This is a genomic window from Pseudomonas sp. H9 (assembly GCF_004353925.1).
Lineage (GTDB): Bacteria > Pseudomonadota > Gammaproteobacteria > Pseudomonadales > Pseudomonadaceae > Aquipseudomonas.
Map to the genome: position 1 here is coordinate 57,672 of NZ_SMOK01000010.1, position 57,671 is coordinate 115,342.

47 protein-coding genes (2 of these 47 cut by a window edge) are annotated in these 57,671 nt (G+C 60.9%); 17 read left to right on the top strand and 30 right to left on the bottom strand.

Going from position 1 to position 57,671, the window contains the following annotated elements; translation table 11 throughout:
- The 7 genes from E1573_RS07420 to E1573_RS07450 form a co-directional block, all read left to right on the top strand.
- Positions 1–543, top strand: the 3' portion of a protein-coding gene (locus tag E1573_RS07420) for a hypothetical protein (RefSeq protein WP_133212137.1). It extends 1,365 nt beyond the left edge of the window; 543 of the gene's 1,908 nt are visible here — the last part of the coding sequence; its start codon lies beyond the left edge, outside the window; its stop codon occupies positions 541–543.
- Between the two features lie 107 nt (positions 544–650).
- Entirely contained in the window at positions 651–3,527 is a 2,877-nt protein-coding gene (locus E1573_RS07425) for a hypothetical protein (RefSeq protein ID WP_133212139.1), read from the top strand.
- A 472-nt stretch (positions 3,528–3,999) separates the two neighbouring features.
- Complete coding sequence (gene napE, locus E1573_RS07430; RefSeq protein ID WP_133212141.1) at positions 4,000–4,167, top strand: periplasmic nitrate reductase, NapE protein; 168 nt, start codon at positions 4,000–4,002, stop codon at positions 4,165–4,167.
- Positions 4,168–4,200: 33 nt separating this feature from the next.
- Entirely contained in the window at positions 4,201–4,461 is a 261-nt protein-coding gene (locus E1573_RS07435) for a chaperone NapD (protein WP_133212143.1), read from the top strand.
- Positions 4,458–6,962 carry a nitrate reductase catalytic subunit NapA gene (gene napA, locus E1573_RS07440; protein WP_133212145.1) on the top strand — a complete coding sequence of 835 codons (2,505 nt, stop codon included), beginning with the start codon at positions 4,458–4,460 and terminating at the stop codon, positions 6,960–6,962. The genes E1573_RS07435 and napA overlap by 4 nt, the downstream gene beginning before the upstream one ends.
- 11 nt (positions 6,963–6,973) lie before the next feature.
- A complete protein-coding gene (locus E1573_RS07445; protein ID WP_133212147.1) occupies positions 6,974–7,459 on the top strand; it encodes a nitrate reductase cytochrome c-type subunit in 486 nt (161 codons plus the stop codon).
- 9 nt (positions 7,460–7,468) lie between these two features.
- A complete protein-coding gene (locus E1573_RS07450; protein ID WP_133212149.1) occupies positions 7,469–8,065 on the top strand; it encodes a cytochrome c3 family protein in 597 nt (198 codons plus the stop codon).
- A gap of 4 nt (positions 8,066–8,069) precedes the next feature.
- Here the strand turns inward: E1573_RS07450 and E1573_RS07455 are convergent, their stop codons facing one another.
- The 3 genes from E1573_RS07455 to E1573_RS07465 form a co-directional block, all read right to left on the bottom strand.
- Entirely contained in the window at positions 8,070–8,519 is a 450-nt protein-coding gene (locus E1573_RS07455; RefSeq protein WP_133212151.1) for a YMGG-like glycine zipper-containing protein, read from the bottom strand.
- A 137-nt stretch (positions 8,520–8,656) separates the two neighbouring features.
- Positions 8,657–9,955, bottom strand: a complete 1,299-nt coding sequence (locus E1573_RS07460; protein ID WP_133212153.1) for an ATP-binding protein — start codon at positions 9,953–9,955, stop codon at positions 8,657–8,659.
- 7 nt (positions 9,956–9,962) lie between these two features.
- Positions 9,963–10,664, bottom strand: a complete 702-nt coding sequence (locus tag E1573_RS07465; RefSeq protein WP_133212155.1) for a response regulator transcription factor — start codon at positions 10,662–10,664, stop codon at positions 9,963–9,965.
- Between the two features lie 157 nt (positions 10,665–10,821).
- Here E1573_RS07465 and E1573_RS07470 point away from each other — a divergent pair, with 157 nt between their 5' ends.
- From E1573_RS07470 to mobA, 3 genes are all read left to right on the top strand, one after another.
- Positions 10,822–12,000 carry an efflux RND transporter periplasmic adaptor subunit gene (locus tag E1573_RS07470; protein ID WP_133212157.1) on the top strand — a complete coding sequence of 393 codons (1,179 nt, stop codon included), beginning with the start codon at positions 10,822–10,824 and terminating at the stop codon, positions 11,998–12,000.
- Positions 12,001–12,011: 11 nt separating this feature from the next.
- Positions 12,012–15,140 carry an efflux RND transporter permease subunit gene (locus E1573_RS07475; RefSeq protein ID WP_133212159.1) on the top strand — a complete coding sequence of 1,043 codons (3,129 nt, stop codon included), beginning with the start codon at positions 12,012–12,014 and terminating at the stop codon, positions 15,138–15,140.
- A 61-nt stretch (positions 15,141–15,201) separates the two neighbouring features.
- Positions 15,202–15,777, top strand: a complete 576-nt coding sequence (mobA, locus tag E1573_RS07480; RefSeq protein WP_133212161.1) for a molybdenum cofactor guanylyltransferase MobA — start codon at positions 15,202–15,204, stop codon at positions 15,775–15,777.
- 88 nt (positions 15,778–15,865) lie between these two features.
- Here mobA and E1573_RS07485 read toward each other — a convergent pair whose 3' ends face one another.
- From E1573_RS07485 to E1573_RS07505, 5 genes are all read right to left on the bottom strand, one after another.
- A complete protein-coding gene (locus tag E1573_RS07485) occupies positions 15,866–16,294 on the bottom strand; it encodes a MarR family winged helix-turn-helix transcriptional regulator (RefSeq protein ID WP_133212163.1) in 429 nt (142 codons plus the stop codon).
- A 105-nt stretch (positions 16,295–16,399) separates the two neighbouring features.
- Positions 16,400–17,086 (bottom strand): ribulose-phosphate 3-epimerase, encoded by a 687-nt coding sequence (rpe, locus tag E1573_RS07490; RefSeq protein ID WP_133212165.1) that lies wholly within the window; start codon positions 17,084–17,086, stop codon positions 16,400–16,402.
- A gap of 12 nt (positions 17,087–17,098) precedes the next feature.
- Complete coding sequence (locus tag E1573_RS07495; protein ID WP_133212167.1) at positions 17,099–18,025, bottom strand: alpha/beta fold hydrolase; 927 nt, start codon at positions 18,023–18,025, stop codon at positions 17,099–17,101.
- Between the two features lie 37 nt (positions 18,026–18,062).
- A complete protein-coding gene (locus E1573_RS07500) occupies positions 18,063–19,640 on the bottom strand; it encodes a class I adenylate-forming enzyme family protein (RefSeq protein WP_133212169.1) in 1,578 nt (525 codons plus the stop codon).
- Complete coding sequence (locus tag E1573_RS07505) at positions 19,627–21,228, bottom strand: phosphopantetheine-binding protein (RefSeq protein ID WP_133212171.1); 1,602 nt, start codon at positions 21,226–21,228, stop codon at positions 19,627–19,629. Before E1573_RS07505 ends, E1573_RS07500 begins: the two co-directional genes overlap by 14 nt.
- A 449-nt stretch (positions 21,229–21,677) precedes the next feature.
- On the opposite strand from E1573_RS07505, the gene ccoN reads away from it, so the two are divergent.
- Positions 21,678–23,105 carry a cytochrome-c oxidase, cbb3-type subunit I gene (ccoN, locus tag E1573_RS07510; protein WP_133212173.1) on the top strand — a complete coding sequence of 476 codons (1,428 nt, stop codon included), beginning with the start codon at positions 21,678–21,680 and terminating at the stop codon, positions 23,103–23,105.
- 11 nt (positions 23,106–23,116) lie between these two features.
- Positions 23,117–23,329 carry a cbb3-type cytochrome c oxidase subunit 3 gene (locus E1573_RS07515; RefSeq protein ID WP_133212175.1) on the top strand — a complete coding sequence of 71 codons (213 nt, stop codon included), beginning with the start codon at positions 23,117–23,119 and terminating at the stop codon, positions 23,327–23,329.
- A 59-nt stretch (positions 23,330–23,388) separates the two neighbouring features.
- On the opposite strand, the gene E1573_RS07520 is transcribed toward E1573_RS07515, so the two are convergent.
- Both E1573_RS07520 and E1573_RS07525 read right to left on the bottom strand, forming a co-directional pair.
- The gene (locus E1573_RS07520) at positions 23,389–24,396 is read right to left on the bottom strand and encodes an Ldh family oxidoreductase (RefSeq protein ID WP_133212177.1); all 1,008 of its coding nucleotides are present in this window, start codon (positions 24,394–24,396) and stop codon (positions 23,389–23,391) included.
- A 93-nt stretch (positions 24,397–24,489) separates the two neighbouring features.
- Positions 24,490–24,678, bottom strand: a complete 189-nt coding sequence (locus E1573_RS07525; RefSeq protein ID WP_133212179.1) for a hypothetical protein — start codon at positions 24,676–24,678, stop codon at positions 24,490–24,492.
- Positions 24,679–24,851: 173 nt separating this feature from the next.
- Here E1573_RS07525 and E1573_RS07530 point away from each other — a divergent pair, with 173 nt between their 5' ends.
- Positions 24,852–25,718 (top strand): LysR family transcriptional regulator, encoded by an 867-nt coding sequence (locus tag E1573_RS07530; protein ID WP_133212181.1) that lies wholly within the window; start codon positions 24,852–24,854, stop codon positions 25,716–25,718.
- On the opposite strand, the gene E1573_RS07535 is transcribed toward E1573_RS07530, so the two are convergent.
- Positions 25,692–26,849, bottom strand: coding sequence for an HPP family protein (locus E1573_RS07535; RefSeq protein ID WP_133212183.1), 1,158 nt, complete (start codon positions 26,847–26,849; stop codon positions 25,692–25,694). The two genes, E1573_RS07530 and E1573_RS07535, sit on opposite strands and share 27 nt — an antisense overlap.
- 304 nt (positions 26,850–27,153) lie before the next feature.
- Here E1573_RS07535 and E1573_RS07540 point away from each other — a divergent pair, with 304 nt between their 5' ends.
- Entirely contained in the window at positions 27,154–27,708 is a 555-nt protein-coding gene (locus E1573_RS07540) for an AAA family ATPase (protein ID WP_133212185.1), read from the top strand.
- Positions 27,709–27,982: 274 nt separating this feature from the next.
- Positions 27,983–31,330, top strand: coding sequence for an Ig-like domain-containing protein (locus E1573_RS07545; protein ID WP_256659489.1), 3,348 nt, complete (start codon positions 27,983–27,985; stop codon positions 31,328–31,330).
- 220 nt (positions 31,331–31,550) lie between these two features.
- Here E1573_RS07545 and E1573_RS07550 read toward each other — a convergent pair whose 3' ends face one another.
- The 14 genes from E1573_RS07550 to E1573_RS27110 form a co-directional block, all read right to left on the bottom strand.
- Positions 31,551–31,757: a DUF4287 domain-containing protein gene (locus E1573_RS07550; RefSeq protein WP_133212189.1), complete on the bottom strand. Its 207-nt coding sequence runs from the start codon at positions 31,755–31,757 to the stop codon at positions 31,551–31,553.
- A 37-nt stretch (positions 31,758–31,794) separates the two neighbouring features.
- Positions 31,795–35,355, bottom strand: a complete 3,561-nt coding sequence (gene bcsC, locus E1573_RS07555; protein ID WP_133212191.1) for a cellulose synthase complex outer membrane protein BcsC — start codon at positions 35,353–35,355, stop codon at positions 31,795–31,797.
- Positions 35,343–36,446, bottom strand: a complete 1,104-nt coding sequence (bcsZ, locus tag E1573_RS07560; protein WP_133212193.1) for a cellulose synthase complex periplasmic endoglucanase BcsZ — start codon at positions 36,444–36,446, stop codon at positions 35,343–35,345. Before bcsZ ends, bcsC begins: the two co-directional genes overlap by 13 nt.
- Complete coding sequence (gene bcsB, locus E1573_RS07565) at positions 36,443–38,749, bottom strand: cellulose biosynthesis cyclic di-GMP-binding regulatory protein BcsB (RefSeq protein WP_133212195.1); 2,307 nt, start codon at positions 38,747–38,749, stop codon at positions 36,443–36,445. The genes bcsZ and bcsB overlap by 4 nt, the downstream gene beginning before the upstream one ends.
- Positions 38,746–41,343, bottom strand: a complete 2,598-nt coding sequence (bcsA, locus tag E1573_RS07570) for a UDP-forming cellulose synthase catalytic subunit (protein WP_133212197.1) — start codon at positions 41,341–41,343, stop codon at positions 38,746–38,748. The genes bcsB and bcsA overlap by 4 nt, the downstream gene beginning before the upstream one ends.
- Entirely contained in the window at positions 41,340–42,065 is a 726-nt protein-coding gene (bcsQ, locus tag E1573_RS07575; RefSeq protein WP_133212199.1) for a cellulose biosynthesis protein BcsQ, read from the bottom strand. Before bcsQ ends, bcsA begins: the two co-directional genes overlap by 4 nt.
- Positions 42,062–42,274: a cellulose biosynthesis protein BcsR gene (bcsR, locus tag E1573_RS07580; RefSeq protein WP_256659490.1), complete on the bottom strand. Its 213-nt coding sequence runs from the start codon at positions 42,272–42,274 to the stop codon at positions 42,062–42,064. Before bcsR ends, bcsQ begins: the two co-directional genes overlap by 4 nt.
- A 17-nt stretch (positions 42,275–42,291) precedes the next feature.
- Positions 42,292–43,890, bottom strand: a complete 1,599-nt coding sequence (gene bcsG, locus E1573_RS07585; protein WP_133212203.1) for a cellulose biosynthesis protein BcsG — start codon at positions 43,888–43,890, stop codon at positions 42,292–42,294.
- Positions 43,883–44,071 carry a cellulose biosynthesis protein BcsF gene (gene bcsF, locus E1573_RS07590; RefSeq protein ID WP_133212205.1) on the bottom strand — a complete coding sequence of 63 codons (189 nt, stop codon included), beginning with the start codon at positions 44,069–44,071 and terminating at the stop codon, positions 43,883–43,885. Before bcsF ends, bcsG begins: the two co-directional genes overlap by 8 nt.
- Complete coding sequence (gene bcsE, locus E1573_RS07595; protein ID WP_256659497.1) at positions 44,068–45,600, bottom strand: cellulose biosynthesis protein BcsE; 1,533 nt, start codon at positions 45,598–45,600, stop codon at positions 44,068–44,070. Before bcsE ends, bcsF begins: the two co-directional genes overlap by 4 nt.
- Positions 45,601–45,837: 237 nt before the next feature.
- Positions 45,838–48,561, bottom strand: a complete 2,724-nt coding sequence (locus tag E1573_RS07600) for a cation-transporting P-type ATPase (protein ID WP_133212209.1) — start codon at positions 48,559–48,561, stop codon at positions 45,838–45,840.
- Between the two features lie 278 nt (positions 48,562–48,839).
- Positions 48,840–49,223 carry a GFA family protein gene (locus E1573_RS07605; protein ID WP_133212211.1) on the bottom strand — a complete coding sequence of 128 codons (384 nt, stop codon included), beginning with the start codon at positions 49,221–49,223 and terminating at the stop codon, positions 48,840–48,842.
- Between the two features lie 14 nt (positions 49,224–49,237).
- The gene (locus E1573_RS07610; RefSeq protein ID WP_133212213.1) at positions 49,238–49,855 is read right to left on the bottom strand and encodes a hypothetical protein; all 618 of its coding nucleotides are present in this window, start codon (positions 49,853–49,855) and stop codon (positions 49,238–49,240) included.
- 51 nt (positions 49,856–49,906) lie between these two features.
- Positions 49,907–50,770: a sensor domain-containing diguanylate cyclase gene (locus E1573_RS27110; protein WP_133212215.1), complete on the bottom strand. Its 864-nt coding sequence runs from the start codon at positions 50,768–50,770 to the stop codon at positions 49,907–49,909.
- A 334-nt stretch (positions 50,771–51,104) separates the two neighbouring features.
- Here E1573_RS27110 and E1573_RS07620 point away from each other — a divergent pair, with 334 nt between their 5' ends.
- Complete coding sequence (locus E1573_RS07620; protein WP_133212217.1) at positions 51,105–51,896, top strand: hypothetical protein; 792 nt, start codon at positions 51,105–51,107, stop codon at positions 51,894–51,896.
- 219 nt (positions 51,897–52,115) lie between these two features.
- Positions 52,116–52,454 (top strand): hypothetical protein, encoded by a 339-nt coding sequence (locus E1573_RS07625; RefSeq protein ID WP_133212219.1) that lies wholly within the window; start codon positions 52,116–52,118, stop codon positions 52,452–52,454.
- Positions 52,455–52,502: 48 nt separating this feature from the next.
- Here the strand turns inward: E1573_RS07625 and E1573_RS07630 are convergent, their stop codons facing one another.
- The 5 genes from E1573_RS07630 to E1573_RS07650 form a co-directional block, all read right to left on the bottom strand.
- A complete protein-coding gene (locus E1573_RS07630) occupies positions 52,503–54,929 on the bottom strand; it encodes a TonB-dependent receptor (RefSeq protein ID WP_256659491.1) in 2,427 nt (808 codons plus the stop codon).
- A 239-nt stretch (positions 54,930–55,168) separates the two neighbouring features.
- Complete coding sequence (locus E1573_RS07635) at positions 55,169–56,149, bottom strand: FecR domain-containing protein (RefSeq protein ID WP_133212223.1); 981 nt, start codon at positions 56,147–56,149, stop codon at positions 55,169–55,171.
- A gap of 4 nt (positions 56,150–56,153) precedes the next feature.
- Positions 56,154–56,663 carry a sigma-70 family RNA polymerase sigma factor gene (locus E1573_RS07640; RefSeq protein WP_133212225.1) on the bottom strand — a complete coding sequence of 170 codons (510 nt, stop codon included), beginning with the start codon at positions 56,661–56,663 and terminating at the stop codon, positions 56,154–56,156.
- An 85-nt stretch (positions 56,664–56,748) separates the two neighbouring features.
- Complete coding sequence (locus E1573_RS07645) at positions 56,749–57,459, bottom strand: tRNA (adenine(22)-N(1))-methyltransferase TrmK (RefSeq protein ID WP_305955351.1); 711 nt, start codon at positions 57,457–57,459, stop codon at positions 56,749–56,751.
- Between the two features lie 105 nt (positions 57,460–57,564).
- Positions 57,565–57,671 carry the 3' portion of an amino acid adenylation domain-containing protein gene (locus tag E1573_RS07650; protein WP_133212227.1) on the bottom strand. 2,704 nt of this gene lie beyond the right edge of the window, so only the last 107 of its 2,811 coding nucleotides appear in the window; its start codon lies off the right edge, out of view — the gene reads right to left on this strand; it ends in the stop codon at positions 57,565–57,567.

Genomic DNA, 57,671 nt, shown 5'->3' on the forward strand with positions numbered 1-57,671 from the left:
ATCAAACAGGCCGGCCAAGGGCAAGTGCGGCTGCGCTACAGCGTGACCCGCGACCTGGTCGGCCATCCAGGCCACGCCAACACCGCCTGGTCCGACTCACAAGCCGTGCTGGTGCTGGACGACAGCGAGCTGCCGGGCGGCGGTGACCCACTCCCATCCGGCGACTTTACCGAAAAGAATGACCGCAACGCCATCAATGCGGCAGCAGCCTTCGACGGTACGCCCTATGTGGTCCAGTTAAATTACAAAAACGCTGCGCTCGATGACCTGATCACCTTCAAGTTTCGCGGCCATCAAGGCTTTGGCGACGACCCGGCATTAGAGCCCGGCAGGCCCTTTCCTGGCTCCTACACCGAGGATTGCCACAGGGTCAACGCAGAAGACCTCGCACGTGGTAGCTACGCGTTTACGGTAGCGCGTCAGTTTCTAGTCGCAATCAAGTACGGCTCAGCCAATGGCTATCACTGGGTCAGCAATGCTGCTGGTACCACCGCAGCAGCTTACTACCACGTGTTCGTTGACACCGCAGACCTTGAACCGTAAACCTTTCGTAAACCTGCCGGGGGCTTCGGCCCCTGGTATTTTTGTCAGTTTCGCCCACCACACAAAGCGCCGACACTCCTGATACCCACCCGCCATCAGGAGCCGCCATGACCACCTATCATCAGCTCAGCGCCCTCAGCCGCTTGCTCGCCAGCCTGCGCCCCGTCAGCGTACTGCAAGACCCCGAGCCCACCTTGCCCCCACCACGCATCCCACTGGCCGAAGGCAATGGCGGCATTCGCTACAAAGACATTTCCGACCCTGCGGTCCCGGTGCAGGCATTGATCACCGCGTATCCACAGTTCCTGGAAAATGACACCATCGAGCTGTTCTGGAACGGTCGGCTGGCCGATAGCCGCCTGGTCGAGCGAGTGCATATCGACCAAGGCAGCATTACCCTGAACATCCCCAGTATTGCGATCCAGGACGGCACACCGCCGGTGCATTACCTGACGACCAGTGCCATTGGCGGCAACACGCGCAAGTCTTTCCCCCTCGAGATCCGGGTCAAAACGACTGTGCCCGGTGGTGTCGACCCGGTCCCTTCCACCCCCACGGTCAATGAAAACCTGCTCGTCGTGAGCGGAGTGCCGGAAGTCGTCGACGCCACTAACGTCGACAACATTATTGCCACCGTGCCGCGTTACCCGAACATGCACGAAGACGACAACATCACCCTCAGCTGGGGTGGCCACTTCGTGACACACAAGCTGGAGTCGATCGAGGTAAACCACCCCGTCGACCTGCCTGTGCCCGCCGAAACGATCAAGGCAGCCGGAGTAGGCCCGGTGGTGATCGAGTACGAGGTGCGTGACATCGTCAACAACTGGTCATTGTGGTCGCAGCAGTTCAACGTCGAGGTCGAGGTCGGTGATGACTTGCTGCGTGAGCCGGATGCCCTCGATGCACCGGATGGCCAGCTCGATCTGGACAAACTGGGCGACAACGATACTCAACTCCGTGTGCGGGTATACCCGGAGATGGACTTCGATGACCAGCTCACCCTCTTCTGGACCGCAACCCCGCCTGACGGCACCCCGTTCACCCACACCGAAGCGGGCGAGGTGGAGGAAGAAGGCTTGCCGGTGCTGTTCACGGTGCCCAATGCCATTGTCAAAGCCAGCGCCGGGGGCGCCGTCGCCGTCAAATACACCGTGGTGTCCCCCCGCGGTGAGCAACACTCGCGGCGCACCCGGTTCGAGGTCATCGGCCAAGCCCAGGGCTTTCCCGCACCGTGCGTCGAGCAAGCCGTGGGCGATGAACTAGACCCTGAGCGCTTGCCCAACAGCGGGGCGACGGTGGTGGTCAAACCCTATCCCGGTATGGACTCAGGCGATAAGGTGTGGCTGTACATTCGTGGCACCGACGCCGACGGTAACCCATCGAGCGCTCAATACGATGAAGACATCAGCGACGGCGAAGTCGGGTATGACGTGACGTTCTATGTGCCTAAAGCCTTCATCGCCCCATTGCTCGATGGCACCTTGAGGCTTGAGTACCGCGTCAAAGGCAACGTCTCCGACGCCCTGGTGTTGCGGATCGTCAATGCTGGCGGTGCCGAGCTGACCGCGCCCACGGTCAACGGTGTTGACGACGGTGTGCTTGACCCCGATACCGTGCCCTCCGGTACCCTCGCCGTGGTACCGAAGAAGTATCAGGGCAAAGTGCTGGACGACAACATCACCCTCAGTTGGACCGGCCTCCCGAACGCCAGCTTCAGTGACAGCATCAAGGTCACCACGGAGAATATCGACACGGAGATCAAGTTCAATGTGCTGCCCCGCTACATCACCGGCAACCTCAATACCCCGGTGAGCGTGAGCTATCAAGTGGCGCGCGCCAATGGCGGTACAGCCAATTCGGCGCCCCTGGCATTCCGGGTGCAACGCCAAGCCGGTGAAGACTTCGTGGCACCGACCGTGACCCAGGCGCCGGGCGGCAACCTCGACCCGATCAATGCCCTGGAGGGCGCGACGGTGCGCGTCAGCTACGACGGAATGCAGACCACCGACACCCTGGCTGTGGCCTGGACCGGTACCAACGCAGCGGACACGATCGAAACCGATCCAAAACCCGGCAGCGCTTCTGGTTACGTCGATTTCCCGATCCCGATCAGCGTGGTGGCAGCCAGCCAAGGCAAGGCCATCACCGTGCAGTATGCAGTGACACGCAATGGTCAACCCGCCAAACCGTCCAAGGTGCTGAATCTGACCGTGGGCAAGCTGGCGCAAACCGCACTGCCAAAACCGCAGGTGCCCCAAGCAAAAGACGGTGTGCTGGATTTGGCCACGTTCTCTGGCGATGCCACCATCACCGTTGTGCCGTGGAAGCTGATGGCCATTAACCAGCGTTATTGGATCGTGGTCAGCGGCACGCTAGCGAACGGCACGGCGTACAGCTTCTATGCGGCTAGAGCGGTGCAGGTACAGGCCTCAGAACTGTCGGCAGGCCTGAATGTGCCAGCACTGCGCAATGAACTGGAAAAGTTCGCCCATGCCAACCCTCTGACCGTTACCGCAAAAGTTAGTTTCGACCACGCGCCTGAGGAGTCGGCAGCGATAAACTTCCCGGCTGAGTCGCTGATACTCAAGAACCACAAAGATACGCTTGACTTCTCGGAATTTGCTGTTGGCAAATTAACTGGAGGTCAGCAGTATGACTTTGGCTTTGGCTATTTAGTTTGTTCAAGAGAAAATCCGAATGAAATAAGAAATGGTAAAATCCCACCTTTCATAGACGGCAATTACCTATATGCGAAAAAAGGAACTAGTGCAGTTTGCGTCTTACGATTAAGCAAGCCTTACCGCCGAATAAGAATCAATAACGGAGGAGCGATGAATCTGACTCTTGGCAACCTTGACAGCCAACCATTCGAATCCCCCCAAATAATTGAGCTACCCGCTCCTGGTAATTCAGTTTATTTAAGCATAGAAACCTACTTAGACCTGGAGGTTCTAGTTGGTGAAATAACCGTTTACTATTAAGCCCATATCACACGCCACGGATTTATAGCCAATTACCGATTTAAATCCGTGGCACAACAAATAAAATGCCCCCACCCAACCACCAATCCTTACCCCATCCTTTAACAACACAGTGCACAAACACACCTTGCAAAAACACAGCTCACAGGCATGACACCTCACATCAATACTTAGAAAATACAAATCATTAAAAGTATTAGTTAATCCGCGTCAAGCCTTACTTGACATTCGCAACCCATCCCAACAATGTAGTTTCATCAGCCATCAAAAACGCTAAAAAGCTTAATGCTAAAGAAGTTAAATTTATTTTTGCGTCTTATTCGCATCCGCAACAAGCCTGCACGCTCAACACAACAAAACAGCTTCATCAACAGCCGACAGCACCGCGCCACTGGTCTAAATTAACCCGTAGCATTAAACGCTTGCGGTGAGCTGATCTAAGCTCAAGCAAAATCCGCTTGGAGCACGTTCAATGCCACCGGCTGAAGAACAAAAACCCGTGCGTCGCAAGGAAGCGCTGCTGTTCATCTTCCTCGTCGCCTGCCTGTTCCCACTACTGTCTGTAGCGATTGTCGGTGGCTACGGTTTCATCATCTGGTTTTTGCAAATGCTCTATGGCCCACCCGGGCCGCCAAATTGATAGACATCTCATTGTGTCTGTTGGAGCCAGCGCATGGACGACACCCTGCATATTGCCAGCCTTGTAGTACTTGCCCGCCCTGAACTGCTTGAGGCCGTGAAAGCCAACTTGCGCCTGCTCGAGGGCCTGGAGCTGCATCAGGAAAGTCCAGCCGGAAAGTTGGTGGTGGTGCTTGAAACCACCGATGAACAGCAAATTCTGCAACGTATCGATTTGATCAACAATTTGCCGGGCGTACTCAATGCGGCGTTGATCTATCACGAACTCCTCGACCCCGCAGGAGACAGCGCATGAGCATGACCCGCCGTGAATTTGCCAAAGCCCAGGCCGCAGCCATCGCAGCGGCAGCTGCCGGGCTGCCGATCTATACCACTGCCAGTAACCTGATTACCGAAGCGGATATGGTCACGCTGGACTGGAACAAAGCGCCCTGCCGCTTCTGCGGTACCGGCTGCAGCGTGATGGTCGCAACCCGCGACAACCGTGTGGTCGCCACCCACGGCGATGTTAAAGCCGAGGTCAATCGCGGCCTGAACTGCGTCAAAGGCTACTTCCTGTCGAAGATCATGTACGGCAATGACCGCCTGACCCAACCGCTGCTGCGCATGAAGAACGGCCAGTACGACAAGCAAGGCGAGTTCCAGCCGGTCAGTTGGGAAAAAGCCTTTGACATTATGGAAGCCAAGTTCAAGGAAGCTTTGAAGAACAAAGGGCCCAGTTCTGTCGGCATGTTTGGTTCCGGGCAATGGACGGTGTGGGAAGGATATGCCGCCAACAAGCTGATGAAAGCCGGCTTTCGCAGTAACAACATCGACCCCAACGCCCGCCACTGCATGGCCTCGGCAGTCATGGGCTTCATGCGCACCTTCGGCATGGATGAACCCATGGGCTGTTACGACGACATCGAAGCCACCGATGCCTTCGTACTGTGGGGCTCAAACATGGCCGAGATGCACCCGATTCTCTGGAGCCGGGTCACCGACCGGCGCTTGAGCCAACCGCAGGTCAAGGTTGCCGTGCTGTCGACCTTTGAACACCGCAGTTTCGAACTGGCCGACATTCCCCTGGTGTTCAAGCCGCAGACCGACCTGATGATCCTCAATTACATCGCCAACCACATCATCGAGAGTGGCGCGGTGAACAAAGACTTCATCAGCAAGCACACTCGCTTTGCCCACGGCGCCGAAGACATCGGTTATGGTCTGCGCCCGGACAACCCGCTGGAAAGCGCGGCGAAGAACGCCGACAAAGCCAATACCTGGAGCGACATCGATTTCGAGCAGTTCGCTGCCTTCGTGCGCCCCTATACCCTGGAGCGTACCGCCAAGGAGTCCGGGGTGCCCGCAGAACGGCTCAAGGCCCTGGCCGAGCTGTATGCCGATCCCAAACGCAAAGTCGTGTCGTTCTGGACCATGGGTTTCAATCAGCACACCCGCGGGGTGTGGGCCAACAACCTGATCTACAACATTCATTTGCTCACCGGCAAAATCAGCGAACCGGGCAACAGCCCCTTCTCGCTCACCGGCCAGCCCTCGGCCTGCGGTACTGCTCGCGAAGTCGGCACATTCTCCCACCGCCTGCCCGCAGATCTGGTGGTCACTAATCCCAAGCACCGCGCCACGGCTGAAAAAATCTGGAAGCTGCCGGCCGGCACGATTGAAGAAAAGGTCGGTTTTCATGCGGTGCAGCAGAGCCGCATGCTCAAAGATGGCGTGCTCAACGTCTACTGGACCCAAGCCAGCAACAACATGCATGCCGGCCCTAACATCATGCAGGAGGTACTACCGGGTTGGCGCCGGCCGGAAAATTTCGTGATCGTCTCCGACGTGTACCCGACCGTGTCCGCCCAGGCCGCCGACCTGATCCTGCCCACGGCTATGTGGGTGGAAAAAGAAGGCGCTTATGGCAACGCCGAGCGCCGCACCCAGTTCTGGCACCAACTGGTCAGTGCACCGGGTGAAGCCAAATCGGACTTGTGGCAACTGGTTGAGTTTTCCAAGCGCTTTACCACCGACGAAACCTGGCCCGCCGAGTTGCTGGCCAAATCGCCGGAATACAAGGGCAAAACACTGTTCGAGGTGTTGTTTAAAAACGGTCAGGTCGACCAGTTCCCGGTCGAGCAACTGGCCGCCGGTTTCAAAAACGACGAGGCCAAGGCATTTGGCTTCTACTTGCAAAAAGGCCTGTTTGAAGAGTACGCCCAGTTTGGCCGTGGGCATGGCCACGACCTCGCCCCCTTTGACCTGTATCACAGTGAACGCGGCCTACGCTGGCCGGTGGTCGACGGCAAGGAAACGCGCTGGCGTTACCGCGAGGGCCTGGACCCCTACGTTCAAGCCGGCACAGGAGTGCAGTTCTACGGTTACCCGGACAAGAAAGCGATCATCTTCGCCCTGCCCTACGAACCGCCTGCCGAAGCACCAGACGACCAGTATCCGTTCTGGTTAAGTACCGGGCGGGTGCTTGAGCATTGGCACACCGGCACCATGACCCAGCGGGTCGAAGAACTCTACAAGGCAGTACCCGATGCCGTGGTGTACATGCACCCCGAGGATGCCAAAGCGCTGAATGCGCGGCGCGGCAGTGAGGTAAAGGTGATCAGCCGGCGCGGCGAAATTCGCGCACGCATCGAAACCCGTGGGCGTAACAAGCCGCCGCAGGGTCTGGTGTTCGTGCCGTTTTTCGATGCCAACAAGCTGATCAACAAAGTCACCCTCGACGCCACCGACCCGATCTCCAAGCAGACCGACTACAAGAAATGCGCCGTGCGCATCGAGCTGATCAGCGTGGCCTGAGGAGCGCCGACATGCCTTTTCGAATCCTGCCGTTACTGGTGTTCGCTGTGATCGGCGCGGCCCTGGCCGCTGACATCAACTACCCGCTCGATGCCCCCGGGCCCGACGGACGGCGCCCCGGTGGCACACTGACCCAGAGCATGCCAGCACCGCCGCTTGCCAACGATGAGAACAAAGACCTCAAGCGTGAGCGCAACTACCCCGACCAGCCACCGACCATTCCTCACAGCATTCGTGGCTACCAGATCGACATGAACGGCAATAAATGCCTGTCGTGTCACAGTCGGGCCAACAGTGCACGCAGCCAGGCGACGATGATCAGCATTACCCATTACATGGATCGCGACGGCCAGGCCCTGGCGGCAGTGTCGCCGCGTCGTTACTTCTGCAACCAGTGCCATGTGCCGCAAAAAGAGGTGCAGCCGCTGGTGGGAAACAGCTTTGAAACCATCGACAAAATCCTGCAAGACGACGCCAACGCCACGAAAAAACCTTGAGGAGGCGCCATGAAAGCACTGTTCGCCCTGCTTAAGGAATACTGGGGCATCCTCTGTCGACCGAGCGTTTATTTCAGCTTGGGTTTTTTGACCCTGGGGGGGTTTATTGCCGGGATTATTTTCTGGGGGGGCTTCAACACCGCACTGGAAATGACCAACACCGAGAAATTCTGCGTGTCGTGCCATGAAATGCGCGACAACGTATTCGTCGAACTGAAGGAAACCATCCACTACACCAACCGCTCCGGGGTACGTGCCAGCTGCCCCGACTGCCATGTGCCCCACGAGTGGACCCACAAGATCGCCCGCAAGATGCAGGCCTCCAAAGAGGTGTGGGGCAAAATTTTCGGCACCATCGACACCCGCGACAAATTCCTCAACATGCGTCGGGAGCTGGCCGAGCACGAATGGGCCCGGCTCAAAGCCAACGATTCGCGCGAATGCCGCAACTGCCATAACTTCGAGTTCATGGACTTCACCCGCCAGAGCAAGCGCGCAGCGGCCATGCACTCGACCTCACTGGCCAAAGGTGAGGCCACCTGCATCGACTGTCACAAAGGCATTGCTCACCGGCTTCCGGACATGCACGGCGTCAAGGGCTGGTGACGGTTCAGGGCGTGACCTGATAGCCCTTGCCTTGCAGGCAACTGGTGTACGCCGTGGCCGCATTTGATTCGTTGCTGCGCCGTTGCTGGCGGCGCTCCTGACGTTGATGAGCACCTCCGACCACCGCCCCCGCTGCTGCGGTTTCCTTGGCGCGGTTCTGCCGGTAGTCCTGCTTCACATCATCGTCGACACGGTCATAGATTTCTTCGTGCTGGTTACCCCGTACTTGCGCCCCGACCGCCCCGGCTGCGGCGCCCACTGCCGCGCCGCGCACCCGGCCGCCGGCCACCGGCGCTGTGTTGGTGCTGCTATTGGCGATGTTGTGACAATCGTTGATGTCGATCTGCGTCTGCTGGGAATTCTGGCCTTTGAGCGGCACCACAGTCTCGGCCAGTACCGGGGCGCTGGACAACGACACAACCAGGCACAGGCCCAGTGGCGATAATCTGTACATGATCAGCTCCGCAAGGATGAAACAACCCTATTAAGTGTAGTTCTCTCCGGCCGGTGGGAGCGGGCTTGCCCCGCGATTGCGGTGTGTCAGCCAGGCCGCAATCGCGGGGCAAGCCCGCTCCCACAGGTGCAAGGCTATCAGCCGCGGGGCAGTCGGATGCGGAACTGCGCGCCGCCCAATGCCGACTGACGTACGGTCAAGGTGCCGCCCTGCCCCTCGATCGCCCGCCGGCTGATCGCCAGGCCCAGGCCAAAGCCGCCGGTTGCACGGTCACGGCTGCGGTCAAGGCGGTAGAACGGCTGAAAAATCAGCTCACGCTGGTCAACTGGAATGCCAATTCCGTCATCTTCAACAGTCAACAGGCAGTGCCCTTCGGCATCCAGGCTAAGACGCAGCAACAGTTGCCGGTCACAGTAGCGCATCGCGTTACGCACCAGGTTCTGCACCGCCCGGGCGGTCAGCCGTGGGTCGAGGATGAAGCGCGGCAAGTTGCCTTCAGCACACACCCGCCATTCGATACCTCGCCCATCCAGCTCTTCGGCAAAACTACCGAGGATGCTGTCCACCAGTTCCAGCAACGACACCTCGACGCGTTCGCGCGCCTGATCGGCGTTCTGCAAGCGGCTGTACGACAGCAACTCCAGTACCAGTTCGTCCAGCTCGCGCACATGCCCGACCAGCTCCAGCAAGCGCTTGCGGCAATGCGGCGGGACTTCGTCAAACAGCAGCACCAGGCCAAAATCCAGGCGGGTCAAAGGCGTGCGCAGTTCATGGGAGACGGCGTTTAGCAGTTCTCGTTGCTGGGTCAGCAGGCGCTCGACGTCCTGGGCCATGGTGTCGAACACCTGAGCCAATTCGCCGATGTTCGAGCGGGCGGGAATTTGCGTTCGCTCCGACAGTTGCCCCTGACCCAGACGCCGGGCGGTTTCCTTGAGACGCTCAAGGTCACGCCAGTGCGGCCAGACCCACAACAGCAAGCAGCCCAACAAGGCGGCAACGATCAGCACGGTAACGCCCCAGGACAGCAGGTTGATGTCCATCGGGTCCGGCGGGTTACGCAACTCCACGGCCCAGGTGGCGTTCAGTGGCGCCAGGGCCGACTTGTAATAGCCCCAGTCACCCAGGCACACCACGTTTTCCCCAGCCGCCAGACGCGCCTGGTTGGCGGCAGACAGGCCAATCTGGTCGCGTCGGCGCAATTCGATTTCCAGCGGTGCGAAGTCAGCCGCCAGTTCTGCCGCGACATCGGGCCAACGCGCTTCGGGCACCTGGCGAAAGCGCTCGACGATCAGCTTCTGCACGCCCTTGGCCTGGTCCAGGTTGTAGGCAATGAAGCGCTCATGGAAGGCCCCGACAATCGCATCGGGAATCAGCAGCAGCGCACCTGCATAGGCGACGATGATCACCAGGTACAGGCGAATCAGGATCTTCAGCATGCCAGCATCAATACTCCCACTCCAGGCGGCTGAACAGGTAGCCCTTGCCCCACACCGTCTTGATCTTGCGCGCTTCACCGGCGCTGTCGTCGAACTTGCGCCGCAGCTTGGAAATCGCCACGTCTACCGAACGGTCAGTGCCGTTGAACTCGATGCCGCGCAGCTGTTGCAAGATCCGGTCGCGGCTGAGCACCTCCCCGGCATGGCGCGCCAGCACTACCAGCAAGTTGTACTCGCCGCTGGACAACTCCACGCATTGATCACGCCAGAACACCGTGCGTTCGGCCAGGTCGATGCGCAAGCCGCCGACCACGATCAGGTCGGTCTCCAGACGTGGCTCGTTGATACTGCTGCGGCGCAGCAAGGTGCGCACCCGGGCCAGCAGCACTCGGGGCTCGCAGGGCTTGGTGACATAGTCGTCGGCACCCATTTCCAGGCCCAGCACCTGGTCGTGGCTGTCGTCGCGGGCGGTGAGCATGAGGATCGGCAACGTTTGTGACTCGGCGCGCAACTGGCGGCACACCTGCAAGCCGTCGAGCCCCGGCAGCATCAGGTCGAGAATTACCAAGTCGGGTTTGCTGCGTCGGGCCTCGGCCAATACGTGGTCGCCACGGGCAATCACGCTGACACAAAACTCGTTGCGTTGCAGGTAGCTGGCAATCAGTTCAGACAAGGCGCAGTCGTCTTCGACCAGGAGGATGTTGGGCATGAGTAGTTTGACAGGCTGGGAAAGTCAGGCAAGGATATAGGACCTCGCGCACCGTCAGCGCAACCCTTCACACTTTTTCACACTCGGCCTACACAGCTTAACAGTTGGACGTTGGCCTCCTGCCTTAGCATTGCCGGGTCATATAGGGAAGATCCGCATGTTCAGTTCCAGCCCCGTCCGTCTGCGCGCCTTGATCGCGCTTTTGGCTGTTACCTTGCCACTCAGTGCGTGCAAAGACAGCACCCCTGAAGACGCTAAAGCGCCGCCGAGCGCCGTGAGCGTCGAAACCGTTCGTGTCCAGCCGCTGGCCATCAGCACCGAACTCAATGGCCGTATTCTGGCCCCGCGCACCGCAGAAGTTCGCGCACGCGTTGCCGGCGTGGTACTCAAGCGCGTGTATCGCGAAGGCAGTGACGTCAAACAGGGTGATGTGCTGTTTCGCATCGACCCGGCGCCCTTCCAGGCCGACTATGACAGCGCCCGGGCCAGCCTGGCCAAGGCCGAAGCCAACCGCTATCAGGCACGTCTGCAAGATGAACGCTACCGCGAGCTGATTGCCATCAACGCCGTCAGCCGCCAGGACCACGATAACGCCCGCGCAGCCTTCATGCAGGCCGATGCGGCAGTGGCCGAAGCCAAAGCGACCCTGGAGCGGGCGCGCCTGAACCTGGGCTATGCCACGGTGACAGCACCGATTTCCGGACGCATCGGCCGGGCGCTGGTGACCGAAGGCGCACTGGTCGGGCAAAACGAGAGCACGCCACTGGCGACCATCCAACAGCTGGACCCGATCCACGCTGACGTCACCCAATCCACCCGTGAACTTAACGCCCTGCGCCGCGCCCTGCGTGCCGGTGAGCTGCAGCAGGTCGGTCAGGGCCAGGCTCGCGCCACCCTGATCCAGGACGACGGTACGCCTTACCCGCTGCCAGGCAAACTGCTGTTCTCCGACATCAGTGTTGACCCCAGCACCGGCCAGATCACCCTGCGCAGCGAGTTCCCTAACCCGGACCTCGACCTGCTGCCTGGCAGTTTCATCCGTGTGCGCCTGGAGCAGGCGATCAAACAGCAGGCCATCAGCGTTCCACAACGCGCAATTCTGCGCGACAGCGCGGGCAATCCACGGGTGTTGCTGGTGGACGCCCAGCAGCGTGTCAGCGAGCGCGCGGTGGTGTTGGGCAGCGTACAGAACGACCGCTGGATCGTCAGCGAAGGCCTGGCGCCCGGTGACCAGGTGGTAATCGAAGGCCTGCAGCACGTCAATCCCGGCGATCAGGTGCGGGTCGACAACCTCGGCAAGGCTGCCCCTTCCATCGTTCAGACCACTGGCCAGTGAGGGCCTGATTCATGCCGCAGTTCTTCATTGACCGCCCGGTCTTCGCCTGGGTGGTGGCCCTGTTCATTCTGTTGGCCGGCGCCCTGGCGATTCCGCAATTACCCGTCGCCCAGTACCCCGACGTGGCACCGCCGCAAGTCGAGATCTATGCCGTTTACCCCGGTGCCTCGGCACAGACCATCGACGAAAGCGTGGTCAGCCTGATTGAGGAGGAGCTTAACGGTGCCGACAACCTGCTGTACTTCAGTTCCCAGAGCAGCCTGGGAAGCGCCACCATCACCGCCACCTTCGAGCCTGGTACCAACCCTGACCTGGCCCAGGTAGATGTGCAGAACCGCTTGAAAGTGGTGGAGTCGCGCTTGCCGCGGCCGGTCACCCAACAAGGCCTGCAGGTCGAGAAAGTATCGACCGGCTTCCTGCTGCTGGTGACCCTCACCGCTGAGCAAGGCAACCTGGACGAAGTCACCTTGAGCGACTTTCTGGCGCGCAACGTGATGAACGAAATCCGCCGCCTCAAGGGTGTCGGTAAAGCGCAGTTGTATGGTTCAGAACGGGCCATGCGCATCTGGCTCGACCCTCAGAAGCTGATCGGCTTCAACCTCACCCCCGATGACGTCAACGACGCCATTGCCGCGCAGAATGCCCAGGTTGCGCCTGGCAGCATCGGCGACCTGCCGACCACCGGCAGCCAGGAAATCACCGCCAACGTGGTGATCAAAGGGCAGTTGAGCACCGTGCAGGAGTTTTCCGATATTGTCTTGCGCGCCAACCCCGACGGCTCGCGGCTGACCATCGGTGACGTCGCCCGGGTGGAAATCGGCAGCGAGGAATATCAATACGGCACTCGTCTCAACGGCAAACCTACCAGTGCCTTCAGCGTGCAGCTGTCACCAGGCGCCAACGCCATGGAAACCGCAACCCTGGTGCGCGGCAAGCTCGACGAATTGTCACGCTACCTGCCAGCTGGCGCGGCCTTCGACATCCCTTACGACACCTCACCGTTCGTCAAGGTGTCGATCCAGCAAGTCATCACCACCCTGCTTGAGGCGATGGCCCTGGTGTTCGCGGTGATGTTCCTGTTCCTGCAGAACATCCGCTACACCCTGATCCCGACGCTGGTGGTGCCGGTGGCCTTGATGGGCACCTTCGCAGTGATGCTGGCGCTGGGCTTCTCGGTCAACGTACTGACCCTGTTCGGCATGGTGCTGGCCATCGGCATTCTGGTGGACGACGCTATCGTGGTGGTGGAGAACGTCGAACGGATCATGTCCGAAGAAGGCCTCACACCGCGCGATGCAACGAAGAAAGCCATGAGCCAGATCACCGGCGCCATCGTCGGTATCACCCTGGTACTGGTGGCAGTGTTCCTGCCGATGGCCTTCATGAACGGCTCGGTCGGGGTGATCTACCAGCAGTTCTCGGTGTCCATGGCGGTGTCGATCCTGTTCTCCGCCTTCCTTGCCCTGAGCCTGACCCCGGCCCTGTGCGCCACCCTGCTCAAACCGGTAGCCAAGGGTGAGCATCAGCACAAAACCGGGTTCTTCGGCTGGTTCAACCGCCGTTTCGAGCAGGTGAACACGGGTTACCAGCGCTGGGTGATCCAGGCGCTCAAGCGCAGCGGGCGTTACCTGATGGTCTATCTGGTACTGCTGGCAGGCCTGGTGTACGGCTTTAACCAGCTGCCCTCCTCGTTCCTGCCCACTGAAGACCAGGGCTACACCATCACCGACATCCAGTTGCCGCCGGGTGCCAGCCGCGCCCGTACGGAACAGGTAGCAGCGCAAATCGAAGCGCACAACACCACCGAAGCTGGGGTGGAAAACAGTACGCTGATTCTGGGTTTCAGTTTCTCCGGCAGCGGACAAAATGCCGCGCTGGCGTTCACCACGCTCAAGGATTGGTCCGAGCGCGGCGCCGACGACAGTGCCCAGTCGATTGCTGACCGCGCCAATGCGGCCTTCAGCCAGCTCAAAGACGCCATTGCCTTCTCTGTGCTGCCACCGCCGATTGACGGCCTGGGGACCTCCAGCGGTTTCGAGTTCCGCCTGCAAGACCGCGGCGGCCTTGGGCATAGCGCCTTGATGCAAGCCCGTGATCAGTTGCTGGCCGCCGCCGAGAAAAGCCCGGTGCTGGTCAATATGCGGGAAAATGCCCTGGCGGAAAGCCCGCAAGTGCAGCTTGAGGTTGATCGCAAACAGGCCAATGCGCTGGGCGTGTCCTTTGCTGATATCGGTAATGTGCTCAACACCGCAGTGGGCTCCAACTACGTCAACGACTTCCCCAACCAGGGGCGGATGCAGCGTGTGGTGGTGCAAGCTGAAGGTGATCAGCGCGCTCAGGTCGAAGACCTGCTGAAAATCCATGTGCGCAACAACAGTGGCAAGATGGTGCCGCTGTCGGCATTCGTCCAGGCCAAGTGGGTGACCGGCCCCGTGCAGTTGACGCGCTACAACGGCTACCCGGCAGTCGATGTGTCGGGCGAACCCGCACCTGGTTACAGCTCGGGCGAGGCCATGGAAGAAATCCAGCGCCTGGTCGACCAGTTACCCTCGGGCTTTGGCCTTGAGTGGACCGGCCTGTCGTTGCAGGAGCGCTTGTCGGGTGCCCAGGCACCAATGTTGATGGCCTTGTCGCTGCTGGTGGTGTTCCTCTGCCTGGCAGCGTTGTATGAAAGCTGGTCAATTCCGACCGCTGTGCTGTTGGTGGTGCCGTTGGGCGTGCTCGGTGCAGTACTGGCCGTCAGCCTGCGTGGCATGCCCAACGATGTGTTCTTCAAAGTCGGCCTGATCACCCTGATCGGCCTGTCGGCCAAGAACGCCATTCTGATCATCGAGTTCGCCAAGCACCTGGTCGATGAAGGCCATGATCTGATCGATGCCACGGTACAGGCTGCACGCCTGCGTTTGCGCCCGATTGTCATGACTTCGCTGGCGTTCATCCTCGGCGTTGTGCCCTTGGCCATCGCCAGCGGTGCCAGTTCCGCCAGCCAGCAAGCCATCGGTACCGGCGTGATCGGCGGCATGCTCAGTGCCACCCTGGCGGTGGTGTTCGTGCCGGTGTTCTTCGTGGTCGTCATGCGCCTGACCGGTAAGCGCCGGGCGCAGGCTCGCGACGCCCAGGCAGTGGCTCAGGAGCACTGATCTGGACAGGGGGTGGCGCGCATGGGAAGGTGAGCTGTTGAATTTGCCAGGAACCTTACCGATGCCCACCCCCGCGTCCCCCTGCTCCATCCTTCTGCTTGCCGGTGGCCGTGGCCAACGCATGGGGGGCCAGGACAAAGGCCTGCTGCAATGGAACGGCAAACCGCTGATTGCCCATGTGCAGGCAGTGGTGCGGCCGTTGACAGATGACCTGATCATCTCCTGTAACCGCAACCAGGGGCAGTACCAACCTTACGCGGACCAGTTGGTGAGTGACGCTGAGGCCGACTTCCCCGGACCACTGGCCGGCGTGCTGGCGGGGCTCAAGGTTGCCCGGCACCCTTGGCTGCTGGTGCTGGCTTGCGATGCACCGATGATCGACCGTGCCTTGCTGCTCGACCTGCTCAGCCAGATCAATGATCAGCAACACCCGGTGATGGTCCGTCAGGGAGGCTACTGGCAGCCGATGTTCAGCCTGATTCCTTGCGCCTTGCGCGATGACCTGGAATTGGCCTGGCAACAAGGTGATCGCAGCCTCCAGCGGGCACTGCTCAAGCACCCCGTACAGGCGCTTGAGTACCCGGAAGATGACCAACGCTTGAGCAACTTCAATACCCCGGCCTATCTGCAGCGCTAACTACCCGGTAGGAGCAGGCTTGCCCCGCGATAGCGGTGTGCCAGGTAGGTCGCTATCGCGGGGCAAGCCCGCTCCTACCGTGGTTGTGTCAGCGCAAGCGCGTACGAATCTGCTGGCACACGTTCAACACCTGCTGCACATCGCTCTCTATCAGGTCGATCTTGCAGGCCATGTTATTGAAGACTTTGGCCGCTTCGGCCTTGAGTGCTCGGCCTTTGTCGGTAAGCAGCACATTGCGCCGACGGCGATCATTAGGGTCAAGGTAGACGGTGATGAAACCGTTGTCGGCCAGGCGTTTGACAATCGGTGTCAAGGTACCGAGGTCGAACAAGGTCAACTCGCTCAGGGCGCTGATCGACACATCATCCTTTCCCCACAACCCGGCCATTACCAGCAGTTGCGGATAGGTGATGCCACGCTGCTTCAACGGCTCGGCGTAATCGCGAACCATGGCGTTGGCTGTCGCATACAGCGAGAAGCACAGCATTTTGTCGAAGTCGAAGGTCGGGTCAAGCATACCTACCCTCCCAGGCCCGAACAAACGGCTGCAAGGTGATTTCGGTTGTATTAGGCAAGGACAGATAACTCATGCAGGATTCACGCGAATCGTGGGTAAAGCCACTTATTGGTTATGGTGCGGTACAGCGGCGGCAATCTCGCGGCGCAAGGCCGAGATCGTGGAGCGGTAATCGCGCTCCGCGAAGATTGCCGTACCCGCCACGAACATGTCTGCGCCGGCGGCTGCAACCTGACCAATGGTCTGCAGATTGACCCCACCGTCGACTTCCAGGCGGATGTTTTGGCCACTCTCGTCGATCAGCTTGCGCGCTGCGGCGATCTTGGGCAACACCTGCGGGATGAAGCGCTGGCCGCCAAAACCCGGGTTAACCGACATCAACAGGATCAGGTCAAGGCGATCGAGTACATAGTGGGCGGCGTCCAGCGTACTGGCCGGGTTGAACACCAGCCCGGCCTTGCAGCCCAGGTCTTTGATCAGCTGAATTGAACGGTCCAGGTGCAGGGTGGCCTCCGGATGTATTGAAATGTAATCGGCACCGGCTTGCGCGAAAGCCTGGATCATACTGTCCACCGGGGTGACCATCAGGTGCACATCAATCGGCGCGGTAATGCCGTGGCTTCGCAAGGCCTTGCAGAACTGTGGGCCCATGGTCAGGTTGGGCACATAGTGGTTGTCCATGACATCGATATGGATGACATCGGCACCTGCCGCCAGCACCTGTTCGGCCTCCTCCCCCAGCCGGGCGAAATCAGCCGCCAGAATCGACGGTGCTATCCAGAATTCTTTCACGTACCTACTCCGTTACTGATTGACGATGCGTTGTTGGGGCCCCGAATCACTGGTCGCCAATGCCACGTTGAGTTGCTCGATCAACGTGGTTGTCGGGTTGTCCAGATGAAAATGGTGGCCGCCGTCGTGCCAGTGCACCCGGGTATCCGGGGGCAAGGCATGCTTTCGTTTGTCGAACGCGCTACCGGCGAACAAGCCCTGCCGCCCGAGCATCAGTTGCAGCGGGCACGTAATGTGTTGCAGGAACTCACAGGCCTGGCGTTCAGTCAGCTGCAAGGGCTCAGGCAGTACCAGGCGCGGGTCGTGGCGCCAGCGGTAGCCATGCCCCAGGTTGAGCAGGTCGCGCATCGCCAGCAACCTGGCGCCTTCGGCACTCAGGCTGCCATCGATGCTGTTGCGCCGCTCGTTGATGGCCATTTCCAGGCTATTGAACTGGGCCTCCTCTGGCCCGCTGAATCCGTGCAGGCGTGTGCGCAGGGCCAGCCGCAACAAGCGTTGAGCTTTGCGCAGGTGCTCGACAGTGTTGCCGTCGTCCACGGTAAAGGGCGCGCCCATACCATCAATGAACACCATGTGCTCAATGTTGCGATTCATCGCCGCCAGTATCGACGCCACCCCCGTGCCCATGGAATGTCCCAGCACGCTAAAGCGCTTCCAGCCCAGGCACTCGACCAGGGCGTTCATGTCATCGGCGTGTTCCCACAGGTAGTAACCACTGTCGGCCCGGCGGTGATCGGAGCGACCGTGCCCGGCCAGATCCGGCGCCACCACAAAGCAATTGCGCAGCTCCGGGGCAATCAGCTCGAAGGACGCGGCGTTGTCCAGCCAGCCGTGCAGTGCCAACACCGGGCGACCGCTTTCCTTGCCCCACGTGCGCAAGGCAAAGTGGTTGCCGTTGACATCCAGTGTCAGGTCACGACCGTTTCGCCCCTGATTCATCGCTATACCTCCCTCTGCAACCAACGCGCCCTGACGTTCATCCGGCAACCATCGGCTGGGCATTGCGTGCCGAGCGCTGCAACTGCTGCAAATCCACCTTGCCATTGGCGGTGCGGGGCAAGCTGCTTTCGATACTGATGGACAACGGCACCTTGTACGGTTCCAGGCCCTGCCGGCAGTGCTCAAGCAACTGCTCCGCGTTCAGGCTCGCACCCTGGCCCAACGTGATGAACGCACACAGCCCTTCTCCGACTGATTCATGCTCGACACCCACCACGGCCGCCGCCTCCACACCGTCAATGGCATAGAGAAAGCCCTCCACTTCACTGGGGCTGACCTTCATGCCGCGTGACTTGATCATGTGGTCCATGCGCCCGTGAAAATACAGGTAGCCATCTTCGTCGAGGCTGCAGTAGTCGCCGGTGTACAGCACGTTCTCACCCGGATAGCGCCCTGGCTTGAGCTTGAGCGCCGTGGCGGCGGGGTTACGCCAGTAGCCGGCCATGACCGTCGCACCACGAATCACCAACTGGCCAACCTGATGGGGTTCATCGATGCGCCGGTCTTGTTCGTCGACCAGCCACAACTCGGTGTTGGGGATCGCGATACCCACACTGCCCGGCTTGTCGTCGATGTCTTCAGGCGGCAAGTACGTGCAGCGCTTGCATTCGGTCAGGCCGTACATCGAGAAAATCTGCGCCTGCGGGAACAGTGCTTTCATCTGAGCGATGTGCGGTGCCTTGAGCGCAGCACCGGTGTTGGTGACCATTCGTACATCAGCGAAGACCGACTCGCGCTTGCGTGCATATTCATGTAGCAAGGTCAGCATGGTCGGCACGAACGGGATCACCGTGACCTGGTACTGGCGGATTTTTTTGATCAGGAAAATCGGCCAGGTGAACTCCTTCTCCAGCACCAGGGTGGCCCCGGCGTTGATGGCCATGATCATCTGATACAGGCCGTAGTCGAACGACAACGGCAGTGCGCACAGTACATTGTCGGTTTCGCGGTAGCCCAGGTAAGTGTCGAGAGACGCCAGGGCCGCCAGCATGTTGCGGTGCGTGAGCATGACCCCCTTGGGCGCACCGGTGGAACCTGAGGTGTAGATGATCGCCGCCAGGTCGAGGTCAAGGTTGCCCGTCGGCAGCGGAACACCGGCGCCCTGCCCGAGCAGGCTTTCGAAAGTCTGCGCCACGGGCGAATCGGCTTCACCGTCGAGCAGCACGATCTGGCGCAGGTGGCCAAGGCCGGTGATGCTGGCTGGGAGGCTGGCGACTTTGTCAGTGGTGGTGATCAGCACCGAGGCTTCGGCATCACGCACGATGAAGTCGAGGCTGTCGGCCGTGGTTTCCAGGCCGACATTGACCACGACGCCCCCGGCTTTGAGGATGCCCCAAAACGCACAGACCATTTCGACCCGGTTGCCCAGGCACACCACCACCCGCTCCTGGCGTTGCAGGCCATTGGCCTGCAGCCCGGCAGCCAGGCGCGCGCTGGCTTCGTCCAGTTGTGCATAGGTGTAGGCTTCATCGGCATAGATGATCGCCGCCTTGTCGGGATGCAAGCCGTTGCGGGTTTCCAGTACATCCTGCAACAGCACTTCACGCGCTTTCATGTTGTACCTCGACAGCCTTTACAGATCGATGGGTCTGGCGCGGCTGGCGATGCGCATCGATATAGTCGGCCAGGGTCGCCACGGTGTTGAAATGCCTTGGCACGATGGTGTCCGGGTTGACGAAGAAGCCTTCGATTTCGTCTTCCAGGCTGATCAACAGCTCCATCGAGGTCAGCGAATCCAGCCCCAGCTCATCGCGCAAATGCGAGTCGGCGTGGATGACCGTCCCTTCCGGCAACTTCAACACCACCCGCAAAATGTCGCTCAACTGGTGCTGGGTGGCCGCCCGCACCTCTGCCGCAGGTTCAGCGGCGGGCGCGGTGCTGAGCATGGCCTCGAGGGGCACGTCTGCGTGGCTGTCGCGAATATCCAGGGCTGTCTGCCGGGCCCGGACCAGAAACAACTGATTGTTGCTGACCACCACTTCGGCCGGGTGGCCATGGCTGTGGAACAACGTCGGCGAGGCGGTAGGGCCATAGGCTCCGGAAGCAGTCACGGCGAGCAAGTCGCCCTCTTGCAAGGCCTCCAGGCAAACATCCCGGCCAAGCAGATCGTCAGGGCTGCAGAGCGGCCCGGAAACGTGGTATTGGCAAAGCGGTGCGGGGTGGCTGCCGGTCACTTTGACGATATTGAAATTGCGCTTGAGCACTTGCCCGCTGCCCGCTGCCGCACCATGGCAGTTGGTCCCACCATCGGTAACGGCAAACAGCTTGCCGTGGTTTTCTTTGATGTTGTCGACCGTTACCAGCAACGCGCCGCATTTACCGGCAATGAAACGTCCGGATTCAAGGATGATGCGCGTCTGCGGGAACTCGTGATGGAAGTCGTTGAACAGCGGCGCCAGCAACTGCTTGAGCTGTGTGGTATCCAGCTCTTTTTCGTTCTCGTAATACTTGATACCCAGGCCGCCACCGACATCGACCATGCGCATGTCCAGCTGATGACGCCGGGACAGGGTGCGGAACAGCTCAAGGATGTACGCGGCGTTGTCATACACCGACTGGGCATCGAGGATCTTGGTGCCGTTATACACGTGAATGCCCTTGACCCTGATGTTGGGCAGCGCCAGGTACTCGGCAAAGTTGGCAACGGCGGTGTCTTCCTGGATACCGAAATGCGTGGGCCGCCCGCCCATCTTCCAGGGTGAACCGGCTGCCGAGAAGTTCGGGTTGATGCGAATCGCGACCGGTGCATCACAACCCAGCTCCCCAGCCAGGGCTGACAACTTGCGCAGCTCGCTTTCGGACTCGACCACGATGGCGAACACCCCGACCTCAAGTGCGCGACGGTGCTCTTCCGGCTTCTTGTAGGGGCCTAACAGAATAATGTCCTGCGGCGCCACCCCTGCCTTCAGGGCAATTTCCAGCTCGCCCAGTGAGCAGACCTCCGTGTTGCCGCCGTAGGAGCGAATCAACTTCACCAGGGACAGGTTGGGGTTCACTTTCAGCGCGTAGAAAATGTCTACGCAATCCGGCAATGCGTCGCGCAACTCGCTGTAACTGCTGCGCAGCACTGCTTCATCGTAGAGGTAAGTTGGCGTCCCGAACGTCGCTTTTGCCTGTAGGACGAGTTCCTTGGATAGCTTCATCTGTTGCTCCCGTCGTTCTTATAGTGTCCCGCTCTGTTGGCGCTGTTTGCTGACACTGTGTAAGCACAGTCGCACAGGCCTAACGGCAGATTGGCTTCATTTTTGATCGCGCTGAACTGACATGACCTTAGGAACAAGGTAAAACTTTGCGCGCAAAGTTTTTAGAAATTCTGCGTCCGCGCCAAAGGTGATGTCAAGGCAATTCCAGCGCCCACCAACTGCGGCATAAAAGCGCGGCGACCAATGGTTCGAGGCGCAGAACAGGGATATTTCGTCGCACCCCGGACAGAACAGTACCGCTTTTCCCCAGTAAATACGGGGCTATTATCTGATCCGCTGTTCTGCCCAGTTTCTGAGTCTGTTTTGAAAGCAGGCGGGTTCCTACAGTCTGCGCCGATGTCCTACCCCTTCAGGAAGGACGCGACCTACAGGAACTGTGGAAACTAGCGATGAGCACACATCAACAGGCCCAAGCCTATAACTACAAAGTGGTCCGGCAATTCGTCATCATGACGGTGTTCTGGGGCATCGTCGGGATGGCGATGGGCGTATGGATCGCCTCTCAACTGGTCTGGCCGGAACTCAACCTCGAACTGCCCTGGACCAGCTTTGGTCGTTTGCGCCCCTTGCACACCAGCCTGGTGATCTTCGGCTTCGCCGGCAGTGCGCAATTTGCCGCCAGCTACTACGCGGTGCAGCGCACCTGCCAGGTGCGGCTGTACAGCGACAAACTGGCCGCCTTCACCTTCTGGGGCTGGCAGGCGACGATCGTCATCATGCTGATCAGCCTGCCACTGGGCCTGACCACCACCAAGGAATACGCTGAAATCGAGTTCGCCGGCGCGGTGTGGATGGCCATCGTTTGGGTCGCCTACGGCATCGTGTTCTTTGCCACATTGCTGCGTCGCAAGGCTAAGCACATCTATGTCGGTAACTGGTTCTTCGGCGCGTTCATCGTGGTGATCGCCATGCTGCACGTGGTCAACCACCTGTCTATTCCGGTCAGTTGGTTCAAGTCCTACCCGGTCTACTCCGGTGCTACCGACGCCATGGTGCAGTGGTGGTACGGGCATAACGCGGTGGGCTTCTTCCTGACCACCGGTTTTCTGGGGATGATGTACTACTTCGTGCCCAAGCAGGTGGGCCGCCCGGTGTACTCCTATCGCCTGTCGATCGTGCACTTCTGGGCGCTGATCACCCTGTACATCTGGGCCGGTCCGCACCACCTGCACTACACCGCCCTGCCCGACTGGGCACAGTCGCTGGGCATGGCCATGTCGCTGATCCTGCTGGCACCGAGCTGGGGCGGCATGATCAACGGCATGATGACCCTGTCGGGGGCCTGGCATAAGCTGCGTACCGACCCGATCCTGCGTTTTCTGGTGCTGTCGCTGGCGTTCTACGGTATGTCGACCTTTGAAGGCCCGATGATGGCGATCAAGACCGTCAACGCCCTGTCCCACTACACCGACTGGACCATTGGCCACGTCCATGCCGGTGCGCTGGGTTGGGTTGCGATGATTACCTTCGGCTCGCTCTACCACATGATCCCGAAAGTCTTCGGCCGCGAGCAAATGCACAGCATCGGCCTGATCAACCTGCACTTCTGGCTGGCGACCATCGGCACCGTGCTTTATATCGCCTCGATGTGGGTCAACGGCATCACCCAGGGCTTGATGTGGCGCGCCACCAACGAAGACGGCACCCTGACGTACTCGTTTGTCGAGGCGTTGGTGGCCAGCCATCCGGGGTTCCTGGTGCGTTTCATTGGCGGCGTGTTCTTCCTCAGCGGCATGCTGCTGATGGCCTACAACACCTGGCGTACCGTCCGCGTGGCGGATGAACAGCTGGCGTTGTCCAACGCCCGCATGGCCTGAGGAGTACCGTCATGGACAGCTGGATCTATGCGCTGTCTTGCCTGACCGGCGTCGCGTTCTTCTACCTGGTGACCAGCGCCTGCCTGCGCGGCCATAGCCGCGAGGTCGATGAACAGGTCAGCCTGATACCTTTTGCAGATGACCCGGTCGTAGCACAGCGGGTCGAGCAAGCGATTGGTAAACCGGTGCCAGCGGTCAGGCCGGACGCGGCGCTGAAGGCCTGAAAATCGCGGGGCAAGCCCGCTCCCACTGTGGGAGCGGGCTTGCCCCGCGATACTTCCCCTTAATCGATTAGTGCCCTGAGATCGTTGTACAGGGCCTCTGGAATCTCCACCCCTTCCACCACACTGCGCGCCCGCGCGGCATAGCGGCGCTGCGACGGCAAGCGCGCACCCTGCCCTTCAATACTGGTGAAGATCGTTTCAGCCCGCGCCAAGTGTTGCTCAGCCGATTCACCCAAAAACCGCTTGGGATCCAGGGCGATCAGCAGTTCACCGTGGTACGGCGACGATTTGCTGCCTTCGGCATGGGCCAGCGATTCAGCACTGGTCAGGTCACCAATCAATGGTCCGGCGATCAATTCGACCATCGCCGCCAATGCCGAGCCTTTGTGCCCACCAAAGGTCAACATCGCCCCACGGTCCAGCACTACGTTGGGGTCGGTGCTGGGCTGGCCGTGTTCGTCTACCCCCCAGCCCTCGGGGATGGCCTTGCCCGCGCGCCGATGCAGCTCGATGTCGCCGCGGGCGATGGCACTGGTGGCGAAATCAAACACAAACGGTTGCTTGCCCGCCCTCGGCCAACCGAATGCAATCGGGTTGGTGCCAAACACCGGCTGATGGCCACCCGCCGGTGCCACCCAGGCATGGCTCGGGGTAAACGCCATCGCCACCAGGCCGGCGTCGGCCAACTGCTCGATCTCTACCCATAAGGCCGAAAAATGCACACAGCGGTTGATCGCCAGGGCGGCGATACCGGTGCTGCGGGCTTTGGCTTGCAACAGCGGCAAACCCGCCTGGAACGCCAGTTGCGAGAAGCCGCCAGCGGCGTCGACCCGCACGATCGAGGGTGCTTGGTCAATCACATCGGGACGTGCGTCGGCCACCACCTTGCCCGCCTTGAGTGAACTGACGCAACCGAGCACCCGGTACAGGCCATGAGAGGCGCAACCGTCGCGCTCGCCGGCCACGATGGTATCGCTCACCGCCCGGGAGTGGTCGGCGCTAAAGCCATTGTGCAAGAGAATCGAATGGGCCAGTGCATGCGCATCAGACAGGGTCAGTCGAATCATGGTCATCTCCTTGATCAGACTGCCCAGCCTGCCCGAGCGCTGCCGCCCAGGCTTGATCGCTTTAACCCGTTACGATGACGAACTCGGCACAGCCTACTCCTCAGCCTGGGGGAAGTTGCGACAGCTTTTGCGTTCGGCCAGCTCTCGTGCACTGGGGGGCTGGTCAACGAACACCGCATGGCCATCCTTGTAGATTTCCAGATACCCCCAGTGCAAATCCTCATCACGCTGACCGGGCTTGGGCGGCTCGCGCCACCAGGGTTCTCGACTGATCAGCTCCATGGCCTGGCTCCGCTCGGAAAGATCTGTTCACTATAGACATTTGGCCAATGTGCAGGAGTGGGCTTGCCCCGCGATTGTGATGTGGCTTGCAGATCGCAATCGCGGGGCAAGCCCGCTCCTACCTTCGCTGTAAACCCTCTAGAATGGGCAACCTTCTCCAATCGGCAACCCCCATGGATATCGAGCTGGCCCGCACCTTCCTTGAAATCGTCCGCACCGGCAGCCTGGTGTCCGCCGCCGAGCGTCTGCACGTCACCCAGACCGCAATCACCGCACGGGTGCAAAAGCTGGAGCAGCAGCTGTCTTGCCAGTTGTTCATCCGCAGCCGCAGTGGCGCCAGCCTCACCGCCGATGGCGAGGCGTTCGTGGTGTATGCCAATCAGCTTGTGCAAACCTGGGAGGCAGCGCGCCGTGACCTGCCATTACCGGAGGGTTGCCATCAGGTGCTGCATATCGGTGGCGAAGTCAGCCTGGGCAACCCCATGGTGCTGGACTGGGTCAGTGCCCTGCACCGCAGCCTGCCCAGCCATGCCATCCGCAGTGAAGTGAGTGACGGCGAGTCATTGCTGCAGCGCCTGGAAATGGGCGTGCTCGACGCCGTGCTGGTCTATCAACCTACGTACGGCCCGGGCCTGCAAGTCGAACAGCTGATGGAAGAGAAGCTGATCCGCATCCGCCGTACCGACAAACCCGAACCTTACATTTATATCGACTGGGGCCAGGCCTTCCGCCGTCAGCACGACGCCGCCCTGCCCGAGTGCGCACGCCCGGCCCTGAGTTTCAACCTCGGCCCGCTGGCCTTGCAGTTCATTCTGGAAAACGGCGGCAGTGGCTACTTCCGTACCCGCGTGGTTCAGAGCTACCTGGACAGCGGCATCTTCGAACGCGTGCCTCAGGCGCCGGAATTCACCTATCCGACCTACCTGGTGCACGCCCGCGAGCGCGACAGTGAAGCCTTGCAGCAAGCCTTCAGGGTGCTACGCGAATTGATCGCCAACGGTGAAAGCGACTGGTCACAACGCTGGGATCCGGTGATCTGAGCGCGCGGCGGCGCTGAGCAAGTGCCGCTTGAGCCCGGCGATCAGGTCGGTCTGGGTGATCACCCCGACCAATTGCGACCCATCCAGCACCGGCAAGCAATGCAAACCCTGTTCGCTGAGTAACGGAATCAACGCCACGGCAGGCTCATCACTGCGCACGGTCATCACAGGGCGGCTCATGATCTGCTCAACCCGCACCTGCCTCCGGCGCAACAGCCCGCGCCAACTGAAGCGCCCCTGGGCCATGACAGCAGCCAGCAGATCGCTGAGCGTCACGATACCCACCAACTGTTTGTTCCCATCCAGCACTGGCAAGGCCTTCAAGTGATGCCCCGACAATAACTGCCACGCCTGCTGCAATGAGGTGTCTGGGCTTGCCTGCTGCACATCCCGTGACATCACCGATGCCGCAGTAATCCCACCCAGGCTGCGCTGCAAGGCATGTTGCTCGGTTGCCAGAATGATCCGTTCCAGCTCATCGCGGGTCACGTCGACAAACTCGCCCAACTCTTCCAGCGCCTGATCCAGGTCTGCGCCGCTGACGCCAACCCGCTCGCCCGGCGCACTATCGCGGGTGTGGTGCAGGTCTTTGCGCGGCACCGCTGTTTTTGGGTAACGCACCCCGGTCAAGCGGTTATAGATCACCGCCACGGCGAGCAGCACCAGCGCGTTGAGCAGAATCGGCTCAAACACCCGGTCTCCCAGCGACGCGAGGGTTGAGTCCGCCAGCACCACACTCACCGCCACCCCGCCGCCCGGCGGGTGCAGGCAGCGCAGCACACACATCACCACCAACGCCAGCCCCAGCGCCAGTGCGGCCACCCACAACGCCGAGCCGAACCAATGGTGTAACACCAGCCCCACGGCCGTGGCACAGGCATAACTGCCAACAAACGGCCAAGGCTGCGCCAGTGCCCCGGAATGCACGGCAAACAGCAACACCGCCGAAGCTGCCAGCGGCCCGAGCAAGTGCAGGGCCACGGCACTGCCAAAAGCGTAGCTGCAAGCGGTGCCGGCCAGAAAAAGACCGAGCAACACACCCACACCTGCGCGCAGCCATTCTTTCGGAGGGATATTCAGCGGGGCCGGCAATAACCGGGCAAAGCCTTGGTTCAAACGCTGGGAAAACATGGAGAGAGGACTACCTGGCAGTAAAAAAAGCCCGGCCGACTGGCTGGGCTGAGTATTGCAAGCGCAATACCTAAGGGGCTCCGTCCATGGAGATGGAAATTTTGCGGATTTTGCCGGGCAAGCATGACAAGGTGGTAATTCAAAAAACTGAAGCCTGAGTGCAAAAGTTTTGAAGCGTTTGGTGGGAGCGGGCTTGCCCCGCGATAGCGATCTGTCAGTCACACCGCTTCGCGGGGCAAGCCCGCTCCTACAGGTCTAAAAAACCTGCACAATGGCCGGCTTTTTCCCGGAAAGGACTTCCACCATGCAGCGCATCGTCATTTTAGGTAACGCCGGAAGCGGGAAATCAACTTTGGCACGCCTGTTGGGGCAACAGCTGAATGTGCCTGTCGTGCACCTGGACCGTCTGTTCTGGGAACCCGGCTGGACCGAGCCCGACCCTGATCAGTTCCGCGAGCGCGTCAGCCTCGCGGTGTCATCAGACGCCTGGGTATGTGAAGGCAACTATGCCCGACGCACCTTCGATTTGCGCCTGCCTCGCGCGCAATTGATCATCTGGCTGGATACGCCACGCCTGACCTGCTTTCGCCGTGTGATTGTGCGCAGCCTGCTGAACCGCCCCCGCCCTGACATGCCCGTTGGCTGCAGCGAAAAACTGGACAAAGCGTTCCTGACTTTTCTCAAGTTCGTCTGGACCTTCGACCATGGCTACCGCCCCGGTATCGAGGCCGTTCGCCAGGCCGTCGGGCCCCAAGTGCCGGTGGTGCATTTGAGTGGGGCGCAGCAGATTGCCGAGTTTTTGCAGCGCTGCCACTGCCATCCGAACTGGCTGCAATCGCCACCAGAAATGGGGACCTAGCCCCATACCCACCAGCGCCCCCCAGCCAATGAGCGGAAAATCCCCCACTACCCCCATCGCCCCCTGAGAAACAATTAGAAACATCCTGCTAATAATTCTCAGTTTTTTTGCCGCCCCGCGCACATGGCCCGGCAGTTGCTACAGCCCTTCTAACGCAGCAGCTGCCGCCCTCAACGGGGCGGCAGGTTTCGCCGTTTCGGCATGACGCGAGGGGAAAGCAATGAAAAATGCGACACGAGGGTTCGTTTCTCGAAACCGCTTGTGGGGGCCCGGTATGGTCTCTGTTTTGTTGTTCACCACCTACCTGGCTCCAATCAGCGCCGCTCCACTGGATAATTTCGGCCCACCACCCCCCACCGACCCTTCAGCATTCACTAATCCACCCGCCGACCCCAAGGCTGCGCTCGAAGCCTTGGAAAGGTTACCGCAAGCCAACCAGGGCGCGCTGGCCTTGCCCAATGGCGTATTTGGCGACCGCAATACTCCGCGGGCCGACAACGTTCTGCCACCCGCCGCGCAGACCTCATTCAACTACCCCACCAACGGCAAACCCAGCCCGCTGTTCGGGGCGCTGCCGTATACCCAGCAACTGTTGTTGTTCGAAGAATTCGGCACGGAAAAGCTCGACCCGACCCTCCCTGCACCACCGCTGACGTTTCCGCTGCCCACCGTCGGCCCGGCCCCGCAGCAAGACCCGAACAGCGTAGCCCGCAGCGCGCCGTCAAACGCCGCACTGGATGCATTCATGCGCCAACCGGGCCTGTATCCTTTCCCGTCCGAGTTCTCCAACGTACTCGATCGCAACCCGTGGAAAGCGCAGATCGAAGACTTCCTCAACCGTTATCCGGTCGGATCACCTGCCGAGGGGCGGCCACCAGGAAAAGGCTGGTCGCACCAACGCTGGAACGAGTTCTTCCCTCAGGTCGACTTCAAAACCACTCAAACAGGTGCACGTCTGAACCTTGGTTTGCGTGACCGCGGGCAACTGCACAACTACGCAGTCGGTGAATTCGCGCCCGGCGGGCTCTACTACCAGACTTCGGACATCCCAACCACGACCGGCACCACCCGCGGCATCGACACACGCTTTCACCCCAACATGCCGCTGCAGAACCACAATTCGCTGTGGACCTTCGATGGCACCTTCCCCCCAAAACTGTTGATGGCCCGCCTCGGCCAACCCTTGCTGATGCGCCACTACAATGCCCTGCCCATCGACCCGGCAGCCAACGCCGGGTTCGGCCTGCACACCATCAGCACCCATGAGCACAACGGCCACTCACCTGCAGAGAGCGATGGCTACACCAACGCATTTTTCTTTCCGGGGCAGTACTACGACTATCGCTGGCCGCTGCAACTGGCCGGTTACGACAGCATCAACACCGATGCTCAAGACCCGCGTGCAGCGTTCCCCTGCTCGCCTGGCGAAAAACTGTTCGTCAACGACAAAAGCCCGGGCCTGAAAACCTGTGACAACGGCAGCATCAAGATTCGCGGTGACTGGCACGAAACCATGAGCACCCACTGGTTCCACGACCACATGCTCGATTTCACCGCGCAGAACGTCTACAAAGGCAACGCAGTGATGATGAACTATTACAGCGCCCTCGACCGCGGCAACGAAGCGCTCGACGATGGCGTCAACCTGCGGCTGCCCAGCGGCTCGGCATTACCCTGGGGCAACCGCGACTACGACGTGAACCTGGTGATCGCCGACAAGGCCTGGGATGAGAATGGCCAGCTGTGGTTCAACCCGTTCAACACCGATGGCTTCCTTGGCGACCAGATCCTGGTCAACTGGCAGTACCAGCCGCGCCTGAAAGTCCGCGCGCGCAGCTACCGCTTCCGTATCCTCAATGGCTCGGTGTCGCGTTACTTCCGGTTGGCGGTGGTGCGTGAAGTCGCCGGCACCGGTGGCGAGTTTCCGGGGCCGTCGGGCTCTGGCGTGTCGTACACCCGTGTGCCGTTCCACATGATTGCCAACGACGGCAACATCATGGAGCACTCAGTGCCGTTCGACGGCAGCATGGACCTGGACGGCGACGGTGATCGGCAGAACCACAACGCGATTCTGCCGACCCAAGGCATCGCCGAGCGTTTCGACATCATCATCAACTTCGCCAAGAACGGGATCAAACCCGGTGACAAGCTGTACTTCGTCAACCTGATGGAACACAAAACCGGCAAAGGCCCGGAGAAAAACCCCTTGAGCCTGGCCGATGTGTTGTCGGAGAAGTACAAAGCGGTGATCAAGCAGACCAGCAAAGGCCCGCAATGGGACAAAGGTGACCCGGCGGTGGGCAAGTTCCTGCAACTGCTGGTGCAGCCTTACAGCGGGCAAGACGTGAGCATGAACCCGGCCGACTTCGAACCGGCAAAACCGGGCAAGCCGGCAGGTAAAACCATGATCCCGCTGACCCTGGATCGGGACGACCCGGCCGTCCAGGCCAAGCTCAAAGTGGCGCGGCATCGCGAGTACATTTTCGGTCGTTCCGACGGCACCGACGAGGCGCCATGGACGATCAAGACCGATGGCGGTGTGGGCTACACCATGGACCCGCGGCGTATCAGTGCCGCCCCGCAGCTGGCAACCGGGCCAACCGATGCCGGATTCGCCGGCGAAGGCACGTTGGAGGTGTGGAAAATCAAGAACGGTGGCAATGGCTGGAACCATCCGGTACATGTGCATTTTGAGGAAGGCATCATCCTCAGCCGCGACGGCAAGGCGCCACCGGAATGGGAGAAATGGGCGCGCAAAGACGTGTACCGCATCGGCGAAGGCATCGACAGCTCCGTGGATGTAGAAATGGCGATTCGCTTCCGTGAGTTTGCCGGTACCTACATGGAGCACTGCCACAACACCCAGCATGAGGACACCTCGATGCTGCTGCGTTGGGATGTCGAACATCCGGGGCAGTTTCAGTTGATGCCAACCCCGCTGCCGGGCTGGGACGGGGTCACCTATGTCAACTCGGCGGCATTGCCGACTTTCCGCACCGGCGACCGCGATGACAACAACCAGGGCAACAACCAAAAACCGCTGGCCAATCCCGACAGTGCTGTCAGCAACAACGGCCAACCGCTGATCATCAACGTACTGGCCAACGACACCGACCCTGACGGCAACCTGCCGTTGAAAGTGGTAGACCTGACACAACCGGACTCCGGCCAGGGCAGCACCAGCACCGACGGCGTCCGCGTCACTTACACACCACCGCCCAGCGTCCCGACACCGTTTACCGCAACCTTCACCTACAACGCCAGTGATGCCAAGGATGCGGTTTCGGAGAAACCGGCCACAGTGACGGTCGCAGTCAGCGCCGCAGTGGTCAATGAGGAACTGGTGGTCAGCAGTGCCACGGTGACCGCGCGCAGTAACAACCGCTACACCTGGGACTTGGCCGGTACCACGTCACTAGCGGCCGGCAACACAATCTCCGTGACGGCCTCGACCACCGGCGGCGCGGTGAGCCTTGGTACCGCCACACTCAGCCCGACTGGCACCGGAGCACGCTGGCGGGTGTCGGTCACCACCACCGGCAACGCTCCGACGGCGAGCCCGACGGTCACCGTCAACTCGTCGCTTGGGACGAAAGTGACTGCACCGGTGGGCGTGCGCTAACTACAACCGCCAGTAGGAGCGGGCTTGCCCCGCGATACGATGTGACAGACATATCGCTATCGCGGGGCAAGCCCGCTCCCACCAGGGTTTCAAAAATTCTGTGGGAGCGGGTTCACCCGCGAAGCAAACACCGCAGTGAATGGCACGGGCTTTGCCCGTGATCGCGGGTAAACCCTACAAGATGAGCAAGACAGTCGCTCCCACCAAAAGGGGAGCTTCGTCAGCTCGCCAGGTAGTGCGCGACGAGGGCATTGGCATGGCCATGCCCCATTCCGTGCTCGGCTTTCAGCCAAGCCACCATCTCCATGTGTTTCTTGCCGTGCTGGGTTTTGAGCTGATCCAACCAATGCGAAATCGGCTGCCCGTACTTTTTCTCAATCGAAGGAAAGTACGAGGCAGGACCTTTAACTTTTGTGTCTTCACTCACGATGCACACTCCCATTCCATTTGGCTGTTGCCCGGCTTCAACGAAATTCGGCGTAGGGTTTGAGCGGGTTGACCGGCAACGGCAAGTTACCCTGCCAAGGGTCAAAGCTGTAGCGCAGGTAGAGCAATGCACGATTCGGTGAGTAGTCTTCACTGCGCTGCAGAGTGAAGCCGCCGCCAAGTACCCAATGATCATCCAGGCGCCGCTCAACCAGGGCCTGGGCGAGATAGCCCAGGCCTTTGTTGTCATCCCCGCGGCGCACTTCGTTGATGTTGCTGCTGAGCAACGGGCCGTACTGATTGACGATGTCGTCATTGACCGACGACAGCGGAAACGCCCGCTCATCATCGCTACGCGCCCAGGAGTAACCCAGCGAGCCTTCCAGGTACACCGACCAATCCGGATTGCGCCAGGCGTAACTGACCGGCACACCAAACGACAGGTAACGCTGTGGGCTGTAATAACCGCCCTGCCCCAAGGTGTAGCCACTGAGATTGCGGTCGTAGTGCCAGGTCATCGCCGTGGCACCGATGCGCAGCTCTTCGTCGACGCGATTGATCAAGCGGTAGTAGTACCCGCCCATAACCCGCCAGCGCGTGTTGTCTTCAACGTTCTTGCCTTGCAACCAGTGGTAGCCCAGGCTCGCCCACACGCCATCGTCCAGGCCACGGTCACGGCTCAGGCCGAGGGTCAGCCCGGTGGCGGTCACTCCCCCCCAACTGATGTCGGTGCGCGGATCCTTGGCACCGGCGTAAGACAACAGCGAGTTGTTCATCGGTCGCCGTGAGCCGGTGAGCGACCAACCGATGCCATGGGTCTTGCCATCAACGGTGACACCACCCAACAGGTTCTGCACCTCAAAGCCCATGGGCGAGGTGCCGATGTCGGCACTGATCCCGTCGCCCTGCCAGCCGACCGCCAGTGTGGTGCCATCGGCGGTTTCTTTGCTGCCGGGGCAGCCGCTGGGGATGGCACCGGCAGCATTGCGACCACGGAACGAACAGGTGCCGAAGGCTTCATGGTGCTGGTCGTTGGCGTCGGTGTCGAAGCTGGCTGCGCGCAGCCCCACCTGTTCGACACGCGCGAAGCCGAGGCCCGCGCCCACCGGCATCTGCGCATGAACCATCGTGGTGGCGGTGGTCAGGTCGGAAATGCCTTTGGCACCGTCGTTGTCACGCCAGCCATAATCCTGCTGCACAGTCACAGTCGGGCTCTGGCGCTGGTAGAGCTGGTCGACGTCGCGACGCAGGCTTTGCCGTAACCAGTCATCGTCATCCTTGGCCCGGCTGGCGCGGGTCAGGGCAATGTTGTCGCGAGGGCTGGCCTGCTCAGCTGTCAGCAGATCGGCATCGCGCATGGCCAGCGCGTAGTAGTCCAATGCCTGATCAGCCTGTTCGCGTGGCACCATGCGTGCCAGATCGCGGTAAAGCAGTGCGTCGGGCGAGGTCTTGCGCCGGGCAACATCGGCCAGCAGCACCCGCGCTTTATCAGGCTCGCCAACAGCCGCCCAGGCATTGCCCAGACGGCGGCGTTGATCAACTTGCTCGGCCGGAATCTGCGCCTCAAGCGCCGGCAATTGTTGCCGTGCTGCGCGGGTGTCGCCCTGCTCGATCAACACCTCAATGTGCCCCAGGCGCGCTGACGGGTTGTCCGGTTGCAGGGCCAGCATACGGGTGTAGTAACCGTCGGCAGCACTGAGGTTGTTCGACTGCCGCGCCCAGCCGGCCAACTGCTGCAAATCACCCAACTGCTGCGCCACGGGCTGACGGCTGCTCAACTGCCCTTCAAGCAACGCCATTGCCCCGGCAGTATCACCGCTGTCGGCCAGTGCGCGGGAGCGATCCAGCAGCACCTGACGCTGCAAGCGTTGATGCAACGCCTGCATGCCATCGTTCCACTGCGTTGTTGGCACCCGTGCCAACGTATCCAGCCCAGCCTGACTGCGGCCGTCCGCCTCCAGGTACAAACCGTGAGCGAAACGCGCTGTCGGCTCCTGGCCCTGACGCGACAACAGGTCAGCGAATACCGCGTCAGCCTGGCTGCCCTTGCCCTGCATGCGCAAGGCGCGCGCCAGGTCAGCCGCTAGCCAGGGGTCATTGGCAGCAAGCTGACGAGCCTGAGTCAACTGGCGCTGCGCCTGAACCCAGTCTTCTTGCGCCAGCGACTGCCGCGCTTGGGTACGCAACAGCTCCAGCTGTGAACTGCGACCATCGGGTTGACTACCGCCAGACGGCGCCGCCCACTGCCGCTGCTTCGCCGGCAGGCTGGCGACATAACGCGAATAGCGCGCCGGGGATTGTGCTTGATACAACCGTGACAACGCGCGCACGGTGTTTTCGTTGCCCGGCTGCAGGCGCGAGGCTTGCAAATAGTACTGCTCAGCCTGCGGCAGCTGCTTGCGCGCCATGGCTACATTACCCAGACCGAGCAATGCCAGCGGCTCTTTCGGGTCGCGTGTAGCGGCTTCCTGATAGGCCTGCTGAGCGGCGCCGTACTGGCGTGCCTGCAAGGCCTGGCGACCGCGCTGCATCAACAACCAGTACTCGGTAGAGGCCAGCAGTTCGTGCCATTTGCTGAGGATGTAGGTGTCCTGTTCTTCCGCCACCGCCTGTTTGAGCCAGTCGACGGCCTCCTGACGCCGCCCCTGGCGCGCCAGGGCCAGGCCCAGGTAGCCCTTGAGCGTGGCATCTTTCGGGTAGGCAGCCAAGGCTTTGCGCAAGTTGCGTTCGGCCAGCGCGGGGGTGCGCTTCTCAACCAGCATGCGAATGCCGAGCTGCCCGGCGCGCCAGGCCGGGTCGCCGGTCAGCTTGAGTTGCCCAGCCAGCAGTTCCTGCACTTGTGCCTCGTGACTATCCCCCGGATAACGTTCAAGGAACGCCTGCCAGGCGCGCACGCTGGCATCACTGATCGGTTGCTTGCTCAGGTAGGCGTATTCGAGGTTGGCTGCCTGGCTGCGTGACTGGCTTTCGCCGGCCATGCGCTTGACCACCACCAGCGCCTCGTCGTTTCGTTTGGCGCGAAACAATTGCTCGGCAAGAAACTGCTGTAACTCAGGGCTGCCGGGATACTGCTTGTCGAGGGCGTAAAGGTGCTCGATGGTGGTGGGCAGTTGGTCGGGCAGTCGACTGCGGATGCGCCAGTACTCCAGCGCCAGCTCAAGGCTCGGCGGCGCGCCTTTGCCGAACGCTGCTTCATAGCGCGTCAACGCTTCCTCAAAGCGTCCGGCGGTGGCCAGCAGGCGGATTTGCTGCAGGGTCTGCTCGCCCTCGCCGCTGCTCATCTCCAGCAACTGCGCCATTTGCCGCTCTTGTGGGCTGCCGGGCGCCAGGCGCTGCAGATCGCTGTACAGTTGCCGGGCACGGTCAAGCTCGCGGGTGCGTACCGCCTGCCGAATCGATGCGGTAAGGGCGTCGAGGTTGTTCGGTTCGAGTAAACGCAGGCGCGCCAGCGAGTCTTCCACCAGGTTCTCGCGATGGGTCGCCTCGCCCAGGCGAATCTGTTGCATCAGCCATTCGCGCTGCTCGCTGCGGTCTGCGGGCTGGGCCAGCAGGGTCATGGGCAGCGCCCCCAGGCACAGCAACGTAGTCAGTTTTCGCATTGCGCAGTTTCCCAGCCTGGTACCAAACGTCCTTTGGCGTCGAATCGATATCGATGCTCATCCCAGCCCTGACCGAACAGGCTCAGCACGCGGTTGTAATAGCCGCTGGCCGGCGTCTGCACCAAGCGCTGGCGCTGTTGCTGCAGGCCGCCCTGTTCCTTGAGCGCGGCCAACATCGGCAGCAGGGCCGCAGAAAAACCGACCGGGCCCTGGCCGCTGCCCTCGCCGCTTTCAACGTTGACGGTTTCTGGCGGTACGCCCTGCTTGAGGGTCAGTGCCACCATCGGCCGATAGCGCTCCAGCAAGGCGTTACGCTCCGCAGCTGATGGATCGAGCATGCCTAGCCACAGATACACGCGAATCGCATCGTAACTGCCCTTGGCACCGTTGACCGGGTCGCGGCGCACACTGCCGTTGTCGGTTACGGCGAGCCAGTCCGGTGCCAGGCCTTTAGGTGCGCTGTCGAGCAGCAGTTTGCGACTGTTGCGCGCCAGTTCATCCCACAGTGGCGCCAACTCGGCGAAGCGCTCCAGTACCTGCGGTGGCAGGTAACTGGTGTTCAGGCGTGTCCCCTGCGCGGTGACAAAACCGCGGTCGCCTGGCAGCAGCATGACCCCCACTCCCGGCAGTGGCCGCAGGGTCTGCGCAGCCACCCGCCAGAGCACCTCGATGGCCAGTTCGCGGTACTCGGCCACGGCCCACAAACGCCCCGCTTCGAGCAGGCTGTAGGCCAGCCACAAGTCGGCGTCGCTGGCGTTGTTGCTGTCGAGTACGCGCCATTTGCCCTGCTCATCCTGGCCCCACTTCCAGGCCGGTAGTTGCTTGCTCAGGTTGCCCCCGGCGAGGTTGTTTTCGGTCCAGTTCAGCAGTTGTTGAAAGCGCTCACGGTCATTGGCCACCAAGGCGAAGAACAGCCCGTAGGTCTGCCCTTCGGAGGTGCTGATACGCCCTTGGGCAGGGTCGATCACCCGGCCATCGGCGCTCATCAGGTCACTTTTGAACTGCTCCCAGGCCGGCCAGCAACCGGCCGCCGCCGCAACCGAGGCGACCAGCCACAGCGCCCCACCCAACAGCCACTTGGTGGCGGTCATTCTTTACCCTCGGCCAGACGACGGCGGGCTACCCAGGCCAGCAAGCGCCAGGCCACCACGCCCAACAGCACGATGCTCAAAACGGCGCCCAGGGCCAACAGCACTGGGTGATAGGAGAGCTTCACCCACAGCAGCATCCACCACGGCAGACGGCCAACGAAGTAGGTGTCGCCGACGTAGTGGCTGCTGACACCGCTGCTACGGATCAAGCTGACCGAACCGCCAATATGATCATTGAGTTTGCCGGGGTCGGTCAGGGCCTGACGCAACAGTTTGTAGTCGGCATCGTCAGTGGCCAGCAACGCGACAATGCTGCGTTGCTTGTGCAACGGTGACTGCATGCCGGTGATCGCCGCAATCGGCGCCCGCGCCACTACGTCCACCTGGCTGGCGGGCTTGTTGCGCACATCTTCGCGCAGGCGTTGCACACTGCTGGCATCCAGTGGCCACGGTGAGCGCGCCTGACGCAGCCAGTCGCGGGAACGGTCGAGCAGCAAGTTCAGCTCGCGGCCGCTGCCGTTACGCAAATCATCCGGCAACGGGCCCAGTACCAGCAGATCGGCGTCGGCCTTTGCGGCTGCGGCCCAATCGTCAGCAATGGTCAACCCCACGGCCGGGTAACCAATACGCGAGGCCATGCCTGCGACCAGATCCAGCATGGTGCCCACTTGCAGCTCATTGGGTTTGACCGGCATCAGCAGCAAGGTCTGCGACAGGTCGGCCATGCGGCTGAACGGGAAGGCACTGCGGGCAAAGGCACGCAGGTCGGGCATGGCGATGTAGTGGTAGTAGCCGGACAGATCGATGGTCGAGTTCTCATCGATGGCTGCCTGCACGTCCGCTGGCAGGAACGTCTGGCACTGGCCGTTCTGGGCGTTGCCGACCTTGCTGGCAAAGCTGAAGTCGTAGCGCAGTTTATTACGGTCTTCGACTTTGGCCGCTGGCACCAAGGTCTTGTCGGACAGCGTCGAGCTGTCGGCCGAGAACACCTGAGTGCGCAACGCCTGCAACGCAGCGCCCATGCCATCGGAGCCCGGCAGTGGAATGCTGCCGACAAAATGATCGTTCAGGCGAATGGTCAGCCGGGATTCATCCGTGACCACCGGTGGCGTGTAGCGGTACAAGGTCTGCACTGCCACCCCCTGATTGCGCCACACGAACAGGTCCGATGGCAGGTTCAATGTCAGCTCGATCGGCTGAGGCCGCAGGCCGTTGACCTGCAGCTGCCCTGGATAGTCGAGCAATTCGGCAAAGCGCACCGGGCGATCAGTGCGTACCCAGTTCGGCGCATCGTAGGGCTCACGTGGTTTGAGCGCTTCGACGGCCTGCACCGCCACCCGCGAGCCGCGGAACAGGTCAGTGCCCACCGCCAATGCCGACGCAGCCTTGACCAGGTCTTCTTCGTTGCGCCCCAGCACCAGCAATACCTTGCTGTAGCGGTTGTCTGGGTGGGTGATCTGCTGGATCACCGGCCCGTCTACCGGCGGAAACTGCTCGGGGTCTGCGAGAAACGCCGGGCGCCGGTCGTTGGTGGCAAACACGATGCTCGGCACTGGCTGTGTGGCGCTCTGCGCGGGTAACTGGTTGTACAACACCGGGAAGGTTGCCAGGCGCCACTTGGCCTTGCTGCCGAAGTACGAGGCGAGAATCGCCGCCGCCTTCTGCTCACCCAGCCCTGGGCTCGCGGCGAACACCATTGGGATGCTCAGCTGGTCGGTGTCGCGTGCATCGAAGTACGGCAGCGGGAAATACGCCAGGTCGTTGTCGGTCACCAGCGCCTGTTCATCGACACGGATCACGCTGTTACGGTTGAGGTTCAACCACAGCGAGCTGTGGGCCGGGTCTTCGCAGATGTCGGTGTAATGGCCGACGAACTCCACGCGAACGCGGTTGAAGTCCTGCACCAGTTTCGGGTCCAGGGCCATACGCTGCTGACGTTGTTGACCGATGTCGTCGGCGCTGATCGGCACCACCCCCATCAGCGCGTCATTGAGGTACACACGCAAATGCGACAAACGCGGCACCAGCGCCGGTGACGGGGTGAAGTTCAGTTCCAGCTCGACGCTGCTGGCGAGGCGGTCGCGGCGCAAGCTGAATTCGATCTGATCGCTGTTGCGCACGCCCATCAGCAGGCTGTCGCTGCCGCGGCCAAGGCTCTCGAAAGTTTGCGCACGCAACCAATGCGGCACCTGGGGCGCGGCGGCCGACGGCGCTGATTCCTCTTCGGCCGCCAGCGAAAAGGGCAAGCCCAGGGCAGCCAGCAGCAAGGTCAGGGTCAAGGGAGACAGGAATGAACGCTTCATGTCGTACTCTTCATTGAGTCAGTAGGAATGGGACGCGGCATGCGCGGGAAGAAGCTCAGCAACCAACGCGCAAGACCTATGAACGGCATGACCGGCAGGCGCACCCAGGCCGGGGCGTATTCGATGACCCGGTAGTAGCCCATGGCACCCAGCGCCAGCACATCGAAGAAACTGCGCAACGGTCGGTCCGGCACATGGCTGTCAGTCCAGCCCAGCCAGTTGTCGGCGCGGGCAAAGGTGCACTGCACGTAATCAATACGCTGCTGAACGCTCAGCTGCGCGAGGCTGATACCAATCTGGCGGTCAACGCTACGCATGACCCGGCCCGGGAAGACGAACTCACGCCCTGCCCGCTCCAGCAGCAACTGCACCTCGGTGTCTGGCGCCAACGGGCGGGCAGTTTCCAGCTCGATCCCGGCACCGCCGTCGGAGTAGTCGTAGAGCTGGCCCGGGTACAGGTGGCCGTCCGGCAAACGCAAAGCCGCCGGCAGTTTCACCGGCACACGCTGGAAGCGCCGCACCTGGCGCACCTCGGCGGCTACCGCCAGCGCAGCACCGATCAGCAACAGGTTGTAGATCACCCACAGCGAGCTGACGATCACCGTGCCGTACTCGTTGCTCGGCCCGTACATGAAGCGCCATACCGCGAAGGCCAGCCCGACAAAATTCAACGCCGCCAGCACCAGGTATGGCCGAGCAATGCGCCAGTCGAGCCGGTCGCTTTCGTTCATGCCGCCTTTGACCGTGACGTCGAACTTGCCGCGCTTGGGCGAGAACAGTGCCACCAGGGTCGGGCGCATGATGTACCAGGCCAGAACCGACTCGTAGACCTCCCCCCAGAAGGTTTGCCGATAAGGCCCCTGAACCCGTGAGTTGACCAGGCTGGCGTGGAGCATGTGCGGCAACACGTAAAGCAACAGCAACACCGCCGGGGCGTAAATCACATAGGCATGCAGCAGCAGAAAGGCCAACGGCGCGGTCAGGAAGATCAGCCGCGGCAAGCCGGAAAGAAAATGCAGCATGGCGTTGGCGTAGCACAGGCGCTGGAACAGGCTCAGGCCTTTGCCCAACAACGGGTTATCCATACGGAAAATCTGCACCATGCCGCGCGCCCAGCGGATGCGCTGGCGCACGTGAGCTGCCAGGCTGTCTGTCGCCAGGCCCGCCGCCAGCGGAATGCGCATGTAGGCCGAGTTCCAGCCGGCGCGGTGCAGGCGCAAGGCGGTGTGGGCATCTTCGGTCACGGTCTGGGTGGCGAAACCACCGATGTCGTCCAGGGCTGCACGGCGCAGCACCGCGCACGAACCGCAGAAGAACGTGGCGTTCCACAGGTCATTGCCGTCCTGGATCAAGCCGTAGAACAGTTCGCCTTCGTTGGGTTTACGCCGGAACGAGCCCAGGTTGTGCTCGAATGGGTCGGCGGAGAAGAAATGATGCGGGGTCTGCACCAGGGCCATTTTCGGGTCTTGCAGGAACCAGCCGACGGTCAATTGCAGGAAAGCGCGCACCGGTATGTGGTCACAGTCGAACACCGCCACCAGATCACCCGTCAGGCGCTCCAGCGCATGGTTCAGGTTACCCGCCTTGGCGCCACGGTTGTCGTGGCGGTCGATGTAGCCCACCCCGACTTCTTTGGCAAAACTGCGAAACGCCGGGCGGGCGCCGTCATCGAGGATATACACCTTGAGCTTGTCGCGCGGCCAGTCCAGGCCCAGCGCAGCCATTACGGTGGTACGAATCACCGACAGGTCTTCGTTGTAGGTCGGAATCAGCAAGTCGACCGTCGGCCACTGGCTGCGGTCTTGCGGCAGCGCCAGTACCGGGCGGCGCAACGGCCAGACGCTTTGCACAAAGCTGAGGATCAGCACCAGCCAGGAATAGGTTTCGGCCAGCAGCAGGATCATGCCCAGGATCAGGTCGAGATCATTGGCCCAATGCAGGGTCGAGGTGTAGCGCCACCACAGGTAACGGCACGAGATGGTGATCGACAGGATGATCATCATCAACGTGGGGAAACGCCCGGGCATGTAGCGCATCAACATCGCCAGTGCACCCAGGGTGAGGACGAAAATCAACTGCGCGTACAGGTTGAAAGGTGAGGTGATGCACAACAGGGCGATAACCAAGCCCACCACCGCCAAGAGCCAATAGAACACACGCTCGCCGGTTGAACCACTGGCCTTGATCCGGCGCTGAGTCTGGGCCAGAGCATCGCTGTGGCCAATCAGGCGCGGCAGCCTGCGCATCAACCCCACCAGCGGCAGACGCACCCGTTGCACCAGGTTGAACACACCACGCCCCAGGCGCTGCAGCCAGCGCACACCACGCCCGCGCTTGAGGTCAGCCCCGCGTGCCGGACGGGCGGGCCGCAACAGCAGCAGCCAGAGGGTCTGCACCAGGCCGCGCAGCGGATCGCCCAGGCTTGGGCGTTTGTTGGCCAGTTGCGGGTAATAGTGCCGCCAGTGACGCAACAGGCGCTGCCAGTGGGGTGAGTCCAGACGCAGAAACACCCAGGCCAGCACCGCCCCGACACTGAGCACCGCCGCCGTAAATGGCCGGGCGCCGCGTTGCCGGTAGGCGCGATAGCGACTCATGCCCGATGCTCCTGTGCCAGCAGCCAGGTCGCCAGGCTGCGCAGGTCATGGCTGGCCAGTGAGTCGGGGGCGTAGTAACCCACCGGGCATTTCCAGGCCAGGGCGCCGGCCATGGCTTCATCGCGGTGAACCACCTGGGGAATCAACTGTGGGTGGCGTTCGCCCCACAGCAACAGCAGGTCGCGCTGCAACTGGCTGATCGGATCGAAACGGTTGATCAGCAGGTGGTCACTGCCCGCCCCTTCAACACTCAACAGGGCGTGGCAGGCTGCGTCTGCCTCGAGTACGCGCAAACGCACGGCGGTCTCTGGCAACGCCGGCGCCGCCACTTCGTTCCCCGGTAAGATGGCCGGGGTATCCAGCACGATCCAGTCGAAATGCGCCTGCAAGGTGTGCAAACGTTGCGACCACCGCTGAGCGTCCTGGCGCTGTGCCAGGGCGTTGAAGTCGGCCAGCGGCAACTGACCGAACGGTAACAGGCACAGCCCCTCTTCAACTTGCAGCAACGCTTCACTCCAGCGGCCTTCAGCGGCGCTTTCAGCCGTGGCCCAGCCTTCGGTTGAGCCCAGGGCCAGGTTGAAGTGCAGGCGCAACAGGTTGCGCGGCTGCAGATCAACCATCAGCACCCGCTGCTGCAGCCTGTGTAGCGCAAAGCCCAGGCCGGCAACCAGCGCGGTGGTACCCACGCCGCCACGCAAACCGCTCAGTACCACCACCGTCATACGCGTGGTACCGGCTGGTCGGCTGGCACTGGTGCGGCACCGCTGTCGCTGACCCAGCCTTCACTTTCGGCCAGCAACGGCCAGCGTCGGCAGGCCGCCAGCAATTCGGCCTCGCGGCTGATGTCCTGATAGGCCATGTCTTCATCCCCCAGACGCTGCTTGAGCCGGGCGATGTCATCGCTTTGCTGCTTACGGTCGTCGCTGGTCATAGCGCCTCCTCTCATACTCATTCGGGGTAAAGCATCCATTGGGTTTGCCCCTTGATGCGCACATAGGGCCTGCCCTGGAACTCGACCACTGCAGAATCGGAGTTCTCTGAAACGGCCGACGTGGTCGGCAAATCGTGAGTCAACGCGGCCAGATCAAGCGGGCCACCCTGCTGCGCATACAGACGCGCAATCAGCTCGGACACCGCCAGGTAACTGGCCGACGTGGTGACATGCTGCGGACCCTGCTGGTCGTTCTCGCCCATGTTGATCAGCTTGATACCCACCGGCACATGGGTGATCGAACGCGAAGGGATTTCGCGCATGCCGGAGATCTGCATGCGGTCACCGTGCACCGCCGCGCCATGCTCGGGCACCAGCACCAGTACCACCCGACGCCCGCTCTGCTGGATCATGTCGATGAACTGGTCGATGTCATCGAGGAAGTTTTTCGCCCGCTCCTGGAACGAGGCACGGCGGGTGCTGCCGTCGGCATTGGTAATGCGGTTGCCGTCATGCAGGGTGATGGTGTTGTAGAACAACGACACCGCCGGTTTGTCTTCCTTGAGCCGATGTGTCCACCAGGTGCGCAGCACGTCGCGATCGCGGGCAATGTTGGCGCCGTCGTACGACTTCAGCGCGGTGGGGAATTCATCGCTGCTCATCAGTGGCGGCGGCAAGTGCTGGCCGGCCAGGAAGGTCATGTATTTGCGGGTGATCGGGCCGTTGTGGTTGAGCATCAGCTCCGGGCTGTAACCGAGTTTGGCGAGGTTATCGAAGAGCATGCACTGCGCATTCGCCGGCTCGTAGAGCTGGATGTGGTGCGGCTGACCACAACTGGCGCGCAGCATACGAATGGCCGCCGGGCCACTGTAGGAGGTGGCCGAGTTGAAGCGGTCGAACACCACGTTCATGCGCCGGAACAAGGCGTTGTCGCGCATGCCGGCATCTTCCAGGTCGTCCCAGGCCAGCGAACAGACGTTGAGCACCAACAGGTCGAAGGGCTCAGCCGAGGGATTGGCGTCCGGGAAGCGTGTCACCTTGCCGGCCTGCTCGCGGTAGAACTGCTCCAGCCAGGCGTCGATGGCTTTGCTTTCCGCCAATGGGCTGTCGGCGCCTTGGGCGGCGCTGGTTTCGCTGGCAACCGTTTGCGTCGCCACGTGAAAAGCGGGCAAGGCACCGGCCAGATACACCCACAACAGTAGCGCGACGCTGATCAGGGTCAGGCGCACCCAGGGGGCAATGAACAGGTAAGCCAAGCCGAGGGCGAAGAGCACGCCGAGCACATCCCAGTTAACGAAGCGCCCAAGCAGGTCGATGACATAGTCAACGGAAAACGCCAGTACCTCGGACTGCTCGAACAAGCGACGAAACGGCGGGTACCAGGTGTCTTTGTAGAGCAATGCGGCACCCAGCGGCACGGCAATGATGTTACGCACGCGCGGTAGCCAAGGCCCCGGCAAAGGCAGCAGCAGGCCAGCGGCAAACAGCAGGTTGAGCAGTGGATTGAAGTCCAGCAGGCCCATCCACAGCAACACGAACTTGCCCAGAAAGTACAAGTTCCATAACCCAAGCTCCGGCCACTTCAGCGCCGGTGCGGTGGCGACCGCATCACTCATGGACGCCCTCCTTGTCGGCATCATGGCTGATGCGTACACCGCGGGCGATCAGGTGGCGCGGTGGCAGGCGACGTTCAAACCAGGTGAGCAAACGTCTTCCCAGCACGAAGGTGATGATGGCCAGCGGTGCCGTCACCAAGGCTGTCAGGCCGATGACCCACAGCAGCTCGTCATAGGTCATTGACGTGACTCCAGCGATTGCAATGAAAGGGGTTGAGGACGCAACGGGCGGAACGCCTCGGCGTCGGCTTGCGTGTTAGCCGCGATCTGCAAGGTGGCATCGGCGGGTGCCTCGGCATCGGACTGGAACTGCGGCAGTGGCAGTACCTGCGAGGGCAAGACACTTTCATAACCGGCAAGGACATTGTGCCAAGGCAGACGAAACACATTGCGCAACGCGGCATCGACCAGCGAAGGGCTGCAGGCAAACAGGAACAGGTACGCCACCCCCTCGGCGACACAGGCAATGTCGCCATAGCGGCGCAACTGCAATTGCTGTAACACCAGGGTGGGATTGAGCGTGGGCACCGGCTGCAAACGCAGGAGCTGATGACGAACCTCGGTGCCGACCGTGTTGTCGCTCATCTTTTTTACCGCCGCAGCAAACGCTTTAGGTGAAAGGCTGCCGCGCACATGCAACGGTTGCAGACGCGTCAGCAGGCTCGAAGGTTCGGCGGCCATGGGGCGCTGCCAGCGATGCCCCTGGATCGAGCGCACCAAGGTCAGAAAGCGCAGAAACGGGGTGCCCTGCGGCACGATCAGGTTGGCGCCGCTGGCCAGCAGCAGCTGCTCTTCATGCTGACGCATGCCCTGCAGCATTTCGCGCACTATCAGCTTGACCGACCGCCCGCAATGGCTACGCAGTTGGTACAGGCGCGTAGCAAGCGCGTTGACATCGTCGCTCCCGCCCAAGGCGAAAATCACCGTCGCTGCCTGGGCATCCATGGCCCGCTCCAACAGGGCATCGGCAGACTCAAACAACTGCCACTGAGCTGTGGGCGGCGCCTCACTGCCGAGTACCGCCGTTTGCGCCAACACCTGACGCTGATCATTGGTTGTCGGCGCGACGTTGTCATCCTCAGGGCGTGACGACACGCGAAACCCACTGCCCTCGTCGAGCAGGAGAAAATCATGCGGCCCGTTCACGCCCGAATCGTTGCTCCAGAAGTGCACCAGCAGGTGCCTCGCGCCTTGGGCGATGTAGACCTGGGCCAGGCCGGAGAGGTTGTCGTTGTGACGCACCAGAATGTCGAGCAACGCCGGGGGCGGCGTGTCGCCTACCACCAGCAGCGTACTGCCGACCGAACGCAGCCAGTCCTGCGCGCGGGAACACCACAGCGCCAGGTCCTCGGCCACCAGCTCGTCCCAACCACTGTGCGGCACGCGGATCAACCACAAGGCGTTGTCACCGCCGCGTACCCGCGGCACGTCTTGACGCACAGCCTGGATCAAGCGCTTGGTGGACATTTTCGGTAAGTCGAACAGGGTCAGATGCCCTGGCCCGCGTTCATCGGCAATGGCCTTGACCAGATCGCGCGAAGCGCCCGCCGCATTCACCAGCAAGGCCCGCGCCGAAGCCGGCAAGCTGGCCAACAATTGCGTGCACAGCCGGTCGGCGGTGTCCGGCGACTCGCAGGTCAGCCAGTAAAGACCACCGATGCGCATAGTGGCGTGTTTGTCGGGTAAGCCGGGCAATACCGGTGTCGACACATGCAATGGCCACCTCCTGGAGGGCAATGATTACGGTTCAATCCGTCAGGCGCGCAAAATTGTGAAATGCGTGCCGCACACGCCTCGATTGTGTCGAGGGTGCTGGGGTTAGAAAGATGAACGAGCCTGCAGCAAAGACTTTAGACCGTTTTTCCAGGTCGCAAGGCGTTTGCTCGGTAGTAGGAGAAAATCCTGAAGCGGCTGCACACCCCGGCACGCGGGGTGTGCAGGGCATGACTATGTTCGTTTGCTTGCCTTCCAACGACGCACCACCAGTTTTTCGAGTTCGACTGCGAAGAAAACCAGTACACCAATCGCCAATGCCACCATCCAGTTACTGAAGGTCAATGGCACGGTATGGAACGCCGTTTGCATGAAGGGCACGTAGAATAACAGGCACTGCAGCAAGATCAAACCCAATGTGACTGTCAGCAACGCGCCGTTACGTATCAGGGCCCAATTAAGCGAGAACTGATCCTGCAGGCGGCAGTTGAACAAATAGGCCCATTGCGCCGTAACCAACGTGTGCAGAATCATCGTGCGAATGTGGTCAACGTCCTGGCCGTCGGCGACCATCCAGTCCTCCAGCAAAAACGCCGCCGCCGTAAGCAATCCGCCCACGAACAGCACACGCCACACTGCATAGCCGTTGAGTATCGACTCGCTGGCCTTTCTTGGTGTGCGGCGCATCATCCCCGCCTCACCCGGTTCGAACGCCAAGGCGAACGACAAGGTGGTCGAGGTGGCCATGTTCATCCACAGAATCTGCAACGGTGACAACGGCACCACCGCGCCCACCAGCAGCGCCATGACTATCAACAGGCCTTGCGCCATGTTGGTCGGCAGAATGAACAGCACGGTCTTTTTCAGGTTGTCGTAAACCCGGCGCCCTTCACGTACGGCGTTGGTGATGGTCGAGAAGTTATCGTCGGTCAACACCATGTCGGCCGCTTCCTTGGTGACCTCGGTGCCTTTGATGCCCATGGCGATGCCCACATCGGCCTGTTTCAGCGCCGGGGCATCGTTGACGCCATCGCCAGTCATGCCGACCACTTGGCCGTTGGCCTGCAATGCACGCACCAGGCGCAGCTTGTGTTCGGGGCTGGTACGGGCGAACACCGAATGCTGCATGGCCACACGCTTGAGGGTGTTGTCGTCAGTCTGCTCCAACTCCTTGCCGGTCATGGCCCGCAGGTCGTTGCCCATGCCCAGCATACGGGCGATGGCAACAGCGGTGTCCGGGTGATCGCCGGTGATCATCTTCACCTCGATCCCCGCTTGCTTGCACAGGGCAATCGCCTCTATCGCTTCCGGTCGTGGAGGGTCCATCAGCCCGGCTACGCCGAGGAACACCATGCCCTGGCGCAAGTCGTCGTGATCAATTTCACCACCCGCCTCGGGTACCGGGCGGTAAGCAGCGGCCAGCATACGCAAGCCATGCTCGGCAATGTGGCTCATCTCCCGTTCCCAGTAGTCACGGTCCAGCGGCTGCGGACCGTCCACCCCCAGTTGCTGCTCGCACATACTCAGCAGCACATCCGGAGCGCCTTTGAGGTAAATCAGCCGTTGCCCATCGACATCGCAGCGCCGGGCCATGTACTTGTAAGCCGAGTCGAAGGGGATCTTGCCCAGGCGTTGCACTTCGACAGGTGCCAGATCGGCTTTGCGCGCCAGCACCTTCAGTGCACCTTCAGTGGGGCCGCCCACCACCGTCCAGCGTCCATCGTCATCACGCTGCAGGCTGCTGTCGTTGCAGATGTCTACGGCACGGATGAACGCCACCAGATTAGGGTGCTCCGCCCAATCCAGCGCCTCCGTGGCCCCGGCCAAGGTGATGCGCCCCCGCGGTTCGTAGCTCTCCCCGCCTACGCCGTAAAAGCGGTTGGCGGTCAGCACCTGCTTGACCGTCATCTCGTTCATGGTCAGGGTGCCGGTCTTGTCCGAGCAGATCACATTCATCGCGCCCAGGGTCTCTACCGTAGGCAGCTTGCGGATGATCGCCTTGTTGTTCGCCATGCGCTGCACGCCCAGCGAGAGAATGATCGACACAATCGCCGGCAAGCCTTCGGGCACCGAGGCCACCGCCAGGCTGATCAGCGACAGTGACAGCTCACCCAGCGGGTAGCCGTGCCAGAAGAAGCCGATGATAAACAGCAGCACCATCATGCCGACAATCAACTGGAAGATGCGCTTGCCCAGCTGACCGATCTGGCGCAACAACGGCGTTTCGGTCTCATCCACGGTGGAGATCATGTGGTTGATCTTGCCCAGCTCGGTGTGGACGCCTGTTTCGATCACCACACCTTTGGCGTTGCCAGCACTGACACTGGTGCCCGAGAACGCCAGGTTAGTGCGGTCGGCCAGTTGTGCGTCGTGGTCCAGCGCCTCGGTTTGCTTGGCGACGGTGAGCGATTCGCCGGTCAGCATCGACTCCTCGACCTGCAGGTGGTGCACCTCGAACAAACGTACATCGGCAGGGATCTTGTCGCCCGGACGCAACACCACCACATCGCCCGGTACCAGTTCGCTGGCATCGATCTCCAGCTTCTGACCATTGCGCACCACACGGGCGGTGCTGCTGAGCATGCCACGCAGGGCAGCCAGGGATTTCTCGGCCTTGTTCTCTTGAAAAAAACCGATGGCGGCGTTGATCACCGCCACGATGACGATCACCAGGGTATCGGTCCAATGCCCCATCAGCGCCGTGGCCAATGCCGCCGCCAGTAGAATATAGATGAGCACATCGTTGAAATGCCGGGCAAAGCGCAGCCAAATGGGGTCTACGGCCTTGGCCGGCAACGCATTAGGCCCCAGGCGCAGCAACCGTTCCCTGGCCTCCTGAGGTGCAAGCCCGGCCTTGTCAGTTTGCAGATCGGCCATGCTTTGCTCGGCGCTTTTGCGATACCAAGGCCGTGCGCTACTGCTGGTGGTGCTAGGCGTTTGCGGTTGCAATGATCCCATACCGTCCTCCCGGCGTTCGTCCTGAAGTGGATGAGTCAAGCAGCGATTGTGCGAAATGTCGCTATCCACCCCGGTGTACACATCGTGGTGGACCATTTTTGCGCCCAGCAGGACGTAAGGGCTTGATGCAGATCAGCAATACTGGGAGCGGTGGGAGCGGGCTTGCTGTAGGAGCGGGCTTGCCCCGCGATGCGATGTGTCTGATACACCGCAATCGCGGGGCAAGCCCGCTCCTACCAACGCTGGGCGTGTTGGAGACCTGCGGGGTAATCATCTGGTCAATCAGCGTGTTCGAACCATGGCGCCTTGGCATCGAGATGTACGTGCTTGTGTTTATGTGGCGTGAAGGGCGTATCCAGGGTTCCCAGTGCCACGCAGATCCAGTCGGCAAACGCGCCCTGAGTGCGTGACCAGAACAGTGTCGAGCCACAGTGGCTGCAGAATTGGCGCACTACCGTTTCTGACGACGCATAGGCCTTTATACACTCGACGCCGTCAGCAATTCGCAGCGCATCGCGCGGTACACTGCCGTACGACGCGAATGCCGCGCCATGGCCTTTGCGGCACTGGCTGCAATGGCAGTGGCTGACGGCTTGCGGTGCCGAGCGCAATTCATACTTGACCGCAGCGCACAGGCAACTGCCCCGATAAATGTTTGCCATCTGCTTGAACGCCCTTACCTACCCGGTACTGCGTACGCAGCCGATGCAACCAGCACCACTGAAATGTCGTAGACCTCATGGCCACTTCGGTGGGTTTTATAGATATTGCAAAGCAGCTTTTTCTCGCCCTTTGGCGGGAACAACACAATCTTCCGGCCGGCGCTGCGGTCCAGGTCTTGGGGTGCGGAGGCCAGCTCTCCCGATTGAATCCCGTCGACGACAACATCTTTGACCAGTTGCCGAACGGCCCTCTGACGCGCGCCCTGCCTCAGTGACCGCAGGCCCATCGCAATGTGCTCCACACACTGTTTGTCTAACGCCTCGGCCAGGCTCGCGCCTGGCTGTTCGAGCGGCAAGCGCACAAAGTCGCCCTTACGCGTCGGCAGGGGCTCGCTCAACAGATTGGCACTTTGTGGCTTGAATCCAGAGGCATCGCCAGCGTAAAGAAAGGTAGCGCTGGGGTGAAATGCTGAGCGCAGCAACTTGGGATCACTGGTTTTGAGGTGCTCTTTTACATAGGCCTCGGTGTACCAGCGCGCCTCAACCCGTACCCTGTCCTTGTCTGCACTTGCGTAAGCGCCATTGAGCATGGCCCAGGAAAAAGCAGCAATAGCGAGTTTGCTTAACGTCATCCGAAATCCTTTTTGGGTACTAATCACTTCTGAAACAACACTGTAGGTGCCTCAACGCATTGCACGACGTCGATTCTTGATCCGGTACATCTCACCGTCGGCATGGCTGAGCAGTGTATCGGCATCTTCGCCGTCTGCCGGATAACACGCTACACCGATGCTGCAGGACGGCATGACGATGCCGTCGAATTCCGCGCCAAGCGGCGCGGCCATGACCGCTAGAATCTGCTCCACCTTGTCGAACACAGCGCTTGGCGAATGGATGTCGGTCAGCAACACCGTGAACTCGTCACCGCCCATGCGTGCCACGGTATCGGTTTCGCGCACACAGCGCTCCAGGCGCCGTGCAATCTCACACAACACCCGATCACCTGCTGCATGGCCGTGGGCATCATTGATGCCTTTGAAATCATTGATGTCGATAAACAGCAGCGCCAGTGAGTTCTGGTGGCGGTGCGCGGCGTGCACGGCGGACTCCAGCCGATCGTTGAACAATGAGCGGTTGGTCAATTTAGTCAGCGGATCGTGATGGGCGAGAAAACGCAGCTCTTCTTCTGCCTTGGCCAATGCCGTCACATTGCGTGCGACACCAATCCGCGCCTCCACCTCCTGCGACCAAAACGCCGCCCACAGAATGGAAACGACGCTGCCATCCTTACGGATATAACGGTTGCGAAAGTCGACGTGGGACTGGCCATTCATCACCCGAACAATCGAAGCCCGCGTCGCGGCCAGGTCGTCGGGGTGCATGTAGTCAGTGATCAGGGTGCCAACCAGTTCATTGGCACGGTAGCCCAACAGGGCTTCGCAGGCGTCACTGACAAAGACAATCTGGTTGTCGCGGTCGACCACAAAAACCGTGTCCAGCATCAAATGGATCAACTTTGGATAGAGTGCTTGAAGGTCGACGGGCATGGGTCGCTAGTGTCCGTTTCAGGGTGCTGGATCATGGACTGATCGCCCAGGGTGGCGGTGAGTAATCTAGCGGACTTTTTGCGGGCGTCATAGATCGTCTTGGTGACGTCGTTGCTGTTGATTCCGGAACGCCCTCTCTCAGCCACCTGGCATTTTTGTCAGGTGACACTGCCGCGAACCCGCGTTGAAATAGCAGCGTCGGTATCACCAGCGCACAACGCTGTGGCTGGGCGTGGGGGCTTCTCATGAATCGAGGGACTCCTATTTGTTTGATGCGGTGTACGTTGAGATATGCCTAGACCCTTTCCCGCCAGCTGGCGCAGGAGATTACTTCATGATCAGCCCTTCTTCCCTGATAGAGTTGAAAGAACAACTTCGCGCCCTCAATGCCGCGATTTCCGAAATTCGAGAAAACGAAATACTCGCTGCCTACAAGGCACCAACCGTAATAGAAGCAGATGAAAACAATGAACTTAACCCCTCGCTAGGTGCAACCGTCACTGTTGATTATGAACACCAAGATCTTGACGCAGTCACATTACATTGGCTTGGATCCAACGACTCAGACACCTGGATATCCGAAGCCGCTTATGTTACTAGCGGAAAAACGCCTATATTCAATGTCCCTATCCAAATTATTTCAAATAGCGCCGGTCGAGAAATCGATGTGTTATACACAGTGTATCGCAACGGAATCGTAACCTCATCGAGGCTGTTAGAGCTGAAAGTTTTACAGGCTGATGGCAGCAGCGGAAGATTCTACGATGTTAACTTTCATAACTATGAGCCAGGCGATGTTCAATCGCCCTTTAAACTCGCCGGGTTAACCGTCGAGTGCGAGAACATGAAAATCACTTACAACAAAGGCCTAGATAGAAATGAGTTGCAGACGATAGTACCCTGCACCCTTATATTCGAAAAAGAAATTTCCGTTTGCGCCTACAATTATACCGCCCTTTCAACAGGCATGAAAATGAAGGCAATGACTATTGATGGTGACGTCATAGATGAGGTTTCATATCAAAGTCAAGAAAGACGCAATTGGCTAGGGAAGAAAGGGCAACAGAAGATTCAAAAAATTCACTGCAACAGTGGGTGCGAATGGTCAAGGCTATTATTTAACTAAGCACTCCAGCTTCGGAGGCTCGTGGTGAACACAAGCAACGTTCGTTAGCGTTCACGTCCAACGCATACCTCTCTCACCTGGCGTTTGTCAGGTGAGAGCTTGCGACTTCACACTGAAATAGTGAAGCCACAATTGCCGACGCAGCCGGAACGATTCAACCCACCCCAAGGTCAACAGGTTCAGTGGTCATCGAAAACCCCAACGCCATGAGGTTTAACCATGAGTACCCTGACGATCGAAGGTTGGTGCAAAAGCGACGGCGACAGACGCTCGACCCCGGTAGGCGATATTCACTTTGACATTCAAGGTGCCACCCACAGGCGTTTGGAGCAGGCTGAGGAAAGCCTGCAGGCCAGCCGCGCTCCTGAGGCCATGGTGGACGTCGATATGGCTACGCTGAACCTGGTGCTGCCGGAGGGGTACGGCCCTTTGGCCGATTGCAAGTTGCGTGTGTACCTGGACGAAGACCAGCGTGGTCAATTCCATCTGGTGGGCCACCGGGCCACGGATCACAGCCTGATCTATACCAATGCGGTGTTGATTGCGCAGTTGAGTTAAGGGCTCAAGGCGGGCAACGGCAGCCTCCCGCCGCTGCCCGCAACTACCTCAGAGCGCCGGGCTGTAGCGCACGGTAAACATCAGGTTGCGTGGTTCGCCAAAGCTGTTGGCGCCCCAACTGTTGCTGATGTTCTGGTAGTAGCGCTTGTCAAAGACGTTGTTCAGGTTCGCCTGGAACTGCCACTCGCTGCTCGGCTTGTACGCCAGCATCGCGTCACTGACACTGTAACCGCCCTGTTTTACGCCAAAGCCGGTGTACGCACTGCTTTGGCTGCGAAAGCCGCCGCCGACCGTCCAACGCTCAAGCTCACCGGGCAGGCGGTAAGTGGTGAACACCTTGAACAGGTTATACGGGGTATCGCTGTCGTAGCGATCTCCGCGTTGCTGCGTTTCGCTTTTGCTCTTGGTGTATTCGGCCGCCGCATAGGTGTAGCCCGCCGACATCTGCCAACCCGGCGCCAACTCGCCGCCCAGTTCCACATCTACCCCGCGGGTACGCACTTCGCCGCTGGCCTCGTAGCACTCCGGGACGCCTGGCGCGCACAGCGCCGAGGGCAAGGACTTGGCGAGGTTTTCCTGAACCAACTGAAACAGCGCCAGGCTGGTGTTGAGCGCGCCACCGAAGTACTCGCCTTTGATACCCGTCTCGTAGTTGGTGCCAGTGACCGGTTCCAGCAGGCTGCCACTGGTGCTCTCAGCGGCCTGGGGTTTGAAGATGCGGGTCCAGCTGGCATACACCGAGTAGGTGTCGTCAAGGTCATAGACTACCCCGGCATAGGGGGTGTATTCACGGGTCGCTTTGTAGTCGTCGCCAAAGCGATAGCCGCCGGAGTTGGTGGTTTGGTAGTACTCGTACCAGTCCAGCCGCGAGCCGAGAATCAGGTGCAGGTCGTCGCGCACATTGAAGCGTACCGTCGCGTACGTACTCGACTGTTGTTCGCGGCCATCACGCGACCAGTTGTAGTCGATCGCCGGTTTGGCGTACGCGTCGGGGTCGAAATGTTGCGGGTCGATAATCACGTCCGAGTTGATACCCGGACCGCCTGGGCCATCATCGGTATCGTCGCGTCGCCAGCTGGCGCCAACCACCAGCTCGTGGGTGGCGCCAAACAGGCTGAAGGGGCCCGTGGCAAAGGTATCGACACTTTTCTGGGTGTGCTGGTAGGTGTAGGCACCAATGTTCAGGTGATAGGCGTTGGTCGAATCGGTGTAAACGCTACCGCCGAGCATGTCCATGTCGCCACGTAGCCAGGTCGCGTTGGTGCGCAGTTTCCAGTCGTTGTCGAAGCGGTGTTCAACTTCTACGAAGGCGCTGCTGTTCTTCTTGTCCCAGTAGGTCCAGTCAGGGGCACTGCGGGAGGAGCGCGAGTAATCGAAAAAGCTGCCGTCCGGATGCGTGGGCAGGCCGTTCCAGTCGGCGCCCGGGTTGTCTTCGCGGTTGTACCAGGCACCAAAGGTGAGCGTGGTCGCTTCATTCAGGTCGTACTCACCAATGCCGTAGAACAGCTGACGCTGATTGCCGTAGGCATCAACGAAACTGTTGCGGTCCTGGTAGGCACCGACAAAGCGGCCACGCAGGCTGCCACTGGCATTGAGCTTGCCGCTGACATCCACCTCGCCGCGGTAGTCATCCCAGCGCCCTGCGCTGCCGGTAAGGGTCAGTTGCGGCGCCAGCGTCGGGCGCTTGCGCACCAGATTGAAGGTGCCCGAAGGATTGCCCGCTCCGACCATCAAACCCGAAGCGCCACGTACCACCTCCACGCGATCGAACATGGCCAGGGTGGACGTGCCCAGGGTGTCGCTGTCGTAGGCGACCGGCAGGCCGTCGATCATGATGTTGTCGATGGCCGTACCGCGCGAATAGAACTCCGGGCGCTCGCCACCGGTCTTGCGCAAGGTCAGCCCAGGCGTGTACGTGGCGATGTCTTCGATCTTTTGCAGGTTCTGATCTTCCATGCGTTGACGACTGACGACCGTGACTGACTGTGGCGTCTCGCGCAGCGACGTGGCCAGCTTGGTGCCTACACTCATGCTGCCGGTGGTATACGAGCCCGTGTGTTCGGTCGTAGCGCCCAAGGTGTTGCTCGACACCTGGGTGGCCTCGATTTCCAGCGCCGCATCTGACGCTGGCAATGCAACCAGGCCATAACCGCCGTTATCCAGACGACGCATACCAAGACGAGTACCAGCCAGGATCCGCGCGAAGCCTTCCTCGATGCTGTATTCGCCATTGAGCCCGGCGCTGCGTTTGCCTGCGGTGAGGCCTGCATTGACTGAAATCGGAATCCCGGCACGGCGGCCAAATTCGCCAAGCACTTGATCGAGTGGACCTGCGGGGATAGCGAATGCCTGCGTGCGCAGGGTACTTGAAGCGGCTTGTACCGGCGTCACGGTCAGTAGGCTGAACGCCGAACAGCAGACCAGTGTGGCGCCGAGTGACTGACGCAAGGCGCGGGCAAGAGGGTGAGGCATCATGGGCGATGGGTCCATTTCTCAAAAGGCGTCCGCACAAGCAGACAGGGATTTCTCCCTAGGCCAAGCGAGCACGGAAAACCTGCCGCTCTTTTTGCTTTTTTTGACCGTGAAGCTTGCCTTCGGTGGGAGCGGGCTTGCCCCGCGATTGCGGTGTATCAGACACATCGCATCGCGGGGCAAGCCCGCTCCTACAGCAAGCCCGCTCCCACTGAGGCTCAAAGCATGGTGTACCCGGCCGCTCAGCGCGGGCCCACCGTCACCCAGTAACCGGTGGTGCGGCGCACCCGCACCGGCAAGCTGTCTTCGAGCATTGCCAGCACGCGGTTGGTATCGGCCAGTGGGTAGGAGCCGCTTAAACGGATATCCGCGACCGCTTCAGCACAACGCAGCACACCGGGGCGATAACGCTCCAGCTCGGCAAGAAAATCGGCTAGGCGCATGCGCTCAGCCACCAGGAAGCCCTCGACCCAGGCGCCGCTACCCGCTTGCAGCGCCAGAGGTGGCGTCACCCCCCTGGCGTCGATGCGTGCTTGCCATCCTGCATCGATCACCCGGCGCTCACCACCACTGCGAGGAGTGGCAGCGACACGTCCCTGGGACACCGCCAGCAATGTGCTGCGCCCCTGGCTGTCACGACGCACACAAAAACGTGTACCCAAAGGCTGCAACCAAGCATCTTCGCTGATGACCTGGAACGGTCGGCCTGACCCATCATCGGCGGTAAGAATTTCGATTTCGCCGTAGCGCAAACGCAACTGCCGCGTGCTGGCGTTAAAGTTCAAATCGATCGCCGTGGCGGTGTTGAGCCACACCTGAGAGCCATCAGGCAAGCGGTGCTGACGGCGCTCGCCAGTGCCGGTACGGTAATCGGCAAGGGCCCCCTGCAATAGCTGAGTATCACGCCCCTGCCAGGCCAGGCCACCGAGCAGGCCGAAACCAACCAACACCTTCAGCGCCCGACGCCGGTCGGCATCGTGGTAGTGGCCCTGCCCGGCAAGTTGCCGCCCCAGCGGCTCGCTCAAGGCAGTGCTGTGCCGCTGCAGGCGTTGAGTAATGCTGCCCAGCCGCTGCCAGGCACGTTCATGCTCACTGTCGGCTTCACGCCAGGCCAGTAGCTGACGCGCCTCGCCATCAGTCATGCAGCCCGACTGGGCCAGGGTGAACCAGGCGATGGCTTGATCGCGGATCTCGGCGCTGATGGCTGGGGTGTCACGCTGCATGAGTTTACTCGAACCGGCTGGCGTAGCAGGCGGCAAAGGCTTTGCCCATGGCCTTTTGTACCTGATTGACACTCAGGCCCAACGCCACGGCGATTTGCGGATAGGTCAGACCATCGAGCTGCGACAACAGAAAAATCTCTCGCACCCGGGATGGCAAGCCGTGCAGGAGCTCGTCGACTTCCACCAGTGCTTCGATCAGCAACAGGCGCTCTTCCTCTGACGGTGCCAGCGCTTCAGGTCGTGCCGCCAGGGCCTGCAGGTAGGCGCGTTCCACGGCCTGACGCCGCCAGCGGTTGATCAACAGGCTGTTGGCGATGGTGGCAAGGTAAGCCAGCGGTTGACGCAAATCAGCAATGGCGCTACGTGAACGCATGACCCGCACGAAGGTGTCGTGTGCCAGGTCTTCAGCATCGCCCTGCTCCCCCAGACGCTTGCGCAGCCAGCCTTTGAGCCAGCCATGGTGGGCAACGTAGAGCTGCTCTACCTCCCGTTCAAATGCCCGCTCGCTGTCCATGCACACCCACAATTGATACTTATGATAATCGTTCTCAACTATAGCGGATGTGCGATGGCCAACGCAATTGGGCCCTCTGATACGGTTACAGCGCCTGGCCCTGCTCCAGCAGCGCGCTGATCCAACGGGCCTGCTGGGTCAGTTCCTGCACCTTGTGCTCAGGTATTGTCTGGCGCGCTCGGGCAAGACCGGCCAGAGTGCGCTGATGCTGGCGCAGCCTGCGCTGCCATTTACCCAGGAACGCTGGGCTGCGAACCTGCAGGTGCAGCGGGCCGAAGAACAGTTGCTGCGCGGTGTACTGCACCGGTTCCGCGCGCGCGGCGACGATGATCTCGTAGTCAAAACGGTTTTCCCGCAGCACGTCCTCAACAAGGATGCGGTAGCCGTTGTCCATCAACCATTGCCGCAGTGGCTGCTCGCCGCCGTTGGGCTGCAGGATCAAGAGTTCCTGGCCGCTCAGACGCGCCTTGCCCCGCTCGAGAATGTCGCGGATGGTCTCGCCGCCCATGCCGCAGAGGCTGATCGCCGTGATCCCGTCTTGTGGCTCGATCGCTACCAGGCCGTCGGCCAGGCGCACGCTGATCTGCTGTTCCAGGCCGTTGTCGCGCACAGTGCGCTGAGCCGCATGGTACGGCGTCACAGCGACCTCGCCAGCGAGCGCCGCGCTGATGACACCACGGCGCAGCAACGCCACCGGCAAATAACCGTGATCCGAGCCGATATCGGCCAGCCGCGCACCAACAGGCACCTGCGCCGCCACACGCTCAAGGCGCATGGACAATGTGTGTTCGTTCAACAACCGCCCCTTTTCACTGCAAGCGTCCGGCACCGTTGGCCAGATCGGGGCGCGATTCTGTCGGGCATCGCTGTGCTTTTCAACTCCAATTCGACCACTGCCGGGTCAGGCAACACGCTCCAGCGCATCGGACGGGTGCCGCTTCCCTGCCCTGTTCCACCGTGCCAGCGCAATGCGAACCACTGTGTTCCAGCAGTAGCTCACCACAACGC

Excerpts from the sequence above, each read along its gene's own strand:
- napE (WP_133212141.1), top strand. The coding sequence starts at position 4,000 with ATGCCACCGGCTGAAGAACAAAAACCCGTGCGTCGCAAGGAAGCGCTG.
- E1573_RS07445 (WP_133212147.1), top strand. The coding sequence starts at position 6,974 with ATGCCTTTTCGAATCCTGCCGTTACTGGTGTTCGCTGTGATCGGCGCG.
- E1573_RS07530 (WP_133212181.1), top strand. The coding sequence starts at position 24,852 with ATGGATATCGAGCTGGCCCGCACCTTCCTTGAAATCGTCCGCACCGGC.
- mobA (WP_133212161.1), top strand. The coding sequence starts at position 15,202 with ATGCCCACCCCCGCGTCCCCCTGCTCCATCCTTCTGCTTGCCGGTGGC.
- bcsR (WP_256659490.1), bottom strand. The coding sequence starts at position 42,274 with ATGACCAGCGACGACCGTAAGCAGCAAAGCGATGACATCGCCCGGCTC.
- E1573_RS07605 (WP_133212211.1), bottom strand. The coding sequence starts at position 49,223 with ATGGCAAACATTTATCGGGGCAGTTGCCTGTGCGCTGCGGTCAAGTAT.
- E1573_RS07625 (WP_133212219.1), top strand. The coding sequence starts at position 52,116 with ATGAGTACCCTGACGATCGAAGGTTGGTGCAAAAGCGACGGCGACAGA.
- E1573_RS07515 (WP_133212175.1), top strand. The coding sequence starts at position 23,117 with ATGGACAGCTGGATCTATGCGCTGTCTTGCCTGACCGGCGTCGCGTTC.
- E1573_RS07545 (WP_256659489.1), top strand. The coding sequence starts at position 27,983 with ATGGTCTCTGTTTTGTTGTTCACCACCTACCTGGCTCCAATCAGCGCC.
- bcsQ (WP_133212199.1), bottom strand. The coding sequence starts at position 42,065 with ATGACGGTGGTGGTACTGAGCGGTTTGCGTGGCGGCGTGGGTACCACC.
- bcsB (WP_133212195.1), bottom strand. The coding sequence starts at position 38,749 with ATGAAGCGTTCATTCCTGTCTCCCTTGACCCTGACCTTGCTGCTGGCT.
- E1573_RS07540 (WP_133212185.1), top strand. The coding sequence starts at position 27,154 with ATGCAGCGCATCGTCATTTTAGGTAACGCCGGAAGCGGGAAATCAACT.
- E1573_RS07500 (WP_133212169.1), bottom strand. The coding sequence starts at position 19,640 with ATGAAAGCGCGTGAAGTGCTGTTGCAGGATGTACTGGAAACCCGCAAC.
- E1573_RS07470 (WP_133212157.1), top strand. The coding sequence starts at position 10,822 with ATGTTCAGTTCCAGCCCCGTCCGTCTGCGCGCCTTGATCGCGCTTTTG.
- E1573_RS07450 (WP_133212149.1), top strand. The coding sequence starts at position 7,469 with ATGAAAGCACTGTTCGCCCTGCTTAAGGAATACTGGGGCATCCTCTGT.
- E1573_RS07520 (WP_133212177.1), bottom strand. The coding sequence starts at position 24,396 with ATGATTCGACTGACCCTGTCTGATGCGCATGCACTGGCCCATTCGATT.
- E1573_RS07535 (WP_133212183.1), bottom strand. The coding sequence starts at position 26,849 with ATGTTTTCCCAGCGTTTGAACCAAGGCTTTGCCCGGTTATTGCCGGCC.
- E1573_RS07460 (WP_133212153.1), bottom strand. The coding sequence starts at position 9,955 with ATGCTGAAGATCCTGATTCGCCTGTACCTGGTGATCATCGTCGCCTAT.
- E1573_RS27110 (WP_133212215.1), bottom strand. The coding sequence starts at position 50,770 with ATGCCCGTCGACCTTCAAGCACTCTATCCAAAGTTGATCCATTTGATG.
- E1573_RS07620 (WP_133212217.1), top strand. The coding sequence starts at position 51,105 with ATGATCAGCCCTTCTTCCCTGATAGAGTTGAAAGAACAACTTCGCGCC.
- E1573_RS07425 (WP_133212139.1), top strand. The coding sequence starts at position 651 with ATGACCACCTATCATCAGCTCAGCGCCCTCAGCCGCTTGCTCGCCAGC.
- E1573_RS07600 (WP_133212209.1), bottom strand. The coding sequence starts at position 48,561 with ATGGGATCATTGCAACCGCAAACGCCTAGCACCACCAGCAGTAGCGCA.
- bcsC (WP_133212191.1), bottom strand. The coding sequence starts at position 35,355 with ATGCGAAAACTGACTACGTTGCTGTGCCTGGGGGCGCTGCCCATGACC.
- bcsA (WP_133212197.1), bottom strand. The coding sequence starts at position 41,343 with ATGAGTCGCTATCGCGCCTACCGGCAACGCGGCGCCCGGCCATTTACG.
- E1573_RS07640 (WP_133212225.1), bottom strand. The coding sequence starts at position 56,663 with ATGGACAGCGAGCGGGCATTTGAACGGGAGGTAGAGCAGCTCTACGTT.
- ccoN (WP_133212173.1), top strand. The coding sequence starts at position 21,678 with ATGAGCACACATCAACAGGCCCAAGCCTATAACTACAAAGTGGTCCGG.
- E1573_RS07635 (WP_133212223.1), bottom strand. The coding sequence starts at position 56,149 with ATGCAGCGTGACACCCCAGCCATCAGCGCCGAGATCCGCGATCAAGCC.
- napA (WP_133212145.1), top strand. The coding sequence starts at position 4,458 with ATGAGCATGACCCGCCGTGAATTTGCCAAAGCCCAGGCCGCAGCCATC.
- E1573_RS07465 (WP_133212155.1), bottom strand. The coding sequence starts at position 10,664 with ATGCCCAACATCCTCCTGGTCGAAGACGACTGCGCCTTGTCTGAACTG.
- E1573_RS07485 (WP_133212163.1), bottom strand. The coding sequence starts at position 16,294 with ATGCTTGACCCGACCTTCGACTTCGACAAAATGCTGTGCTTCTCGCTG.
- bcsZ (WP_133212193.1), bottom strand. The coding sequence starts at position 36,446 with ATGACCGCCACCAAGTGGCTGTTGGGTGGGGCGCTGTGGCTGGTCGCC.
- bcsF (WP_133212205.1), bottom strand. The coding sequence starts at position 44,071 with ATGACCTATGACGAGCTGCTGTGGGTCATCGGCCTGACAGCCTTGGTG.
- E1573_RS07525 (WP_133212179.1), bottom strand. The coding sequence starts at position 24,678 with ATGGAGCTGATCAGTCGAGAACCCTGGTGGCGCGAGCCGCCCAAGCCC.
- E1573_RS07505 (WP_133212171.1), bottom strand. The coding sequence starts at position 21,228 with ATGAAGCTATCCAAGGAACTCGTCCTACAGGCAAAAGCGACGTTCGGG.
- bcsG (WP_133212203.1), bottom strand. The coding sequence starts at position 43,890 with ATGAGTGATGCGGTCGCCACCGCACCGGCGCTGAAGTGGCCGGAGCTT.
- E1573_RS07630 (WP_256659491.1), bottom strand. The coding sequence starts at position 54,929 with ATGATGCCTCACCCTCTTGCCCGCGCCTTGCGTCAGTCACTCGGCGCC.
- E1573_RS07455 (WP_133212151.1), bottom strand. The coding sequence starts at position 8,519 with ATGTACAGATTATCGCCACTGGGCCTGTGCCTGGTTGTGTCGTTGTCC.
- E1573_RS07610 (WP_133212213.1), bottom strand. The coding sequence starts at position 49,855 with ATGACGTTAAGCAAACTCGCTATTGCTGCTTTTTCCTGGGCCATGCTC.
- E1573_RS07495 (WP_133212167.1), bottom strand. The coding sequence starts at position 18,025 with ATGAATCAGGGGCGAAACGGTCGTGACCTGACACTGGATGTCAACGGC.
- E1573_RS07435 (WP_133212143.1), top strand. The coding sequence starts at position 4,201 with ATGGACGACACCCTGCATATTGCCAGCCTTGTAGTACTTGCCCGCCCT.
- E1573_RS07475 (WP_133212159.1), top strand. The coding sequence starts at position 12,012 with ATGCCGCAGTTCTTCATTGACCGCCCGGTCTTCGCCTGGGTGGTGGCC.